General features: G+C 35.7%; 44 protein-coding genes. 14 read left to right on the forward strand and 30 right to left on the reverse strand.

The annotated features are described in order from the left end of the window. Positions 1–3: 3 nt before the first annotated feature. Complete coding sequence (locus ACRDEC_RS13995; RefSeq protein WP_431497060.1) at positions 4–90, forward strand: IS3 family transposase; 87 nt, start codon at positions 4–6, stop codon at positions 88–90. A gap of 84 nt (positions 91–174) precedes the next feature. On the opposite strand, the gene ACRDEC_RS14000 is transcribed toward ACRDEC_RS13995, so the two are convergent. Continuing rightward, a complete protein-coding gene (locus ACRDEC_RS14000; protein ID WP_431498980.1) occupies positions 175–948 on the reverse strand; it encodes a hypothetical protein in 774 nt (257 codons plus the stop codon). A gap of 147 nt (positions 949–1,095) precedes the next feature. Between ACRDEC_RS14000 and udk the strand changes: the two genes are divergently transcribed. The 7 genes from udk to ACRDEC_RS14035 all read left to right on the forward strand — a co-directional run bounded on the left by udk (position 1,096) and on the right by ACRDEC_RS14035 (position 9,316). Then, positions 1,096–1,704, forward strand: a complete 609-nt coding sequence (gene udk, locus ACRDEC_RS14005) for a uridine kinase (protein WP_431498981.1) — start codon at positions 1,096–1,098, stop codon at positions 1,702–1,704. A gap of 110 nt (positions 1,705–1,814) precedes the next feature. Continuing rightward, positions 1,815–2,150 (forward strand): FtsB family cell division protein, encoded by a 336-nt coding sequence (locus tag ACRDEC_RS14010; RefSeq protein WP_431498982.1) that lies wholly within the window; start codon positions 1,815–1,817, stop codon positions 2,148–2,150. 28 nt (positions 2,151–2,178) lie between these two features. Continuing rightward, on the forward strand, positions 2,179–3,546 hold the full coding sequence (locus ACRDEC_RS14015) for a methylmalonyl-CoA mutase subunit beta (RefSeq protein WP_431498983.1): 1,368 nt from the start codon (positions 2,179–2,181) through the stop codon (positions 3,544–3,546). 232 nt (positions 3,547–3,778) lie between these two features. After that, entirely contained in the window at positions 3,779–4,234 is a 456-nt protein-coding gene (locus tag ACRDEC_RS14020) for a hypothetical protein (protein ID WP_431498984.1), read from the forward strand. Next, positions 4,234–6,363 (forward strand): methylmalonyl-CoA mutase, encoded by a 2,130-nt coding sequence (gene scpA, locus ACRDEC_RS14025; RefSeq protein WP_431498985.1) that lies wholly within the window; start codon positions 4,234–4,236, stop codon positions 6,361–6,363. Before ACRDEC_RS14020 ends, scpA begins: the two co-directional genes overlap by 1 nt. Positions 6,364–6,587: 224 nt before the next feature. Further along, entirely contained in the window at positions 6,588–7,325 is a 738-nt protein-coding gene (locus ACRDEC_RS14030; RefSeq protein WP_431498986.1) for a hypothetical protein, read from the forward strand. 446 nt (positions 7,326–7,771) lie between these two features. Then, on the forward strand, positions 7,772–9,316 hold the full coding sequence (locus tag ACRDEC_RS14035) for a hypothetical protein (RefSeq protein WP_431498987.1): 1,545 nt from the start codon (positions 7,772–7,774) through the stop codon (positions 9,314–9,316). 199 nt (positions 9,317–9,515) lie between these two features. Here the strand turns inward: ACRDEC_RS14035 and ACRDEC_RS14040 are convergent, their stop codons facing one another. Together ACRDEC_RS14040 and ACRDEC_RS14045 are read right to left on the reverse strand one after the other, a co-directional pair. Continuing rightward, positions 9,516–11,324 (reverse strand): hypothetical protein, encoded by a 1,809-nt coding sequence (locus ACRDEC_RS14040; RefSeq protein ID WP_431498988.1) that lies wholly within the window; start codon positions 11,322–11,324, stop codon positions 9,516–9,518. Between the two features lie 12 nt (positions 11,325–11,336). Next, entirely contained in the window at positions 11,337–12,137 is an 801-nt protein-coding gene (locus tag ACRDEC_RS14045) for a T9SS type A sorting domain-containing protein (RefSeq protein ID WP_431498989.1), read from the reverse strand. Between the two features lie 297 nt (positions 12,138–12,434). Between ACRDEC_RS14045 and ACRDEC_RS14050 the strand changes: the two genes are divergently transcribed. Both ACRDEC_RS14050 and ACRDEC_RS14055 read left to right on the forward strand, forming a co-directional pair. After that, positions 12,435–13,565 carry a methionine aminotransferase gene (locus ACRDEC_RS14050; protein ID WP_431499021.1) on the forward strand — a complete coding sequence of 377 codons (1,131 nt, stop codon included), beginning with the start codon at positions 12,435–12,437 and terminating at the stop codon, positions 13,563–13,565. A gap of 51 nt (positions 13,566–13,616) precedes the next feature. After that, positions 13,617–14,528: a PLP-dependent cysteine synthase family protein gene (locus ACRDEC_RS14055; RefSeq protein WP_431498990.1), complete on the forward strand. Its 912-nt coding sequence runs from the start codon at positions 13,617–13,619 to the stop codon at positions 14,526–14,528. A gap of 21 nt (positions 14,529–14,549) precedes the next feature. Here the strand turns inward: ACRDEC_RS14055 and ACRDEC_RS14060 are convergent, their stop codons facing one another. From ACRDEC_RS14060 to ACRDEC_RS14110, 11 genes are all read right to left on the reverse strand, one after another. After that, positions 14,550–15,149: a GNAT family N-acetyltransferase gene (locus ACRDEC_RS14060; RefSeq protein ID WP_431498991.1), complete on the reverse strand. Its 600-nt coding sequence runs from the start codon at positions 15,147–15,149 to the stop codon at positions 14,550–14,552. A 9-nt stretch (positions 15,150–15,158) separates the two neighbouring features. Then, the gene (locus ACRDEC_RS14065; protein ID WP_431498992.1) at positions 15,159–15,515 is read right to left on the reverse strand and encodes a hypothetical protein; all 357 of its coding nucleotides are present in this window, start codon (positions 15,513–15,515) and stop codon (positions 15,159–15,161) included. An 84-nt stretch (positions 15,516–15,599) separates the two neighbouring features. Further along, entirely contained in the window at positions 15,600–16,778 is a 1,179-nt protein-coding gene (locus tag ACRDEC_RS14070; RefSeq protein WP_431498993.1) for an AIR synthase related protein, read from the reverse strand. 95 nt (positions 16,779–16,873) lie between these two features. After that, complete coding sequence (locus ACRDEC_RS14075) at positions 16,874–17,758, reverse strand: OmpA family protein (RefSeq protein ID WP_431498994.1); 885 nt, start codon at positions 17,756–17,758, stop codon at positions 16,874–16,876. Positions 17,759–17,814: 56 nt separating this feature from the next. Next, complete coding sequence (locus tag ACRDEC_RS14080) at positions 17,815–19,314, reverse strand: carboxypeptidase regulatory-like domain-containing protein (RefSeq protein ID WP_431498995.1); 1,500 nt, start codon at positions 19,312–19,314, stop codon at positions 17,815–17,817. A gap of 7 nt (positions 19,315–19,321) precedes the next feature. Further along, positions 19,322–20,737: a CsgG/HfaB family protein gene (locus tag ACRDEC_RS14085; protein WP_431498996.1), complete on the reverse strand. Its 1,416-nt coding sequence runs from the start codon at positions 20,735–20,737 to the stop codon at positions 19,322–19,324. Between the two features lie 95 nt (positions 20,738–20,832). Beyond that, positions 20,833–21,234, reverse strand: a complete 402-nt coding sequence (locus ACRDEC_RS14090) for a curli production assembly/transport component CsgF (RefSeq protein WP_431498997.1) — start codon at positions 21,232–21,234, stop codon at positions 20,833–20,835. A gap of 17 nt (positions 21,235–21,251) precedes the next feature. Next, positions 21,252–21,971, reverse strand: coding sequence for a curli-like amyloid fiber formation chaperone CsgH (gene csgH, locus ACRDEC_RS14095; RefSeq protein ID WP_431498998.1), 720 nt, complete (start codon positions 21,969–21,971; stop codon positions 21,252–21,254). A gap of 12 nt (positions 21,972–21,983) precedes the next feature. Next, positions 21,984–22,511 (reverse strand): hypothetical protein, encoded by a 528-nt coding sequence (locus ACRDEC_RS14100; protein WP_431498999.1) that lies wholly within the window; start codon positions 22,509–22,511, stop codon positions 21,984–21,986. A 68-nt stretch (positions 22,512–22,579) separates the two neighbouring features. Continuing rightward, the gene (locus ACRDEC_RS14105) at positions 22,580–23,662 is read right to left on the reverse strand and encodes a hypothetical protein (RefSeq protein WP_431499000.1); all 1,083 of its coding nucleotides are present in this window, start codon (positions 23,660–23,662) and stop codon (positions 22,580–22,582) included. 433 nt (positions 23,663–24,095) lie between these two features. After that, positions 24,096–26,285 (reverse strand): glutamine synthetase III, encoded by a 2,190-nt coding sequence (locus tag ACRDEC_RS14110; RefSeq protein WP_431499001.1) that lies wholly within the window; start codon positions 26,283–26,285, stop codon positions 24,096–24,098. 185 nt (positions 26,286–26,470) lie between these two features. On the opposite strand from ACRDEC_RS14110, the gene ACRDEC_RS14115 reads away from it, so the two are divergent. Continuing rightward, entirely contained in the window at positions 26,471–27,424 is a 954-nt protein-coding gene (locus tag ACRDEC_RS14115; protein ID WP_431499002.1) for a TerC family protein, read from the forward strand. A 13-nt stretch (positions 27,425–27,437) separates the two neighbouring features. Here the strand turns inward: ACRDEC_RS14115 and ACRDEC_RS14120 are convergent, their stop codons facing one another. The 7 genes from ACRDEC_RS14120 to ACRDEC_RS14150 form a co-directional block, all read right to left on the reverse strand. Beyond that, a complete protein-coding gene (locus ACRDEC_RS14120) occupies positions 27,438–28,379 on the reverse strand; it encodes a T3SS effector HopA1 family protein (protein WP_431499003.1) in 942 nt (313 codons plus the stop codon). Beyond that, complete coding sequence (locus ACRDEC_RS14125) at positions 28,369–29,388, reverse strand: phosphotransferase (RefSeq protein ID WP_431499004.1); 1,020 nt, start codon at positions 29,386–29,388, stop codon at positions 28,369–28,371. Before ACRDEC_RS14125 ends, ACRDEC_RS14120 begins: the two co-directional genes overlap by 11 nt. 7 nt (positions 29,389–29,395) lie before the next feature. Continuing rightward, positions 29,396–29,740 (reverse strand): hypothetical protein, encoded by a 345-nt coding sequence (locus ACRDEC_RS14130; protein ID WP_431499005.1) that lies wholly within the window; start codon positions 29,738–29,740, stop codon positions 29,396–29,398. Positions 29,741–29,849: 109 nt separating this feature from the next. After that, complete coding sequence (locus ACRDEC_RS14135; protein WP_431499006.1) at positions 29,850–30,461, reverse strand: response regulator; 612 nt, start codon at positions 30,459–30,461, stop codon at positions 29,850–29,852. Further along, entirely contained in the window at positions 30,458–32,230 is a 1,773-nt protein-coding gene (locus tag ACRDEC_RS14140; RefSeq protein WP_431499007.1) for a tetratricopeptide repeat-containing sensor histidine kinase, read from the reverse strand. Before ACRDEC_RS14140 ends, ACRDEC_RS14135 begins: the two co-directional genes overlap by 4 nt. 1 nt (position 32,231) lies before the next feature. Further along, positions 32,232–32,684, reverse strand: coding sequence for a hypothetical protein (locus ACRDEC_RS14145; RefSeq protein ID WP_431499008.1), 453 nt, complete (start codon positions 32,682–32,684; stop codon positions 32,232–32,234). A 96-nt stretch (positions 32,685–32,780) separates the two neighbouring features. Further along, a complete protein-coding gene (locus ACRDEC_RS14150) occupies positions 32,781–36,206 on the reverse strand; it encodes a methylmalonyl-CoA mutase family protein (protein ID WP_431499009.1) in 3,426 nt (1,141 codons plus the stop codon). Between the two features lie 176 nt (positions 36,207–36,382). On the opposite strand from ACRDEC_RS14150, the gene ACRDEC_RS14155 reads away from it, so the two are divergent. Together ACRDEC_RS14155 and ACRDEC_RS14160 are read left to right on the forward strand one after the other, a co-directional pair. Next, positions 36,383–37,105 carry a DUF4197 domain-containing protein gene (locus tag ACRDEC_RS14155; protein WP_431499010.1) on the forward strand — a complete coding sequence of 241 codons (723 nt, stop codon included), beginning with the start codon at positions 36,383–36,385 and terminating at the stop codon, positions 37,103–37,105. Between the two features lie 107 nt (positions 37,106–37,212). Beyond that, positions 37,213–37,869: a DUF4197 domain-containing protein gene (locus ACRDEC_RS14160; protein ID WP_431499022.1), complete on the forward strand. Its 657-nt coding sequence runs from the start codon at positions 37,213–37,215 to the stop codon at positions 37,867–37,869. Between the two features lie 149 nt (positions 37,870–38,018). Here the strand turns inward: ACRDEC_RS14160 and ACRDEC_RS14165 are convergent, their stop codons facing one another. The 8 genes from ACRDEC_RS14165 to prfA form a co-directional block, all read right to left on the reverse strand. After that, the gene (locus ACRDEC_RS14165; protein WP_431499011.1) at positions 38,019–38,798 is read right to left on the reverse strand and encodes an alpha/beta fold hydrolase; all 780 of its coding nucleotides are present in this window, start codon (positions 38,796–38,798) and stop codon (positions 38,019–38,021) included. An 11-nt stretch (positions 38,799–38,809) separates the two neighbouring features. Next, positions 38,810–40,165 carry a di-heme oxidoredictase family protein gene (locus tag ACRDEC_RS14170; protein WP_431499012.1) on the reverse strand — a complete coding sequence of 452 codons (1,356 nt, stop codon included), beginning with the start codon at positions 40,163–40,165 and terminating at the stop codon, positions 38,810–38,812. A gap of 103 nt (positions 40,166–40,268) precedes the next feature. Further along, positions 40,269–41,441: an imelysin family protein gene (locus ACRDEC_RS14175; protein WP_431499013.1), complete on the reverse strand. Its 1,173-nt coding sequence runs from the start codon at positions 41,439–41,441 to the stop codon at positions 40,269–40,271. A 76-nt stretch (positions 41,442–41,517) separates the two neighbouring features. Next, positions 41,518–42,342, reverse strand: a complete 825-nt coding sequence (locus ACRDEC_RS14180) for an ABC transporter substrate-binding protein (RefSeq protein WP_431499014.1) — start codon at positions 42,340–42,342, stop codon at positions 41,518–41,520. Between the two features lie 18 nt (positions 42,343–42,360). Further along, positions 42,361–42,750 (reverse strand): DoxX family membrane protein, encoded by a 390-nt coding sequence (locus ACRDEC_RS14185; RefSeq protein ID WP_431499015.1) that lies wholly within the window; start codon positions 42,748–42,750, stop codon positions 42,361–42,363. Continuing rightward, on the reverse strand, positions 42,751–43,569 hold the full coding sequence (gene pyrF / locus ACRDEC_RS14190; protein ID WP_431499016.1) for an orotidine-5'-phosphate decarboxylase: 819 nt from the start codon (positions 43,567–43,569) through the stop codon (positions 42,751–42,753). Positions 43,570–43,642: 73 nt separating this feature from the next. Continuing rightward, positions 43,643–45,637, reverse strand: coding sequence for a DUF5723 family protein (locus ACRDEC_RS14195; RefSeq protein ID WP_431499017.1), 1,995 nt, complete (start codon positions 45,635–45,637; stop codon positions 43,643–43,645). A 149-nt stretch (positions 45,638–45,786) separates the two neighbouring features. Beyond that, positions 45,787–46,860 carry a peptide chain release factor 1 gene (prfA, locus tag ACRDEC_RS14200; protein ID WP_431499018.1) on the reverse strand — a complete coding sequence of 358 codons (1,074 nt, stop codon included), beginning with the start codon at positions 46,858–46,860 and terminating at the stop codon, positions 45,787–45,789. Between the two features lie 136 nt (positions 46,861–46,996). Here prfA and ACRDEC_RS14205 point away from each other — a divergent pair, with 136 nt between their 5' ends. After that, the gene (locus ACRDEC_RS14205) at positions 46,997–47,503 is read left to right on the forward strand and encodes a DUF6265 family protein (RefSeq protein ID WP_431499019.1); all 507 of its coding nucleotides are present in this window, start codon (positions 46,997–46,999) and stop codon (positions 47,501–47,503) included. A gap of 76 nt (positions 47,504–47,579) precedes the next feature. Here ACRDEC_RS14205 and ACRDEC_RS14210 read toward each other — a convergent pair whose 3' ends face one another. After that, entirely contained in the window at positions 47,580–47,744 is a 165-nt protein-coding gene (locus ACRDEC_RS14210; RefSeq protein WP_431499020.1) for a hypothetical protein, read from the reverse strand. Positions 47,745–47,995 lie beyond the last annotated feature (251 nt).

Here is a 47,995-nt window from a genome sequence, read left to right on the forward strand (position 1 = left end):
TACATTAAGTATTATAATGATGAAAGAATCAAATCAAATTTAAACAAAATGAGCCCGATAAAATATCGAGCTCACTATTATCAAAATTAATTATAAATTTGTCTAACTTTTTGGGTTCAGTCTATTTATGAACCGGGTTTTTGTTTTAACAAGCCTATTGCTTCTAAAAACCGATTAGCCTTTCGACTCTACTGACATTCTTGTATATTCGAAAATCAAATAGCTTAAATAATCCCATTCGATAGAGTTTAAAGGATATTGCTTCATAAATTCCGCATTATCACCAAACAATTCATTATAGTAATCTTTAAAATCATCTTTGTGTAACCAAACGATTTTATCTCCTTTTTTTACATAATACGATTTGATGACACCGCCGCCCATAGCCATTCCGCCAAAACTAACACCGCCTGTTTCATTGGCATTCGGGTCTCCATAAACCTGAATAATACTATTAAACTCAGGATTAATCAATTGCATTAAATACTCTTTTTGCTCTTTTTTGTTTTTCAGGGAAACCATTTGATTTTTGTAGTAAACTGTTTCTTTACCAGTTCCTTTTTTTACATCTTTTGTTCCCATATTCCTGATATTCGTAAAATGCTTGAATGCCTTACCTGCTTTTTCCATACCGCTAGGAGCTAGGTACAATTCTGAAATCAAGGCTGCATCAAACGATTCAACCTTACCGGTTGCGCTGTCTTTAACTTCAATATCTGAAATTTGCCCTTTTTTTCTGTCAATATCCTTAAAATATCCTTTTACGGTTCTTCCGTCTTTCAAAACAACCGTTGATGTTTTTTTATTATTTACAGAAACAAAAACTTCTTCAAAAAGATACGTTTCCATTTCTTTGATTTTTGCTTTTTCATACTTAATTTTCTCTCCTTTTTGAGAAAAACCTACTGATGCAGTCAACATCAGGATTAAAACAGTAATTTTTTTCATTCTTAGTCTTTTTTGATTATTCCTACAAAGTAAACAAAAAAATAATTTGGAAATCAAACATTTTTTATTTTCAACTAATTATCATTTCCTATTTGTAAAATATCCAGCGAGAAATTGCTATTTTTGCCCGATACAAACAACAATTTTATGTTAATTATAGGCATTGCAGGCGGAACGGGATCAGGAAAAACAACAGTTGTTCATCAAATTATGAATGAATTACCGGAAACCGAAGTAGGTATTATTTCTCAGGATTCCTACTATAAAGAAACAAGCAATTTAAACTACGATGAGCGATCAAAAATAAATTTTGATCATCCAAGAGCTATCGATTTCGAACTATTGGTGCAACATCTTAAAGATTTAAAAGCCGGAAAAGCCATTGACCAGCCTGTTTACTCTTTTGTAACACACAACAGAACAGAAGACACCATTCATACGCATCCTAGAAAAGTAATGATTGTAGAAGGCATTCTTATCCTTACCAATCCTGAATTGCGCGATATGTTTGACGTAAAAATTTTCGTTCATGCCGATTCGGACGAACGCTTAATCCGACGTTTAAAACGTGATATTGCAGAACGCGGCCGTGACATGGAAGAGGTTTTAAACCGTTATCAAAATACCTTAAAACCAATGCATGAACAATTTATCGAGCCTACTAAAGCATTTGCCGATATCATTATTCCCAACGACAAATACAACACGGTAGCTATTGATGTAGTTCGTGCTGTAATTAACCAGCGTATTTCATAAATTTTTAGTATTTTTAGGAGCTGTTTCTTGCTATTCGCTCTATCTTTTTATTTTTAAAGAAAAAACAAAAAGGATGCCGCTGCTATCAAGGCTAAAACCGGAATTTAAACATGAAAAACCCATTTCAAAAAACAATAGAAAACCATCCTTGGCTCAAATTTTTGGGAAACAAGTATTTCCTGGTTTCTTTGTTTTTCTGTATCTGGATGCTCTTTCTTGATAATTATTCTTACCTTGATCATAGGGTTTTAAACAATGAAATAGACGAACTGGAAGATAATAAAACGTATTATCAGGACGAGATAAAAAAAGACATCAGTCATATCAAAAAACTGAAAAATCCAGCGCAAATAGAAAAATATGCCCGCGAGAAATATTATATGAAACGCGAAAACGAAGATATTTACATTATAGAATTTGAAGGTGACTCGCTTACTGACGAATAACCCGACCAACGAATAACTAAACAATACAATGTCACAAAATCTATTCAACGATTTCGATTCGGTTTCCTCAAAACAATGGAAACAACAAATACAATTTGAACTCAAAGGTGCCGATTATAATGAAACATTGGTTTGGGAAAGTCCGGAAGGAATCAAGGTAAAACCTTTTTATCATATTGATGAAGCTCAAAAGCCTTTGACGGTTGCAACAGAAGCTTCAAATTTCAAAATCGTCCAGAATATTTTTGTTTTTGATATTGAAAAATCAATACGCAAAGCAAAAGATGCCATAGCCCGTGGCGCCGAAAGCATCCGATTTACTATTGAAAACGAAGAAACTGACATTACAAGACTTCTTTCTGAAATCAATATTGGAGAAATCCCGGTGTATTTAAATCTGAAATTTCTTTCTTCAGATTTTATCAAAAAAGTAAATCAGGCAGCGTTATCAAACAACACCATAATTCATTGTTTGATAGATCCTATTCATCAGCTTGCTTCTGACGGGAATTGGTTTGACACCAAAGACAATTTTGAAGTTTTAAACACCATTGCTTCTGAAACAGAAAACGTCTCATTCATCAATATAAACACGACATTATATCAAAATTCCGGAGCAAATATGGTACAGCAATTGGCTTATGCCTTAGCGCAAACCAACGAATATTTCAACAGAATTCAAAACATCAGACAGCCTGTCACTTTTGAAGTTTCTGTAGGAACCAATTATTTCTTCGAAATTGCTAAACTCCGAGCATTGCGGTTACTTTTCAATACATTAGCCAAAGAATACCATCATTCCTTCGATTGCCATATCATTGCAACACCTACAAAACGTAACAAAACATTATACGATTACAATGTCAATATGTTGCGCACCACTACCGAATGCATGAGTGCTGTTTTAGGAGGTGCAAATGCGATAGCTAATTTGGCTTACGATGCTATTTACCATAAAGACAACGAGTTTGGAGACCGAATTTCCCGTAATCAATTACTGGTACTGAAGCATGAAAGTTATTTTGACACGGTAAACAACCCAGCAGATGGAGCGTATTATATAGAAAGCCTGACAGCGCAATTGGCTGAAAAAGCATTGGTGCTTTTCAAGGAAATTGAAGCAAACGGCGGATTATTAAAACAACTGAAAGAAGGAACCATCCAAAAGAAAATTCAGGAAAGTGCCCAAAAAGAACAGGAATTATTCGATTCTGGTAAAGAGATATTGTTGGGAACTAATAAATATCCAAATAAAAATGACCGGATGAGCCATGATTTGGAATTGTTCCCTTTTATAAAAATAAAACCAAGAAAAACGCTAATCACTCCCATCATCGAAAAGCGATTAGCCGAAAAACTGGAACAGGAACGATTAGAAACAGAAAAGGAAAATTAATTGGTATACTTATTCGTAATTGCACAGGTTATTTCATTGATTTCAATTGTTTTGGGAATCATTTATTTATTAATCGGTCTCACTTATAAGAATCTCAAAAAGAGTATACTCGGATTAATTCTGGTAGCCCTGAGCTTTATGGCTTATTACCTGCCCTATTATATAGCAATAGATTATAAATCATTATTTTAGTAAGATCGAAACATAAGAAACAACCATAAAAACCACAACAATGAAAGCAATATTATCCTTTTTACTATTATTCGTCTCCATAGGAGTTTTGGCACAAACCAAAAAACTGGAAGTAACTAATTCCGAAACTGGAAAATCAGTCTACTTTGAAGAAACACAAAGAGTAAAAGTAACAACCGAATCCAGACAAAAATTAACAGGAACATTGACTTTTCAAGATAGCGAAAACATTGCCATAGATGGAGTTCCTGTAAAATTAGACAACGTAAGCAGCATCAAATATTTTCCTAAAAAAGGAAGAACAGTCAAAAATATCGTTTTAGCAACCGGTTTAGGATTACTGGCAGGATCAGGAATCGCTGCAGCCGACAATAACGGTTCTGCATTCGCTCTATTTGCAGCAGGAACGGGAACTACTGTTATCGGCGGACTGATTGGAAACAAAAACAAAACTTATATTAAAAGAAAAAATATTTTCAAGATAATTGAACAATAATGCGTAAAAACATTCAACATATTACGTTAGAAAAACAGGACAACGAAAAGGACATCAGCCCATCGTCATCTGAAAATTTTCTGACTGCTGAAGGAATTGAAGTAAAACAAACTTATTCTGAATCTGATTTAGAAGGTCTGGAACATCTTAATTTTGGTGCTGGCTTTGCGCCAAATTTACGCGGCCCTTACGCTACCATGTATGTTCGCCGTCCTTGGACTGTACGTCAATACGCCGGTTTCTCCACTGCTACAGAAAGTAATGCTTTTTACCGCAGAAACTTAGCTGCCGGACAAAAAGGATTATCAGTAGCCTTCGACTTAGCCACACACAGAGGTTATGATTCGGACCACGAACGCGTAGTAGGTGATGTCGGAAAAGCAGGTGTAGCCATCGATTCAGTTGAAGATATGAAAATCCTTTTCGATCAGATTCCTCTGGACGAAATGTCGGTTTCCATGACTATGAACGGAGCTGTATTACCCATTATGGCCTTTTATATTGTTGCTGCCGAAGAACAGGGTGTTGATGCCAAATTACTTTCAGGAACTATTCAAAATGACATTTTAAAAGAGTTCATGGTGCGTAATACCTATATTTATCCACCTACTCCTTCAATGAAAATCATTGCCGACATTTTTGACTATACCAGTAAAAAAATGCCGAAATTTAACTCTATTTCTATCTCAGGTTATCATATGCAGGAAGCCGGAGCTACTGCTGACATTGAGTTAGCTTATACACTGGCTGATGGTTTAGAATATATCCGGACTGGTTTGGCTGCAGGAATGAAAATCGATGAATTTGCTCCTCGTCTTTCTTTTTTCTGGGCTATTGGAATGAACCATTTTATGGAAATTGCCAAAATGAGGGCAGGAAGAATGCTTTGGGCAAAACTTTTAAAACAATTCAAGCCTAAAGACGATAAATCATTGGCCTTGCGTACGCACTGCCAAACTTCAGGATGGAGTTTAACCGAACAAGATCCTTTTAATAATGTAGCTCGTACGGCCATCGAAGCAGCAGCGGCAGCTTTCGGAGGGACACAATCTTTGCATACGAATGCATTAGACGAAGCTATTGCTTTGCCAACTGATTTTTCGGCACGTATCGCCCGTAACACACAAATTTTTTTACAGGAAGAGACTAAAATTTGTAAAACTGTAGATCCTTGGGCCGGAAGTTATTATGTGGAAAGTCTGACCCATGAAATAGCACAAAAAGCATGGACTTTAATCGAAGAAGTAGAAGAATTAGGAGGTATGACTAAAGCTATCGAAGCCGGAATCCCTAAACTTCGTATTGAAGAAGCTGCAGCTCGTAAACAGGCACGTATCGACAGCGGACAGGATATTATTGTCGGAGTCAACAAATATCGCTTAGAAAAAGAAGATCCATTGCATATTTTAGAAGTAGACAATCAGACAGTCCGTAAAGAGCAAATTGAACGTTTAGAACATATAAAAGTGACCCGAAATAATCAAAAAGTAGAGGAATGTTTAGCAAAACTAACAGCCTGTGCCAAAGGAGGAAAAGGAAACTTATTAGATTTAGCCGTAGAAGCATCCCGCAACAGAGCCACATTAGGTGAAATCAGCGATGCTCTTGAAGCGGTTTTTGGAAGATACAAAGCACAAATCAGATCATTCAGCGGCGTGTATAGTAAAGAAATTAAAAACGATGAAAGTTTTGCAAAAGCAAAGCAGTTGGCAGACTCATTTGCCAAGAAAGAAGGGCGAAGACCACGTATTATGATTGCCAAAATGGGACAGGACGGCCACGATCGTGGAGCAAAAGTAGTCGCTACCGGTTACGCCGATGTAGGTTTTGACGTTGACATCGGGCCATTGTTCCAGACACCTGCCGAAGCAGCCAAACAAGCAGTAGAAAATGATGTTCATATTTTAGGTGTTTCTTCACTTGCAGCCGGACACAAAACATTGGTCCCTCAAGTAATTGAAGAACTAAAAAAATACGGTCGTGAAGATATTATGGTGATTGTAGGCGGTGTTATTCCGGCACAGGATTATCAATATTTATTTGATGCCGGTGCTGTAGCGGTTTTTGGTCCTGGAACCAAAATCAGCGAAGCAGCCATTACCATTTTAGAGGTTCTAATTGGTGAATAAACTAAGACAAGGAGTTGATGGTTTCAACTCCTTTATTCATATTTTTAAGAATTTTAAAAGATTTAAAAGTAACGTTATTAATAAATTAACAGCCTCTTATAATTTGTTTTTTTAAGAGCTCTTTGGAAAGTTAAAATCCTTATATTTACTTTCTAGTTGACAAAATTATGCTGTGTGAATAATCATTCCTGAAGCGTTAAACCAATTAATTTTAAGCAGTAAAGATGGAAAAACATACCGTAACAGTAGCATCGCTACCTCTGGGTGATAATCCAATACCGAATAATCAAATAAAGATAGCCGATTTATTACCCGATCCAGAATCTCGGTTAGATTCTATGGAAATGAAGGAAAAACCTATTGGGGATTCCAGCATTCCGTATAGAGATTTGACGGATTCTGCCAGTAAAAAAGAAAGTATTGCCCGACTCATTGACAAACTGGATGTTGCTGCCAATATTAGGTATCAAAGGACAGAAGAAGATACTTATTGTAATGTATACTCCTACGATTATTGCTATTTCTGTAAAGTCTATCTTCCAACGGTTTGGTGGACGGATGAAGCTCTGGAAAAAATATTGAAGGGGCAGGAAGTAGCAGCTGTTTTTGAACAAACTGTTGATCGCATTTACTCCAGCGCTATACACGATTGGTTTTTACAATGGGGAGCCAGTTTTGGCTGGGAAAGAATACTTACTGTTGATGAAATTCAAAATAAAGTGAATGCCAATGGCGGAATTGGAATAATTTGTGCCAAAAGAAAAGAAAAAGGACTCTCCGGACATATTGTTCCCGTTGTTCCCGAAACTTCTACGCATAAAGCTTATAGAGAGAATGGCATTGTGGTATATCCACTGCAATCTCAAGCGGGAAAGTTGAATTATAATTATTTTTCTGAAGTTAGAGAAGATTGGTGGAATGATGAGTTATATTCCTCTTATGTGTTTTATTACCACGACTAAATAAAAAACAATTAACCCAATTGTTTAGACATTCAAATTTTTATTGATTATCATTGTGTTAACTACTTGGAAATGACACAATAAAGAACTACTTTTGCAACTTAGAAAAAAACAAGAATAGCAAAAGGTGTAATTAGGCTGTTCATCTGCTTAAATTATTGATATAAAAGTAATTAATGACAATAGTAATTTTATAACCCCATTATAAAATTTTACTTTTTTATCAATCTTTCAGTCGATACAAGAGCAAAATTTCTAAGACTAAAATATAAACTCCTACAAGTTTAAAAGCGAAATAAAGCTTTTTTAATGGATGCTAACGGTTATGCTTAATCCATTAAAAGATTTTTTGTCTCTGATTTTTAACCGATTAGATTCGTATTACCATATAAAAAGACAATAACTATAAAAAAAATTAATTAACCATAAAAAGACAATTAGTATAAATGAAAGACAATCAGACAAAAAAATATTATTGGGGAATAGGACTAGAAAACGAAACCTACATGCAATTTGAAGAACCCCTAATAGTTTCTGGTGAATTTATACAAGAAAAAATTGGCTTTGAGAGATACAGTATTGATTATAGAAAATGCTATAAACCGGAAAGCTTAACTCCTTTGTTGGAAAAAGCTTTTAGCTTGAATGAAAACTATAAAGTAAGCAGAATGATCAATAGTCATTCGCTGGAAAAATTAGATATAAATTATCAGCATAAAACATTATCGGAAGTGAAACCATTGGTTGACACCACCGAAACTGCCGAAGCAAACCCAAAACCACTTCAAAATCCTGAATACCTTGGAAAATCCATCATGGAGCTTTTCCTTGAGGATCAGCCATACAATATTCAAAGCATGATTACCCAAAGAAATAAAACTATGGGTTCTGTACATTTTGATGGTGATTCTATCGAATTTGTAACCAAATATTTTGAAAATCGAACGATTGCTGATTCATGCAAAGAATTGAAAGCTACTAAAAAGTTATTTCTGGATAAAATCAATGAATCGTCAGTATTAAATGAGAAGTTAAATTTTCCGGATTACAACACTGGTCTTAATATGTTCATGACCAATCAGGAAAACCTTGTTTTGTTTAATAATGGAACGTACCACTTTCATATTACTTTACCAACATTAACTGAAGACAGCAGAATTGTTGATTACACTGATTTTGATAAGACTCACGCCAATGCCATTTATTTGCTGCAATGGTTCGAGCCTTTTTTTATAGCAACTCTTGGAAGCCCTGATATTATGGGAGTCATCAGTGACAAGTATAGTCTGGACAAAAAATTTACTTTGGGCTCTATGAGAAATGCTATGTCTCGTTACATAGGTGTAGGAACTTACAATAAATTGATGCCAAAAGGCAAAATTCTAACATATAAAGTAGATGATTTTAGAAAATTGCTGAAATTTGAAAAAGAAGAAAACATTTGGTGGCGAGATCAGATCGAAACAGACATGGAATATGAACTGCTTTCGGAAGTCGGTCTTGATTTTAATCAGGAAAAAATGTACCAAAGCGGTTTCGAATTCAGAAGCTTCGATGAGTTTCCTGCAGAGTACTTAAATGATGTTCTTTTTTCTATTATTTTAATTTGTGAGCATTCTTTAAATCTACCCGATGTTCAATGGGGACATGACAGTGTGGCTTGGAATAATTTGGTTTTTAAAACTTTAAAAATGGGTTATTTAACTGAAATCAATGAAGCTCAAAAGAAAGAAGTTCTAGACTTACTGCAATTATTAAATCCATCAGACAGTAATTATAACACACTAAAATCCGAATTTGAAGATATCGTAATGTTAGATGAATTTTTCTTTAAAATTTTGGCCGTTTTACATGATAAGTACAAAGACAACAATATTTGTTTGGATTCCATGTGCGGACAAAAAACAAATTTTCCTCCAAAATGGGATAACTTTAATAAATACCAAACACAGAGGCATTTGCAACAAATAGGGATTTTCTGTGAGAATTAAAGGTGCTATCGCATCTGCTAAATAAAACAAACTATTGGCAAAGCTTCATGTTTATGTTGTCAGTTTATAAAATCAATAATTAAAATGGCACTGAAATTAAAAAAACACATAATTTCAATGTGATTTAAAATACAAAAAGTACCGGTTTTTCGACCGGTACTTTCATTTGATTTAATAATTATCCTTACTTTCTAAACCATTATGGTAAAGGATTACAGTTATAAATATGGCTCAATATATTCGGGTCGTTATTTGTGCCAGCCGAAGAAGTATGACAGCTGAAACAGTTCATAGAGCCTTGTGTATATGTTTCCATAGTGGTATTAGACAACATATTGGTACCAACATGTGTAAAATTTGTAGCGGAAATATTCCAAGTAGAACCTACATGGAAATATTTTTTCCGGATATCGGCTCCAACCAATCGGGCATTAACATCAGCATTCGTTGAAATTACCTCAGCATTGCTTTGAGCAACTGTCAAGCCTAAAGCAGATGTACCAAAACCAAAAGGTCTTGTTCGCTGCGTATCACTTCCGTCTATAGCAAATGGGAAAATAGATGTAATATCTGTACCGCTCATTCCTCCCATGTTCATATGTGAAACATTAAAAGAAGATGCTGTTGCAGAAGAAAACAACCAAGGAGTTCCGGCTCCAAAATTAGTATCTGCCAAAACAGTAGCTGTCAAACCGCCTGTAGTAGTATAAGTGTAGGTAGGATTTGGCGTATTGTTTACATGCTCAACAGTTCCCCAGATCATCTCAGGATGTCCTGCGACACTTCCTACAATATGCATCCCAACCAACGCTAAGTTTACCGTTTTAGTTCCGCTTCTTGTCCATAAGTTTGCAGAAGTCAGTACATAATTAGGCACCGTTCCTTTCACGATAACATAATCGGCAGGATTAGGCAAATTAGTCGTTTCTATCCAAGCCGTTTTCAATTCCATTGCCATAGAATTTGGTTCTATAATCCCATAACTGTGTGCCGCAGCATACGTTTGGATAGCTGATAATTCTGCTGCTGTCGTTGGAAACTTGGTATTGCTTGGCAACACTCCTGTTTTTACCATAGTCAGAAAAACAGCATACACATCGTTTACCATAGAGTTGAAATAAACCAATGATCCGTTTTTAGACATCAAAACATCTCCTGTCGCCTGCCCTTGATCAGGAACAATAATCTTAATTACTCCAAAAATAGAAGCAACTGATACGGTAGCTCCTGAAAGCGTGGCAAATTGATGTACTGTTGTTTCCGGATTCAGGTTAGGTTTGGAATAAATTAATTTTGGATTGTTGATGATACGTTGGTTTATATCTATGAAGATAGGTCTGTCATTCGACACCCTAACATCCAGTACGTCTACTCTTCTTCCGTTTTCATCCAAAACTTGAGGGTGTCCTTCTTGTGAAATAGGTGCTTTATCCACGTCGAATATTGCACGGGTTTCTTTTTCAAAAAGGAATGGAAGTCCATTAGCCCCTGTCGCAGTTCCTTTTACATCAAATGACATTGCTTCTCCAACATCAACTGATTCAAATCTTCTTCCATTTTTCATGGTCGAAATAATCCTGCCGCTGCAAACATGTTTTTTTAAAGTTCTCAATCCGGTTACAGGATCGGTAGCCGTAACATCATAAAATTCAGGCGAATTGAAAACAAATCCGTTACAAGAACCATAACTTCCATTAGACGGCACTGGAGAAAGCAGCCATAAGAACATTTGTTCGGTCCATCTGTAAAAATGAATGTTCAGTGTATTGGGAGCAACACTCGTTGTAGCGCTAAAAGTCAAACCGTCTGCTGGTTTAACAAATACATTCAGAGCCGGCAAAACACCCGTAGGCAACCAGGTACTGAATAATGAAGCAGGAACCATAGCACCTGTTCCTCTTGCATTCAAAGGCAGCACGGTGGCGTAAAGAGATTTTTTATACTCAACAAAGCCATATATTCCAAAGGAAATACAAGCAAGTGCTACTAATAAATATATTTTTTTCATAACAGATACTGTTTAATTAATGGTTATTTTTTTTGTTTTCTCAAAATCCTGGCTGCTTACTTTTAGTAGGTAAATCCCTTTTGGGAAAGCACTGAAATCAATTCTCGCTTCATTAGTATCATAAGTAGCCGAATACACTTTTCTTCCATTAATATCGAAAGCATTCACTTCAAAATTATTGCTTAAAGAAGATATTGTAAAAATTCCTTTCGTTGGATTTGGATACACATTGATATCATTAATCACAACGTTAGCTTTTCCAAAGCCTGGTTTTTTAGCTGTATAAATCTTAATATCATCAATAACAATCGGGTAAGCTGCATCAACTTTTGGCTGTGTGGATACAAATCGGATAATTGAAGCTGTTCCCGGGCGGAATTTATCTAACGAAATAACCGGAGTTATCCCTTCTGCCGCTGTGGTTCCGTAGCTGGCTACTTTTACCCAAGTTACTCCATTATCATTGGATAATTCAACTGCTAAATTATTATGTACATCTGGGTTTTTTTCCCTTTGCAGGTACTTGAATTCCAAAACCAAGTCCGGAAGTGACAGGTTAAGAACCGGCGTTTCTAAAGAAGTTATAGTTTCCTTTGTGGCTAATCCGTTAAAAAAAACGGCACTGTTTTCTCCAGAAAGAGGCTTTTGGACATTAATAGCAGATATCCCAAAATCAATCCATGTAGTCTCTTGGGACAAAAACTTCTGAGTGAGCTTTCCTGGTACTCCTCTCTCAAAATTCTCTTCAAATTGCGCATTGGCTTTAGTAAAAGCTAAAATCGCAATACAAGACAATACTAAAATTTTTTTCATAATGTTTTTTTGTTTAGTTTGTAATTTATTTCGTACATAAATGTAATAAATAAATCATTTGTTTAAAAAAAATCTTACAAAAAATAATTATTTAACAAACTGACAATCTTTATTTTACCTTATTATTCTCGCTTATATCTGGAAAAAAACCGATAAAACCAAAGCTATCGCCCCAGTTCAAGAGTTTATTACATCTAAACAGATTTCTTTTTTAGACAAAAACAAATACTACTACATACTGAAACAGACATAAAAAAATAAAGTATTTTTACCTTTAGTAATCGAAATGCAATCCAAATCATGTCTAAATTACCCCATACAACCGCTAGCATTTTCTCTGTCATGTCACAATTGGCCAACGAGCATGAAGCAATTAATCTCTCGCAAGGCTTCCCTAATTTCCCGGTAGATGAACGATTATTGGAAATATCTGGACGTTTATTGAAGGAAAATATCCATCAGTACACACCTATGGCGGGCTTGCCTTCTTTATTGGATAAAATTGCACAGCTGACATTAGACAATTACCATAAAAAGATAAGCACCACTACTGAAATACTGGTTACTTCAGGAGCCACTCAAGGTATTTTTATGGCGATAAACGCATTAGTAGATAAAGGTGATGAAGTAATTATCCTGGATCCCAGTTACGACAGTTACGAACCTTCTGTTTTAGTGGCAGGAGGAATTCCCGTGCGTATTTCATTAAATGACGATTATACGCCCAACTTCAACCGTATTGAAACGGCGATTACATCTAAAACCAAAATGCTGATCATCAACAATCCGCATAATCCAACAGGTAAAATCTGGACAATCTCTGATTTTGAAGCATTGGAACTCATCCTTGAAAAACACCCGCAGATTATAATTTTGAGTGATGAAGTATACGAGTACATCTCCTTTCTGCATCCGCACATTTCATTTCATACCCGTCCGAAATTGAGCAACAGAACTATAATTGCTTCTTCTTTCGGAAAATCACTGCATATTACGGGTTGGAAAGTCGGTTATCTCATTACTCCAGAGAACCTCATGTCTGAAATAAAAAAAGTGCATCAATTTCTGGTGTTTAGTGTGAACAGTTTCTCACAGTACGTTATTTCTGAATACCTTGATGTTGCCGATTTCGGTGGAATAGCCAAAATGTATCGTCAGAAGCGTGATTTATTTCAAAACCTGATAAAAGACAGCCGTTTTGAGCTACTGCCTTGTGACGGAACGTATTTTCAGGTGGTCAGTTATAAAAATATTAGCACACAAAACGATCTTGAATTTGCTCGTGAACTAATTACCAAACATGAAGTGGCGGCAATTCCTATTTCGGTCTTTCATAACGATGCAGCTGATCGTCAGATGTTACGTTTTTGTTTCGCCAAAACAGATGAAACACTCATCGCTGCTGCAGAAAAACTAAACAAGGTCTAAACAGCATTATTTTTTTAAAATGAATACTTTTAATCTTAAAAGATGTGACATATGAGAGCAATAGGCAACACACCATTAATAAAATTAGAACGGCTATCGGAGCAGGGCTGCGCTGAAATATATGTGAAATACGAAGGTGGAAATCCCACCGGAAGCATGAAAGACCGAATGGCACTTTCCATGATTGAAGGAGCTGAGAAAAGAGGCGAATTAAAACCTGGAGGTACTGTTATCGAATATACCGGCGGCAGTACAGGCAGCTCTCTGGCCATGGTGTGTGCTTACAAAGGATATAATGCGCATTTTGTGTCTTCTGATGCTTTCGCCGAAGAAAAACTCCAAACGATGCGAGCTTTTGGTGCCAAATTAGATATCATTCCAAGCGAAAATGGATTGATAACAGCGCAACTGATTAATTCTTTGGTGCAAAGAGCCAAAGAACTGAGTAAGTCTCCCAATACTTTTTGGACAGACCAATTTAACAATATCTATAACAGGAATGCCTACCACAACATGGCAAGAGAGATCCTACAAGCGCTTGATAATCAGATTGACGAATTTATAGCCGGCGTGGGCACAGGAGCTTGTTTTTCAGGTAATGCTGAAATATTTAAAAAGGAAATACCTCAGATCCGTTGTATTCCTGTAGAGCCAGATGGCGTACGTGCGTTGTCAGGCGGACATAAATCAGGTTCTCATAAACTGGAAGGAATTGGAGCTGGGTTTGTACCATCAATATGCAGACTTGATTTAGCTGATGAAATCATAGCTGTAAAAGATGAGGATGCTTATGAAACGGCACGCAAATTAGCTCGTTTGGAAGGGATTTTTGGAGGGACAACTTCTGGAGCCAATGTCTGGGCAGCCATCCAAAGAGCAAGAATCATTGGACCCGGGAAGAAAATCGTTACTGTTGTTTGTGATTCAGGGTTAAAATACCTCAAAGGAGATCTATACCGATAATAATGAGAGGCAATTGAAGACTTACAATTTGTTTTTCAGATTCTCTTTTACCTCATCAAACCATTCGTTCTGTAAAATACTCAACACTATAGTATCGCGTCTTGTGCCGTCAAGCTTGAGCATATTGCTTCGCAACACACCGTCTACTTTACAACCTATGCTTTTCATAGCAGCTTTACTTCGTTCGTTAGTATTATCCGCACGGAACTCTACCCGTTCCATACCCATTTTTTCAAAGGCAAATTCGAGCAATAAATATTTACAGTGTTTGTTTAGTCCTGTGCCGTGAAATTGCTTCCCATACCAAGTGTAACCAATCTGCACTGTTTTATTGTACAACTGAATATCATAAAAACGGGTGCTTCCGGCATATTCGCCAGTACGTTTGTCATAAACAGCGAAGGCATATTCTATTAGTCTTTGCCTTTGATCTAAAGCAATTTGAATATAGTTCTTAAAATTTTCTTCACCCATAGCAGCAATAGACGAAAAGGTCCAGATTTCCGGCTGATGGAGAGAATAAGGAAGCAAATAAGGAATATGGGAAGACTGTAGCGGTTCAAGACGAACCATTGCCGTCTCTAAAACATAATCTTCTGAACAATGAAATTGAAAACTCATAATACGAATTTATTCGGCCATTTCATCATAACGCTGTGGAACTTGCGGATCGTATAAAGGGCATTTGAATTCTTCCATAATCTCAACAAGAGTATTCATGGTTTTACCTTCGGTACCGTAACAATCAATCTGAACGCTTTGCGGTGTTGTGATGATATGAAAAGCGCCTACTCCTTTGCTGTTTTTCCAACTGAATTCATCCACTTTTTCCCAGGTTGAAAAAGCATTGGAAATTCTGTTAAGAATAACCTGAACAGGCAATTCTTCCAGTCCTTCAACAGTTTCTTTGTCTACTAAAGACTCGTACACTAAATGGTGGTTTAAGTACACTTCGTCAAGATATTTCCAAAATAGTAATTCGTACATGGTTTTATTTTTTAGCCCTGATGGAAGCGGCATCCTCCTGAGGTTGGTAACCGAAGGAGATACAGCGGACAGCAGGAATGGCTTCTAATATTCAAAAATACCGTATTCCGACTGTATCGTCAGTTTTTTGGTTTCACTTGCTTCCACTCTGCCCACAATCTGCGCATCGACTCCAAAAGATTTCGAGATAGCTATAATATTAGCAGCAATGTTCTCGGGAACGTAAATTTCCATTCGATGACCGCAATTGAATACCTGATACATTTCTTTCCAATCCGTTTCTGATTGCTCCTGAATCAGTTTGAATAATGGCGGAACCGGAAACAGATTGTCTTTGATAACGTGTACATTATCAACAAAATGAAGTACTTTGGTTTGCGCTCCACCACTGCAATGCACCATTCCGTGAATGTTGGCAGGTGTATATTCTGAAAGTATTTTTTTGATAATCGGTGCGTATGTTCTGGTTGGAGAAAGGACTAACTTTCCGGCGTCTATAGGCGAATTTTCTACTTCATCCGTCAATTTTACCTTACCCGAATACACTAATTCTGAAGGAACCGAAGCATCAAAGCTTTCAGGGTATTTTTTAGCTAAATAGTTATCGAAAACATCGTGTCTTGCCGATGTCAATCCGTTGCTTCCCATGCCGCCGTTATACGATTTCTCATATTTGGCCTGACCAAAAGAAGCTAAACCTACAATGACATCTCCTGCTTGAATGGCAGCGTTGTCGACCACATCTTTACGTTTCATACGTGCCGTTACTGTAGAATCGACGATTAACGTGCGTACCAAATCCCCTACATCGGCAGTTTCTCCACCTGTAGAATGTATGGTCACGCCAAAAGATTTCAGTTCTTCAATTAATTCTTCTGTTCCGTTGATGATGGCTGATATAACTTCACCGGAAATCAGGTTTTTATTTCTCCCGATAGTGGAAGACAGCATAATATTATCTGTTGCGCCTACGCATAATAAATCATCAATATTCATGATCAGAGCATCTTGAGCAATGCCTTTCCAAACAGACATATCGGCAGTTTCTTTCCAATACATATAAGCTAAAGACGATTTGGTTCCCGCTCCGTCAGCATGCATAATCAGGCAATACTCTTCGTCATTGGTCAAGTAATCCGGTACGATTTTACAGAAAGCTTTTGGAAATAATCCTTTATCAATATTTTTGATGGCATTGTGCACATCTTCTTTAGCAGCTGAAACGCCGCGAAGTGCGTATCTTTTTGAAGTGTCAGAACTCATGAAATTGGTAGTTGTGCCTGTTTTTTTGACAGGTAGATTGTTGTGATGCAAAGATAATAAAAGATTGCAGATTACAGATTATGGATTACAGAGTTTTAGTTCGCCAAAACTTCAATTTCCACACGGCGGTTTGCAGCGCGTTCTTCTTCGGTTTTTTCAGGCAACGAAAATAAAGGCATGCTGCTTCCAAATCCTTTGAATGTCATTCTTGTTGATTCTATTCCGTTAAGTTCGAGGAATTGCTTTACTGCTTTGGCTCTTTGTGTAGACAAATTCCTTCTGTCGACAGCCAGACAGCACAAATGTCCCTGAATGCTAATTTTAAGGTTTGGATTTTTTTGCATTACCAGCAAAAGTTCGTACAATTTGCTTCTTGATTCTTTAGTTATGGCAAAAGTATTCAGTACAAAATTCAGATTCTCCAGTTTGAGTTTTTCGCCTGCTTTAGAAGCATAAAAGGTTTCCATAAATTTTACATCCAATGGAATTTCTGCCTTGGTTCCATCAAAATTTGTTACTACAATTTTATCCGGAAAAGAGACTGGTGTTTCGGCAACAGTGACTCCTTTTGGCTTCAGCCCCATAATTTCCGCTTCAAGATGCAGATCTTTTGACAATAAATAATGAATGATAACTCTCCTGTTCTGTGCCTTAATTTTAGAAAGTCGAAAATTCTCCCCGAAACTTACTTTTTTAAAGTCTTCTCTGATTTTGACTCTGTTTTTCACCCAATTAAAAATGGTTTCTACTCTTTTTGAGGACAACGAATCATTGTATTGTATCGATCCGTCTTCATCTGTAAAACCATGTATGGAAAGGATCTTGCTTTCTTTATTTTGAAGAATCCATTTTTGAAGGGATTTACTTTCTGAAGGAGACAGATTATATTCGTTACTTTCAAAAAACACTGAAAATTGCTCCTGAGAATAACTTAACACTGAAGTTATGAAAAATAAAACAAAAAAAACACTTTTATTCATGACTTACTTTTTTAACGAATTTCGTTAAAATAAACCATAAATAAAAGTATTTTAAATTATTTCCAATCCGGCATTGTGGCGTTAGTATACAAAGTGATCCTTGTTCCTGTGACTCCTATTGTGTATTTCTGTACATATCGAACTGAAACACCATCATTTGAAGTGTTCGTAAAAAGCAAATCAGCTTCGTTAGGAGAAAAACGAACATCTAAATCATTTGTTCCAGGTGGTTTAGAGACTGCAAGTTGAGTAGACAGGCCAGTGCCAAAATCATACATAAAAATATTAGTGTCAAGCTGTCTGTAGTCAGGAGCCTGGTAGCCTGATATATCTCTGGTATATAAAAGTTTTTGGTTGTTAACCGAAAAGTGTAATCCACCCACTGCTCCATTAACTCCTGTAAGAACTGTAGTTAACAGATTTCCTGCTGTATCGATCACTAATATTTCGGCACTATAACCATTTACATCATTTACTTTTATGGCTATCCTTGAACTGTCATGACTCCAGTCACATTCTGATATAAATTTCCCTCCGGCAGCCTGGTAAATCTGAACCAGTCCGCTTCCATCCGAATTTATCCTATAAAGTTTATCAAAATTAGGGTAAATAATCTGACTTCCGTTTCCGGACCAGGAGAAATTGACATATTCCAGATTAAATCCGGTAACCGGAACACTGTTTGTCACTTTAAAAAGATCCGAACCGTCAGGTTTCATAGTATAAATATGCCCTTGAGCTCCATCAGACAGAATAAATGCAATCTTATTTGCCTGTGTATTTTTTCGGGGTCTGTAACAATTAGACCCAGACGAGGTAATTTGGAGTTCATTACCCGAATCATTTGCAGTAAGGATGACATTATTTACTCCTGACTTTCTTACGAAAAGAAATCTGGCATTAGGGAATATTGCTGTTCTAAAACTTCTTACAGCACTTAAAACCGGTGGGTTTTTACCATCTGAAACTGCTACCTGCCAATAATACTTGGTTGCGTAATTGAGACTGATAAGTGTAAAGTTTGTAGTTGTAATATCAGAATACGTCTGAATGACATCGTTAGAATCATTTCTTAAAGTAACTTCATAGGTAAGGACATCAGTTTCAGGATCCGTACAAGTCCATGTTAAAGCCACATTTAATGGCAAATCTACAGCATTATCATCAGGTGCCGTAAGAACAGGGATTGTGGGAGGTTTGTTGTTTACTTCGACCACTTTGAGTTCAAAAACAACTTCAATGGTAGCATCCAGTAATACTGTACCAGGTTCAAATTTTGCCACATATCCGTCCTTTTGAGCTTGAAAGGAGTAATCTCCTACAGGAACATTATTCATTGTAAAATTCCCGTCGACATCTGTAAATACAGTACTTGAATTCGGACTGGATGAAACTTTGGCATTAGCAAGAGGTTCAAAAGTTATTTCTTTCAGAACCCTTCCTTTTACGGTCCCATATCCAGTTTCCTGAACAACATCTTCACTACATGAAAACAGTATCACAAGCAGTATCATGACAAGAAGAAAAAATCCGATATTGAGAATATTCTTTTTCATGATAATATTATTTAGAGTTTATTAATTCCTGGTAATTAATCTCGGTAGGCACTGCTTTTTGTTTTGGCTTGATCTTACCGAAATAATAAGTAAGTCCTAGTCCGAAACGCAGAAAAGAATCTTTTTTAAGTCCGTTTTCAAGATAATCCAGGTTATCACTATTGGTTAAATTATGTTCTGCATATCCTTTGAGACCAATATTGTCTGAAATCAGATATTCCACTCCACCTCCATATTGCATTTTAAAAAATTTGTTTTCGAATGCACTGTTTGTAGTATAACCTGCTCCAAGAAAAACGTAAGGGGTACATTTATCAAACGGCAGTATGATTGCCTCCAGATTTAAATCTGCTGAAGCATATCCTACTTCTAATTTTTTCTTATTTCCAAACCAAAAGGCATTGAGGGAGCCACTTACCGTAAATGTGGGAGAAATCAGGTATTTGAGAGCGCCTCGGGCCATAGGTCTAGGTTCAGCACTTTTATAATCATCACTTATCAAAGAAGCACCTCCGGATAATTCCAATCCAAATCTTCCTCTTTTTTGGTATAAATGGCGTCCGTACAATTGTGTTTCTTCAGCTATCGCTTTTTCTCTATCATAATCATTAATCAATTGGGTGATTTTGACAACTGGTGCATTAACTTGCCATATATTATCTCTGATTCCTTCAATAATAAGAGCTTCAACTGCTTTTTCGATTGCCTCCGTTACAGCCATGTGTATTGGTTCGTTTTTGGTGTAACCTGTTTCTACTTCCAATAACCTTTTAAAGTTGACATAGCGAAATAAGCTGGCGTCAATAGCCTGAGATAAAATCGTTTTGGAAACATAGACGGTTTTTAGAATTTTCCCGTTTGAAGTAGAAACCAATCGAAGATAAACTGAAATCCTGTCCTGACGGTAACGTGTAGAACCTCCAGCTCCGAAATATCTGGCACCAAAACCTCCTGTTAATATATTGGAATCGTAAGAAATGATTCCGCCTTCTACAAGAACTCCAGCATAAAGTAACGGAGTCAGCTGATTTTCAGCAGGCTCTGTTGTTTTTGCATATTCTTGCCGTGTAGATCTGATAATGTTTCGCTCATTCAGCAAATTTCCAAGGTTTTCTCTTTCGATAGGTGTAAACCATTTGGAATCTTCGAGGGCTTTAATCAGAATAGTTGTAGCTCCCTGAGTGACGGCAGTACTGAAATTACTCCCCACTTCTGAAGGTTTGTATTGTCCGGTTTGGTCCCTGAACTTATAAACACCAACTACAATAGGTTCTGCAGGTTTGGGCAGATTTTTTAGAGTTACTGTAGATGTTGAATTTTCTCCGAGTGTTGCTTTTTCGATTCCAAGAGGCTGATTAAAATAAGAGCCGCAACCCGATGTGATAGCTAATAATAGCAGGCAGATGATTTGAATATTTTTCATAAGAGAATTTTTTAAAATCATATGTTATATACCATTTGCCAACACAGCAGCTGAAAATAAAATTATGTTTTGCTTATAAAAATGGCTATATCATATTAATTGTTCGGAATAATTACTTGTGTTTGTTCACCAGTTGTCGTATCAAGAATGCTCACCACCAATCCTAAATTTGAAGGAAAGATTTCTACAGAAAGGCTTCCGAAATTGAAAACTCCTTCGGAAATCCCATCGGTTCCAAATTGTTCTTCAAATAATGATTGCGCTATTTGATTCAGTAACTGACTATTTAAATTTTCGGTAAATTGTTCTAATTGTGTTTTCTCTTTTCTGGGTTCGGTTTTTTCTTTATAGAGATTTTGGGACTCTGCCGAACTTAACATCCATTGATAATTAAAAGTATCTCCTCCAAAAGCTGGGTTTTTAGCTTTATATACTAAATCCTGGCCATAAAAATGCCCCGTGATAATTGTAAACAATATGGATAATAGAATTTTCATATATGCACAAATTGAAATTAATATTGAGTGATATATTTTTTTTGTCTTTCTAAATTTTTAAAATAATTGAATGTTTTTGCAGCAGAATCTTCAGCCATTGCTATCAGGAACTCCTGATCCGGTTTTGATATAAACTCGGTAATTATTTCGGTGTCAACCCTAACTCTAATCCGAGTAGTTCTGGTATTCGCCATTTCTTCTTCTACTACAATCATTTTTTGGGAATTTACCTTCAGCTTACTGAATTCAGTATAAAACGTATCGTAAAAGTCTTTTCCCATTTTCGTTTTTGTTTCATCTGAAACAATCCCGGTTATTTCCACTCCATCTCCAAGCCTCTGATTGTTCTGTCCTACTTTTTTTTCGCCTATTACAAGCCGATCCTTTCCTATTAAGTTTTGATTTTCATCATAAATCAGTAACAGAATGATTGTTTGTGCTTTAGAAACGTTTATTTGTGTTTTAGACAATAATTTAATCTGACTGGCTTCAAGCGTAAATCTTCCGCCTTGGGTATTATTTGATCTGTTACCGTCTTCGCCTGATTTTATAACAGACAGCTTATACTGTAAACTTTTATAAGCATCCGTTAAGTTTTCGGCAAAACCTGTTATCGAAATAAAATCTGCATTCTCTTCCACTTCAATTTTAGCTTTAACTTCCTGATTGGTGAATTGAGCTACCATTTCTGAAGAAAAAGCCAAACCGAATATTATTATGTAAGCTATTGTCTTCAATTTTATTCCTTCTTATTTATTTATTATGATGATACTTTTTTGATTTCCAGATTGAATAATAGTCATTGTGTCTGAAATGGAATTCGAACCATAATTATACAAACTCAGATTGTCTCCATATTGACTGAATTGTTGTGAAATATTCTGATTTGAATACAGCGCCGAATCCTTGATGTAATTGTCATTACCTGATTGTATAATGGTTTCTTTAATCTGATTAGCTGATTTATCAATATCAACAACATTATTTGACCCGTTTTGTATAATACTTAACTCTGTGTTACTTGAACTTACATTTACGTTTGAACTGTTAAGATTACCTATTTGTGAGATAATCACATAACTTCCTTCCTGAGTCTTATTTGCATCCTGAACCGTTTGTAAATCAGCTGGATTAATATTTCCAATCAAAAAATTATCAGTCACACCATAAATTTTCAACTCTCTGTTTTTTTGCATTAATGTTTTTTCATCTTGAGCAAATACCATTGCTGTTGTAGCGAAAAAAACCAGTAATCCGTATAATAGTTTAATTTTCATGATATGTATTTTTAAAAATTAAAGGGTAAATAAAAAGAGCATTTTATTTACCCTTTAACTTAATCAGACTAGTTATCTTGATTTACCATTGACCAGTTTCCTGCACCAACTTGAAGAACAGTACTCATATGTGAATCGTTTTCTTGGTTAGTCCAGGCACCGTTACCGACACCTAATTGTATAATTGTAGACATATTATCTTCTCCAGCTTGAGTTGTTAATGCGAAGTTGCCTAAACCAATTTGAACATGATCTGCTTCGTTGTCTTCTCCTAATTGGAATATAAATGACTCATTAAACGCTCCTAATTGAAGTGTATTAGCATCATTGTCTTCACCTAGTTGAACTACAGTAGCTTCGTTAGCAAAACCTGCTTGATCAATATCAGAATCATTGTCTTCTCCTAATTGGAAAACAGTAGCTTCGTTACCGATACCATCTTGGTCAATATCAGAATCGTTGTCTTCTCCAATTTGAGTAACTGAAGCTTCATTACCGATACCATCCTGATCGATATCAGAATCGTTATCTTCTCCTAATTGGAAAACAGTAGCTTCGTTACCAATTCCATCTTGATCAATATCAGAATCATTGTCTTCTCCAATTTGAAGAACACTAGCTTCGTTTCCGATACCATCCTGATCAATATCAGAGTCATTGTCTTCTCCGAATTGAGCAACAGTTGCTTCGTTTCCGATACCATCCTGATCAATGTCAGAATCATTGTCTTCTCCTACTTGAAGTACAGTAGCTTCATTTCCGATACCGTCCTGATCAACATCAGAATCATTGTCTTCTCCAAATTGAGCTACAGAAGAGCTGTTACCGATACCATCTTGATCAACATCAGAATCATTGTCTTCTCCCACTTGAAGAACATCAGAATCATTAAAAAGACCATCTTGATCCACATCAGAATCATTGTCTTCTCCAAATTGAGCTACAGAAGAACTGTTAAACCATCCATCCTGATCAACATCGGATTCATTATCATCTCCAACCTGAAGAACGGCGGAGCCATTTAATAGTCCGAATTGATCAACATCAGAATCATTGTCAGTTCCGAGCTGCACTACAACACTCATGTTTGCCTGAGAGAAGGCTCCCACAGACAACAGCATCACGGAGATGCATAAAATCACTTTTTTCATAATTTAAAATATTTAATTGGTTATAATTACATATTAATTATGAAGTGCTTTCCTTACGGGTAATTGATACTTTATAAGATAAAATGCGATATTCTATTACGATAAAGTAACATTGGAAAATAGAAGTGGTATTGCAATTCAAAGATAAATAAATATTATGAGCGCTCCCACTTATTCATTATTAACATAACATTAATAGTATTAGTTTTCTACGAAATAATCATTTTTATCGACGAAATACATCTTCTACTATTTATTATTCAATTCTAATAAGAAAAATTGGCGCATTCTCTAAATGAATTCCGGTTATTAGGCTCTAACTAATTTCAGTTAGAATCAAACTTAAAACACACATTTTCAATAAATTAAATAGCTATATAAAAAGAAAAACCTGCCAAAATTGACAGGTTTTTTTAAAACTAAAATATAAATTCTATTTGGTAAACAATAATTCTCTGTATTTTGTTAATGTCCAGATTTCGTCATCAACCAATAATTCCAGTTTATCGCAATGTTCGCGAATAATTTCAAAATAAGGTTTTACTTTATCACAATAAGCTTCAGCCATTTTTTCGGCAGACGGTAAATTGTTCCCTTTTTTACGTTCTTCAATCATCTCATCAACATTAGTATTGATTCCTTCGATATGGGAAGATATTTCCTTGATTAGAGAAATTTGCTCTTTGGCAATTTTTTCAAAATCTTTTCCGAAAATTTCCTTCAACCCTTTTACGTTTTCAATTAAAATATTTTGGTAACGGATTGCCGTAGGAATTACGTGGTTACGGGCAATATCGCCAAGAACCCTTCCTTCAATCTGAATTTTCTTTGTGTACTCTTCCAATTCGATTTCGTAACGTGACTCTACCTCAACATGATTCATGACATTCATTTCTCCAAACAAAGCGATAGCCTCTTTAGAAACTTTAGCTTTCAAAGCTTTAGGAGTTGTTTTATGATTGCTCAAACCACGTTTTTTAGCTTCTTTTTCCCAAGCTTCGCTATAACCGTCTCCTTCAAACAAAATAGTTTTGGTTTGTTTGATGTATTCTCTTAAGACATTAAAAATAGCTTCGTCTTTCTTCAAATCTTTCTTTTCGATTAAAGCATCAACTTCAATTTTGAAATCTTTTAACTGTTTAGCAACAATCGTATTTAAAGTTGTCATAGAAACGGCACAGTTTGCAGAAGAACCCACAGCTCTGAATTCGAATTTATTTCCTGTAAATGCAAATGGTGAAGTTCTGTTTCTATCAGTATTATCCAATAATACATCTGGAATTTTACCAACAACATTCAGTTTCAAGTCTGTTTTTTCTTCCGGAGATAATTTCCCGGTAGAAACACCTTCTAATTCAGCCAGAACTTTAGTTAACTGTTGTCCGATAAAAACCGAAATAATAGCCGGAGGCGCTTCGTTTGCACCTAAACGATGGTCATTACTTGCCGAAGCAATTCCTGCTCTTAATAATTCTTCATAATCATGAACCGCTTTGATGGTATTGATAAAGAACGTTAAGAATTGTAAGTTGCTCATTGGTGTTTTTCCTGGGCTTAACAGGTTAATTCCAGTATCTGTAGCCAATGACCAGTTATTATGTTTTCCTGAACCATTTACTCCTTTGAAAGGTTTTTCATGGAAAAGCACTTTAAAATCGTGACGTTCCGCTACTTTTTGCATCACATCCATTAATAAAGAGTTGTGATCTACAGCTAAATTGATTTCTTCAAAAATAGGCGCCAACTCAAATTGGTTTGGTGCTACTTCGTTATGACGTGTTTTTACCGGAATTCCTAATAACATACACTCATATTCCAATTCTCTCATATATTGTAAAACACGAGTAGGAATTGAACCAAAATAATGATCGTCTAATTGTTGTCCTTTAGAAGAAGTATGCCCCAACAAAGTTCTTCCTGTAGCTAAAATATCAGGACGGGAAGAAGCTAAAGCACTATCTACCAAAAAGTATTCTTGTTCCCAACCTAAAGTTGGTGTTATTTTTTTTACGTTTTTATCAAAATATTTAGCAACATCAGTAGCAGCAGTATCAATAGCATGCAAAGCTCTCAATAAAGGTGTTTTATTATCCAAGGCTTCTCCTGTGTAAGAAATAAAAACAGTTGGAATACATAACGTTGATCCAAATATAAAAGCTGGAGATGTTGGATCCCAAGCTGTATAACCACGAGCTTCAAATGTATTTCTGATTCCGCCGTTAGGGAAAGAAGAAGCATCTGGTTCTTGCTGCACTAATTGGCTTCCGCCGAATTTTTCTACCGGATCACTTCCATCCATTGATGTTTCGAAAAAAGCATCATGTTTTTCGGCAGTAGTTCCCGTTAATGGTTGAAACCAGTGTGTATAATGTGTTACTCCTTTAGACAAGGCCCATTCTTTCATACCCATTGCGATATAATCCGCCAATTTTCTGTCAATTTTAGTTCCGTGCTGTAAGGCGCCTTTAACTGCTTTGTATGCTTCCTCAGTTAAAAACTGTCGCATAGCTTTATCATTAAATACGTTTGAACCGAAAATTGCAGATTTTTTATCTGATTCTTCAAATGAAACAGGTTTTCTTCCTGTTGCTTTTTGCAATGCTTGAAATCTTAAAGTTGCCATAAAGTTGTGTTTTAAAATTTATACCCCCTAATTTTTAATGCAAATATATGATATTTTATAAATTTTAAGCACATACCCCTAAAAAATTAATGTTAAATTAAAATTAAATCACTTTAAGGAATTCTATTTAGTGTTTCTTTATTCCGATTTCAAAGATTATATTTGTAACAATTAAAATATACATTATGATTGTTTGGATTTCGTTTCTACTGGCTGTTGTTTTATTTCTTGCGCTTGATTTAGGTGTTTTCAATAAAAACCCTCATATCATAAGTACAAAAGAAGCCAGTATGTGGACTGGAATCTGGGTTACATTATCTTTCGCGTTTTCGGGTGTTATTTATTGGTTGTACCAAAATAATTATGTAGCTAATCCGGACGCACTGAAACCCGCAGCCGCCACTATGAAATATATTACCGGTTATCTGATTGAATTATCATTAAGTATCGACAATATTTTTGTGATTGCAGTCATTTTTGCTTCTTTCAAAATTCCTCAGAAATACCAACACCGTGTTTTGTTTTGGGGAATTCTGGGCGCTATTATTTTCAGAGGACTGATGATTTTCTTCGGTGTAATGATAATTAATAAATTCACTTGGACTACCTATCTATTCGGTGCCTTTTTAATTTTCACCGCTATAAAAATGCTGCTTAGCAGTGATGAAGAAGATTTTGAACCAAAAGAATCTTTTGTATATAAAACCCTTGGCAAAATAATGCCAATTACTTCTGTAACCGATAAAGAAAAATTTTTCATTAAAACCAAAAAAGGAAAAACTGCAACTCCGCTTTTTGTAGCGTTGATAGTAATAGAAGTTATGGATGTTTTGTTTGCAGTTGATAGCGTTCCTGCAATTCTAGCTATTACCAAAGATCCTTTTCTGGTATTCAGTTCCAACATTTTTGCCATTTTAGGATTACGTTCTATGTATTTCTTCCTAGCAAATATGTTAGAAAAATTCAGTTATTTAGAATACAGCCTGATAGCTATTCTTACATTTGTAGGATTAAAAATGCTGTTACACCATTATATAGAAATCCCAGAATGGGCTTCGCTTGGATTTATAGCTTTATCACTTGTGGTTGGTGTTTTGGTTTCATTAAAAATGAGCAAAGAATCTGACTTAACGGAATAATCTGTTAGCAACTTTAAGGAGTTACCATATCAAAAATGCTTTCTATGTAAACACTCTCGGGATGAATTCCGTTGACTATAAATTTAGCACTGATAGTTGCTATGCTTATTTCTTTGGATTTGGCAACAATCAATTGATCGTATAGCGATTCAGCAATAATTCCAGACCGATGTGTTCCAAAGCTTTCTTTTCCATTATCATTATTGGATGGTTCTTCGGCGTATCCTATTCCGGGATACAAAACCAGATGAAAGTCCGAATTGATTTTTTTAAAAAAACGCTCATCATAAAGCATTTCCAGCTGAGTAAAAACCAAATCTTTATCTTTCTTACTGAAATACAAAACCGAATTATCGACCCGTCCTGAATCCGACAATGTCTGTAAAATTTTAAACTGAAAAACAATCTCCAGCTCATTTAGGATGTATAATAACTTTTTAGTAAAAGAAATAGCCGATACCCTTTTGAGATTAAAATATACCCTGGAAAGCCCTTCACCAAAATCCAATTCACCGCTTTTTCCTTTGTACAAATAAAAACCTGGGGAAACGTTAGGAAAATGACATGAAAAGCGCACTCCTATTAGTTGATTGACTTCAGGCATTTCTTCGAGCAAAGTGTCTTTTCGAATGTCCAGACAAAGGTAAATCCCATGTTTACTCACTTTAATTTTTTGTTCGCCGAGAAGTTCCACCACTTTCCAATTGCGTTCTGTATATTTATCATCCGGAAAAATCTTTGTCAATGATTCAATAAAAAAAGGATCTGTGTGCATTGTGTCATGCTTCTTTTTTTCAAGGCAATAATACTGTCCGTAAACCGCATTCTTAAGAGCCTCAATGATAGATTCTTTAGCCGAGTCTGATTTGACTATTCTCCCAAGATTATCATTATGAATATAGCCTTTACTGACGTAAAAGTCTTTGGCGATTTTATGTAATGTTTTAGTTATCATAAAAATGGATTGAAGTTTGTTTGTCACTAAATACCAGATAATTTCTTGCTATCTGCAGCAGCATTAGTTCATTTTTACTCAAATACCTGCTGTGAATAGAACAATTGAAAAATATTTTCAGCAGATAAAGCCCCGCATACCTGATGATGCGATTGTAATCCAGATTGACATCAGTTCTTTTTTCATAACTTTTAATCAAAGCTTTAAACGATTTTTTTAATTCGCCAAAATAATCCTCTGCAAAATCCATCGTGTCGTTTTTTAATTTCATTTCGTAAACCCATTTCATTAAAAAACTACCCAAAACATAGCCCAGATCATAATGTCTGTCGCCAACTGAAGTAAATTCATAATCGATAATTTTAAAATAGTACTTTCCGTTTTTCTGATAAACCAGCACATTATCAGCTTTAAAATCCCCATGAATAATACAATCATCTTCATACTTCGAATACAATACTCCGATACTGGAAAGTAAGTCCGGGAATTTTTGCAAGAACTTAATGTAAGCAATTACCGAAGAACCTCCTGAAGTGATCGTTTCCGGTGTAAAACTATCGAACTCAGGCAAAAGATTTTCCCTGTTAATTTTTGGAAGACCTTCTTTAAATTCACAGTTGTCTATGGAGTGAAGAGTTCCTAATTGTTTTCCAATCGATTTAAAAAGAACTTCCTCGGGTTTTGAGTGCATGAGTGATTTATACCCTTTGTAATATTTAGAAATCAGAATATCTTCAGAATAATTAAAATGAAAAGCTTTAGGTAAAAAAAGCATTTCTTTTATTTCCGGATTTTTAGCACTATTGTCCAGGAAAGCGAGTTCATTACCCAATGACGTAGCATTAAAAACGGTATTTGCAGAACCTTTTTTCTTTAAGATGAGCCATTTTGAATTATTAGTAAATGTGACAATTAAATTCCTGCCCCTTTTAACCTCCAGATTTTCTACATTTTTAAGACCTACCGAATGCAGGTAGGCCTTAATTTCTGATGTTGCATAAAATGCCATGAGAATACTATGGTTTACTCTTATTACATCCAATAGACGGATGACTGGCAATGGTTGAAACTGTAGTAATTGTAGCAAGACATGGTCTTGACGATGTAAGAATAGTCCTTGTAACCGTAATTGTCGTTACAAAGCCCGCATCTTCACCTTCTTTTTCTGCTGCTGCATTGATTTCCGAAAGAAAACCTCCATCTTCTCCAAAAATGGCTGGTGCATTTTTTTCAGAGATGGCAAGATTGTACACACCTAAAACCGCATCTAACAACTTTTTTTCTTCATTATTCAAAGAATCATTTGAGAATGCTACTAATTTGTCCGCCAAGCTTGAGGCGTCTTTTACTGAATTTTTCATAATTGTTGATTTTTAGATTATTAATAAAATTTCTTACTCAAAATTCCCTATATAAAACCAAAAAAAAATCCCCAACAATGGGGATTTTTATATCATAATACGATAAAAATTAAAAGTCGTACTTCCTTTCAACGGCAAAACGGATTAAATCGGTTTTACCATAAATATTCATTTTTTTAATGATGTTTTTACGGTGTGTATCTACCGTACTTTTACCAATAAAAAGCATATCGGCTATTTCCTGAGATGTTTTGCCTTCTCCAATAAGTTTTAAAATTTCCTTTTCGCGGGAACTTAGGATAATTTCTTCTTTTGTCAATGCATCTTTTGCTACAATACTGTCGTCAAAAAAAAGAAGGTTTTTTGAAACCACTTTGATGGCTTCTATCAGCTTTTTTAGCGACGAATTTTTCATAATATAACCAGAAGCTCCTGCGTTTTTCATTTGAAGTATCGCTTCGTCCTGTTCAAACATACTAAAAGCGATAACATTAATATTCGGGAATTCTTTTTTTATGAGTCGGGTTGCGGTTATTCCGTCACATTTAGGCATCCTGATATCGGTAATGACAATATCAGGCTGTTTTTTTCGGACCAAATCCAAAAGCGCTTCCCCATCAGTAGCTTCCCCGATAACTGAAAACCCTTCTTCATATTCCAAAGCTAATTTGATCCCATCTATTAATGCCTGGTGATCTTCGGCAATGACAATTCGTATCATAACGGCAGTTCTATTATTATGGTTGTTCCTTTTGAAATCCCTGAATCGACAGTAAAAGTCCCGTTGAGCTGTTCTACTTTTGCCTCAATATTTTTTAGTCCCATTCCTTGGTTGCCACCTGTTTTATTGGAATTGAATCCTATTCCGTTATCCTCAACAATGATATTTATTTCGTGAGCACCATGTTGATTCAGATAAATATTAACTTCTGATGCATTCGCATATTTTATACAATTTGTGCAAAGTTCCTGAATGAATCTAAAGATAACCCTCTCTATATTTCCTTCGAGTCTTTCGTTAAGACCAAATGGGATAACATTAAACATTGTTTTGTTCCTGACAGACATTTTTTCTGCCATCTTTTTTACAGAAACCAGCAAACCTTCTTTACCAATGATGCCAAAATTCTTGAGATGTGCAATATTCCTGACTTCATTGTATGCTTCATCAATTATGGAGTCTGTTTTCAGAAACAGCAATTCTTCGTTTGTCCCTTTATTTTTAATCGCCTGAAAGTTAAATTTTAATGTTGCTAAAAGACTGCCCAGATTATCGTGAAGTTCGTTGGCTATTTTTTGCCTTTCTTTTTCCTGTCCTTCAAGCATTCTGTCAATTTCATTTATTTCGTTTTCTTTTAGTTTTTTCTCCAATTTCTGAATTTCCAGTAATTTCTCCTGGCTGGCAATTTTCTTCTTTTTTGAAATATTCTTAAACGCCAGCAATCCTATAATAATAGAAAAAAACAAAGCGATAATAATTGCCGTAAGCGCTATTTTATTTTGCAGTAATTTTTGCTTCAGGGATTGATTTTCTTTTTCCCTTTCTTTGGTTTTATACTTAACACTTATTTCTTCTATTGCTTTTTTCTGATCTTTTTCATTTAAAATTTCCTGATAAACCTTTTGCTTTTCAACAAATTCCAATGCTTTTTTATACTCTGCGACTTCCTTATAGGTATTCGCCATAAAACCATATAAAGCCTCTTTATTTTTGTTTTTAAATTCTTTTACAGGAATAGAATCTGCCTTCATAAAATTTTGAATTGCTTTATCAAATTGCTTTTTCTTGGTAAAAACAACCCCTTTATTAATATAGATATACGAAACATATTCCGGCAGATTGTTCTTTTTGTAAACCTTTAATGCCTTTTCATAAAGGTATAATGCTGAATCTAATTTCATTACCTTATCAGAAGCGAAAGTTGCCCCCATATTTTGCCATATCCTTGCTCCATAAACCTCATCTTTTGTTTTTTGGTTTTCTGCAGCTGCTTTTTGAAAATAATAAATAGCTAAAACTGGGTTAGTGTTATAAAAAGATTTCCCCAATTGCATAAATCCCTGAGAGAGAAATTCGGGTTTATTTGTTTTCTTGGCATAGTCCAGAAATTCGTTGATGTACAAATTGTAATCGGTAGAAGGATTATCTATAGCGAGTAAAAGCGAAACAATCTCGACATTAATTTGCGCTACTTTGTCAATACTATCAAGTTCTGAGTAGAGTTCTTTTGATGCTAAGTAACTTTTATAGGATTGGTCATCTTTGTTTTCCAAACGCAATAAATTAGCCTCCCAATAATGCAGACTGGCTTTTTGTGACTTAAAAAGTTTCTGTTTTTTTATTTTTGAAAGAAGGAGTTTGGAAGATTCTATTTCTTTATTCTCAATATGCTTTTTTAAAATTTCCAATGGGGGATTCTGAGCAAAAGAAAAGACAACGGTATAAAACACAGCTGCTAAGAAAACCCATTTTCTTTTACACAGAATCATTTTAGCAACCTTCGAAAGTTAATATTCCTCCATTACCTACTTTTGGCTCTCTGTCGTCAGGAAATTTAGGCAATGCATTCTGGAATTTTTTCAATAAGACATCAGTAGCTTTAAAATCATCATCATGCAGGCACATAAAATGGATTTGGTCATGCTCTGATAATTCGGAAAAATCCTTACCGCCATTTATGGGATGCAAATCAGTTAATGTAATTTGATGTTCATCAACCTGAAGCATCAGATTGGCTGAATTGTATTTTCTTAAATCAATATTTGGCTCACCGTCGATAATCAAAACCCCCAGAATGGCAAAATAATCCCTATTCGATATATTGTAATATTCAATATATTTATATTTCCCGTTATGCAACAATTCCGGAAGCATTGTTTTTACGACTGCGCTTTTTGACTCTTTTTCAACGGTGATTTTTCCACAAGACTGATAGGTTTTCATTTGTATCTTTTATAAATTTTAAACAAAATTACTAACCGAATATAATAAAAAAATCCCTAATAATAGGGATTTTCGTACGACTTGTATTTTGTTTTTTTACATATTTCTTCTGTATTGCCCTCCTACTTCGAATAAGGCCGAAGTAATTTGGCCCAAAGAACACACTTTTGTGGCATCCATTAAATGTGCAAATATGTTTTTATTGTTAATTGCGGCTTCCTGAATGATATTCAATTGCTCTTCCACTTTATTTTTATTCGCTTCGTGCAAATGATCTAACATGACAATCTGGTACTGTTTTTCTTCTTCAGTAGCACGGATAACTTCTGCAGGCACTACAGTTGGTGAACCTTTCGAACTTAAGAATGTATTCACACCAATAATTGGAAACTCACCGGTATGCTTCAAAGTTTCATAATACAAACTTTCTTCTTGAATTTTTGAACGTTGGTACATTGTTTCCATTGCACCCAAAACACCGCCACGCTCTGTAATCCTGTCGAACTCTTGTAGTACAGCTGCTTCAACCAAATCTGTTAATTCTTCAATAATAAACGAACCTTGAATTGGGTTTTCATTTTTCGCCAAACCTAATTCTTTATTGATAATCAACTGAATTGCCATAGCACGACGTACTGATTCTTCCGTTGGTGTTGTAATAGCTTCGTCATAAGCATTCGTATGCAATGAGTTACAGTTATCATAAATAGCATACAACGCCTGTAATGTTGTACGAATATCGTTAAAATCGATTTCTTGCGCATGGAGTGAACGTCCTGATGTTTGAATATGGTATTTCAACATTTGAGCTCTTTCGTTGGCTCCATATTTATTTTTCAGTGCTTTAGCCCAAATTTTACGCGCTACACGGCCAATTACAGCATATTCCGGATCAATACCGTTCGAGAAAAAGAAAGATAAGTTTGGTCCGAAATCATTAATATTCATTCCACGGCTCAAATAATATTCCACGTAAGTGAAACCGTTTGCCAATGTAAATGCCAACTGTGTGATTGGGTTGGCTCCCGCTTCAGCAATATGATATCCTGAAATGGAAACAGAATAGAAATTACGAACGTTTTCTTTAATAAAATATTCCTGAACGTCTCCCATCAATCGAAGAGCGAATTCAGTAGAGAAAATACACGTGTTTTGTGCCTGATCTTCTTTTAGGATATCAGCCTGAACTGTTCCTCTGACTTGCGCTAACGTTTTTATTTTAATGTCATTATAAACTTCTAAAGGCAGAACCTCATCTCCGGTAACCCCTAAAAGCATCAATCCTAAACCGTCATTTCCTTGTGGTAATTCACCTTGATAATGAGGGCGCTCTACTCCTTTTTTCTTGTAGATGTCTTTAATTTTAGCATCGACTTCTTTTTCTAAACCGTTCTCTTTGATGTATTTTTCACAGTTTTGATCAATGGCTGCATTCATAAAAAAACCAAGCAACATAGGAGCCGGACCATTGATTGTCATTGAAACCGAAGTCATCGGATGACTTAAATCGAAACCGGAATACAGTTTTTTAGCATCGTCCAAACAACAGATAGAAACTCCGGCATTTCCGATTTTTCCATAAATATCAGGGCGGATATGTGGGTCATTACCATATAAAGTCACACTATCAAAAGCAGTTGACAAACGTTTTGCAGGCAAACCCGCGCTCACGTAATGAAAACGCTTGTTGGTTCTTTCAGGCCCACCTTCACCGGCAAACATACGTGACGGATCTTCGCCTTCGCGTTTAAACGGATACAGTCCTGAAGTAAACGGAAATTCTCCAGGTACATTTTCCTGTAGATTCCATTTTAAGATATCGCCCCAAGCCTGGTATTTTGGCAACGAAACTTTCGGAATCTGCGAATGTGACAAACTCTCTGTATGCGTTGCTATTTTAATTTCTTTGTCCCTTACTTTAAACGAATAAAACGGGCCTTTGTATTTTTCTACTTTTTCACTCCAAGTCAAAATGATTTCCCAGTTGTACGGGTCTAAATTCATTTTCACACGATCGAATTCTTTAGTTAATAAAGAAAGAAATTCTTTTTTATCCGTTGTATTATGCAGCGAATCTTCTACAATTCCGGCTTTGTCAATTTGAGGTAATTTACCTGAAACAGTTTCTATTGTTTTGAAAATTCCGTATAATTTTTGAGCCACTTCTACTTGAGAAAGTGCCGTTTCATCATACTTACGGTTGTTTTCAGCAATTTCAGACAAATAACGGGTTCTATGAGGCGGAATTACAAAGATTTTCTCACTCATTTCTCTTGTAATTTCAAAAGTAGAATGCAAATCGATTCCTGTTTTCTCTACAATTTTATCCATGATAGATTTGTAAAGTGTATTCATTCCGGGATCGTTAAACTGAGAAGCAATTGTTCCGAAAACCGGCATTTTATCCGGATCAACGTCCCAAAGGTTGTGATTGCGCTGGTATTGCTTCTTCACATCACGAATCGCATCCAAAGCTCCTCTTTTGTCAAATTTATTCAGCGCTACTAAATCAGCAAAATCAAGCATGTCGATTTTTTCCAATTGTGTTGCCGCTCCAAATTCAGGAGTCATAACGTAAAGTGAAACATCGGAATGATCCATAATTTCAGTATCCGACTGACCAATTCCTGAAGTTTCCAAAACGATTAAATCATACTTGGCTGCTTTTAAAACTTCAATTGCCTCCTGAACATATTTAGACAATGCCAGATTGGATTGTCGTGTTGCTAACGAACGCATATAAACTCTAGGGTTGTTAATTGCATTCATACGGATTCTATCACCAAGAAGCGCTCCTCCCGTTTTACGTTTTGACGGATCGACAGATACCAGTCCAATCGTTTTTTCAGGAAAATCAATTAAGAATCGGCGAACCAATTCATCAACCAATGACGATTTTCCAGCACCACCTGTTCCGGTAATTCCTAAAACCGGAGTTTTGCTGTTTTCGTTTTTTTTATAAATAATATCCAATGCTGATTTTGCCACTTCAGGGAAATTTTCAGCTGAAGAAATCACGCGGGCAATAGCCGTTGGATTCTTATCTTCCAAATGATTTACTTCTCCGTTTAAAACATCTCCCACAGGATAATCAGAGCGTCGAACCAAATCATTAATCATTCCCTGCAAACCTAGCTCACGTCCATCGTCCGGAGCATAGATTCTTTCAATTCCATATTGATGTAATTCTGAAATTTCCGAAGGAAGAATTACACCACCACCACCACCAAAAATCTTGATATGTCCCGCCCCTTTTTCTTTCAGCAAGTCATACATGTATTTAAAATACTCGTTGTGACCTCCTTGATAAGAAGTCATTGCAATAGCATTAGCATCTTCTTGAATAGCTGTATTCACAACCTCTTCCACACTTCTGTCGTGACCAAGATGAATAACCTCCACACCAGTCGCCTGAATGATTCTTCGCATGATGTTGATGGCTGCATCGTGACCATCAAAAAGTGACGCAGCTGTCACAATTCTCACTTTATTTTTAGGAATATATGGTGTTTGTGGTTCCATTTTTATTTTAATGATATTTTTAGAGTCGCAATTTACGAAATTCTAAAAAAAGGGACGGTTTAAAAATCTTAATTTATCAAAAAATAGTCATTACTCCAATTGTCATCCGGCCATTTTCGGTTGCAGCCATTTTTAAATTGGTACGATGTTTGTTATATTTGATAAAAATATGATTTATGAAAAAAATAATGTTATTGTTATTGTTTATTCCGATAGTTAGCAATGCGCAGCTCAAGGATTTAATAAAAAAAGCCGGTAATAAAGTAACTGAAGCCACCAAAACCAATTCCAGTTTAGATATTGGCGCAGGGTTAAAAGAAGCGCTAAACAAAGGAGTTACTGAACAGGTTTCAAAATTAACCGCTATGGACGGGTTTTATAAAAACGAAGCGGTCAAAATCTTGATGCCTGAAGAATTACAAAAAGTTGAAAAGACGTTGAGAAAAATGGGCATGTCAAACTTAGCTGACGAAGGTATAAAATCGCTTAACCGCGCTGCAGAAGATGCTGTAAAAGAAGCCACGCCTATTTTTGTTTCTGCCATTAAAAACATTACGATAACAGACGCTAAAAGCATTTTGTTCGGAAATGAAAATGCCGCTACAGTTTATTTACAGTCATCAACAACTACCGCGTTGTACTCAAAATTCAGTCCTGTCGTACAACAATCCGTAAGTAAAGTCGGTGCCGATGTAATTTGGGCATCTATCATAAAAAAATACAACAGTCTTCCTTTGGTTTCAAAAGTAAATCCTGACATTACGGATTATGTGACCAACAAAGCACTTGAAGGTGTATTTAAAATGATTACCGTTGAAGAGAAAAACATCAGAACCAATTTAAGTTCGAGAACTTCAGATGTATTGAAAAAAGTATTTGCGCTACAAGACAAAAAATAATAATTATGAAATCAAGGATTCACGAACACTCGAAAAACAATTTAAAAGCTGCAAGTAAAATACTATCCGGTTTTGCTTCCTTATTTTTACTTTTTGGCTGTGCCGAAATGCAACAGGTAATCAATCAGCTTCCGCAAACCCAAGGTGTTTTGAGTCAAACTGAAATAGCTTCCGGGCTAAAAGAAGCATTAAACAAAGGAATTGAAAAACAGGTGGTCAAATTGACTAATGTTGATGGTTTTTATAAAAATGAATTAGTCAAAATCCTCCTTCCTGAAGAATTAAAGAAAGTAGACAAAGGGCTGCGTGATATTGGTATGTCAAAATTAGCTGATGAAGGATTAAAAGTACTCAATCGTGCTGCTGAAGATGCTGTAAAAACTTCAACCCCGATTTTTGTGGATGCCATCAAAGGAATGTCTTTTACCGATGCAAAAAATATCCTGTTGGGCAATGATACATCTGCAACCGCTTATCTGCAAAATTCAACTTCGACGGCTTTGTATGGAAAATTTAATCCTGTTATTAAAAATTCATTTGCAAAAGTAGGCGCTGACAAAGTCTGGACAAACATTATCACGAAATACAACAGTATTCCATTAGTTAAAAAAGTAAACCCTGATTTGACTGATTACACGACTAATAAAGCAATGGAAGGAGTGTTTAAAATGATTGCTGTGGAAGAAAAAGACATTAGAAATAATTTGGCCTCCAGAACTTCAGATTTGCTGAAGAGAGTGTTTGCAATTCAAGACGCTAAATAATAGTTAAAATTATCATAATCAATAAGATAATAACATTACCTTAACGTTGAAATATAAAAAAAATTCCGTACTTTGTAGTCAGAATTCATAGAATTTTGTTTGGTTTGGTTAGTTTACAAAAGAGAGTCAGCATTTAGGTGCTGACTTTTTTATTTTGTCGCTTCTATAAATGAAATCACTGTTTTATTGAAGATCAGCGGCTGCTCAACATTTACAACATGTCCGCATTTTTCAATGACAAATAATTTAGACGATCTATAGTGTTTTTCAACTGTTTTTTTAACCGAAGGCAAAAACATATAATCTTCTTCGCCCATAACATAAAAAGTAGGAATATTCAATTCCACCTGACGAAACCAACGAAGTACCGGGTTAATTTCTGCTGTAAGCTTAAACCATTTGATAAATTCTTTTTGGTATAATTTTTTAGCTTCGTTGATAAAAAGCGACCGCGATTGTTTGTGATTTGCTTTAGGCATGATTACAAAAGCAAAGAATTTATATAAAATCAGATAAGGTAAGACATATTTAAACGTATTACCCAAACGCATTAAGATTTGGGAACGGAAATTCATTTTAAGAATGGCGCCTCCAAGAATCATGCTTTTTACTCTTTCCGGATGCATTTCAGCCAATTGCCGAATCACAATGGTACCTAGTGATATGCCTACAAAATGAGAGGCTTCAATTTTAAGATGATCAATTACCTCCAGAACATCGTCTGCAATAGCCTTAAAAGTATACTTTTGATGAAACACTTTTTGGATTTTAGAATCTCCATGTCCGCGCAAATCCAGCAATAAAACGTTATAATGCTTCTGGAAATCACGGATTTGTTTAAACCAAATGGATGAACTTCCACCGGCCCCATGCACAAAGGTTACCCATTGAGCGCTATTTTCGTTTTTATAAATAGTGTAATTTATCAAAAAGAGTATTTTTAAAGAGAATTAATGAATGCTAACAGCTGATTCCTCTCTGTTGCTCCCAATTGCTTGAATTTATTTTTTGAAGACAGAGCTTCACCTCCATGCCATAAAATAGCTTCCGTAACATTTCGGGCCCTACCGTCATGAAGCAGTCTTGTATGGCCGTTAACCGTATTGATAAGCCCAATTCCCCATAACGGCTGTGTTCTCCACTCGCTTCCGGTTGCGAGGAAATCCTGAGCTCCGTCAGCTAAGCCATCACCCATATCATGCAAAAGCAAATCTGTATATGGTCGGATAGTTTGGTTCCTTAATCCTAAAATAGGATAATCAGAACCTGTCTGCATTTTTGAAATATGGCACGAAGTACAATTTATTTCTTCAAATATTTTTTTTCCTTTTAATACATCCTGGCTTGTATAATTCCTTCTTACCGGAACAGCCAATGAACTTGAATATAAGACGACTCTGTTAAAATTTGCTTCTGAAATTTCCGGAGAACCACCATTTGGAATTGAACTGCAATCGACTCCGGAAGGGCAATTTTCATTTGGAAAAACACTCGATGTGATACCCATATCTCCTGAAAAAGCACCTGCAACCTGCTGTCGAACACTCGGTTGATTGGCTTTCCATCCAAATCTGCCCAACTTCTGAGAATTTGACTGCACATCATAAACATAATTTGCTTTTCCTGAAACACCATTACTATTGTTCGCAGCAAAGGCCAAAATAGTGCTTTCAGGAACCGCTTCCAGCAATCCCATACCGATAATCTGATTAGCAACCCTAGGAGAAACTAAAACTCCTCCCGCTAATGCTCCGTAACCCAGATTGATTATTTGGTACACTGGCTTTTGCAATTCAATAACAATACCATCAGCCAGTGTTTCATTGACAGTTTGATACGTAATGGTATATTTCCCTTTTATTGTTTGGCCAAGAATAGCATTGTCCTGCAATTGGGAACCATACGTTGGTTCCGGAAAAGAACTTCCATCAGGATTGATTCCCGGCAAGCTTAAGCGCAATAACAATCCTCGTCCCAATTCTCCTTCAAATGTAGGTGGACGGCCTCTGCCATCCTTAAAATGGCAGCTGGCACAAGCATTAGCATTAAAAAATGGGCCTAATCCGTCACGGGCCGTCGTAGAAGAAGGTGCTGTAACCCAGCTTTGCCTGAAAAAAGAATTTCCAACGGAAAAATCTGATGATTCATCAAGAGTCAGATCTTTTGAAGCAAAGCCAAACGCTTCAGCTGATTCGTTAAAAACAGTTGAGGAACCTCCGGAAAGTTCTTCTCCTTCTTCGGGAGTAAGCGGTTTATATTCTTCCTCTTCTGAAGAATTACATGCTATAAAACACATACAAACCATGACTGCTAAAAGCCTATACCTATATTTCATACCCAAAAATAGAAAAAGTGTTCTTAATTAAAAGAACACTTTGTTAATTTATTTTCTGAAACTATTAGTTTACTACAATTCCAATTTTTGTTGCTCCGGCTAATAAATTAGCTCCAAAGTTTATCAATTGCAAACGGGCTGCGCTAACTTTCATCCCTTCTACTGAAGTTGGACCACCTGAAATAGCCCAGTCAAAAGGAATCATGATTGCTGCCACTTTTGTCGATGATGCATTTAAAGAAGTTTCTGTATCATTATATACAGTAGTATCGGCTTGTCTTATCAAATCTTGCAGAGAAGGTCCATCAACAGTACTGTAATGTCCTTGATAAATATTAATTACTCCTTGCAGATTCAATGCAATATCTCTGTGGGTGTTATCGCTAAAACAAGAATGCTCATCTTCCTGGTTAGCATTTTGCAAAGCGGTGTTCATACGCTCTTCCGGCAATTCCGCTGTAATTAACGTTACGATTCCCAAATAGATATTTTTTAATGCTACATTGTCTGACAAAGCGAAAAATGTGTTTCTGTAGGTACCGCCTACTTTCCATTCATTAACCAAATAGTCTAAATTGTCCGTCAACAAATCTGCGCAAGCTTTTAAATAAGCTGCTCTTCTTGCTTGATTAGAAGCCGTTCCTCCAGTAGTAAGATAGTCAGTATATGGTCTTAATCCCGGCTGGCTCGCAGAAGGATCAGTTAAATCTTGTCCCCAAAGCAAAAATTCGATAGCATGGTATCCAACGCTGATGTTTTTTTCTCCGCCTTGCTCGTTTAACCCTTCTAAAACCGATTTATTAATAGTAGGGAATGCTCCCAGGTCATTAATAATACCTGCATTTGGTGCACCGCCGCTAACATAATCAACGTAAACTTCATCCAAAGGCCATGCATTCATAAGCCCTTCCGGTCCGTCTGCATTGTCAATTGGTCCGTCTGCAAAACGGAAAGCTTCCGTTGTTCCATAACTTTCACGGGCAAGTTTCCATTTTGCTTTAGCATTATCAAAATTAGCCTGAGTTGGTGTAGTTGTAAATGTTGTTATTGCTGCCTCTAAAACCACAGCATCATCATAGGCTTTTTTATAGTTAGCAAAAGCAATATCTGCATACGTTTCAATTACCTGTCTTTTTGTTACTGATTCTTCCTGTTGGGAGGAATTATTTTCTGAACAGGAAAAAATAGCTACAGAAACCACAAAGACAGCTGCTACTCCAAAAAAAGTATTTTTCATATTATTTTATTTAGAATGATTAGTTCCGACAAAGCTACTGTATTATTTATATTTATTCCAAATAAAAACAATTTTTTTAAATAATCGGCAGTCTTGCATGTAATAATTTAAAATAATCAAAAGCCTTTACAAGTCGGCTCCCATACCAGGAAAACATTTCTCCATCTACAAAAACAGTGGTTGCATGATGCGTATGTCTGCCTAGTTCAAAAGCATGCTCATCTTTAAAAGGAAAAGGCTCTGAGGATAGCAAAACAAGATCGGGATCTCCCTGAATTCTCATTTTTTGAATAATAATTTCAGGATATCTTCCTTCATATCTTGGATTATTATCGTAGATGTTTTCGAATTTATTCAGCTTCAATAATTCGTTTATAAAATTATCTCCGCCAGCAACCATATAAGGATTTGCCCAAATAAAATAAGCTACTTTTTTTACCTGTTTGTCTTCCATGAATTTTTGAAAATCCTGGTATCCGAAATTAATTTTGTCAAGCCATTTTTGAGCTTCCGTTCGTTTATTAAACAGCAGTCCGAAGTCCTGAATCATTTTTTGATTGTCTTCAATGGTAATAATATTCGTAACCCAAACCGGGCAGATTTCCTTTAAAGACTCTACTATTTCAAGCGTATTTTCTTCTTTATTAGCGATGATAATATCCGGCTGAAGTGCTTTTATCTTATCAATTTTAACCTGTTTTGTTCCGCCAACAATCGTTTTGGTTGATTTCAGGTGAAAAGGATGTACGCAAAATTTCGTTATTCCGACGATACTTTCTTCCAAACCCATATCAAAAAGTAATTCTGTTTGGGAAGGAACAAGTGAAACAATCCTTTTAGGGGCATTTTCGAAAGAATGCGAAGTTCCGAGCTGATCAGTAAATTGTTTCAAATATGACATTTAAATAAAAAGTTTTTATCAGGGATTGGTTTGTGCTTTCTGGAAGCCATTAGGAAATAAAATTGCTAACAGCACAAAAATGAGGAGAAAATTAAATTCCATACCATTTCTTCCGCCACCAACTACGAACCATCCTTCTTTAAAATGAATCATAATGATTCCCATAATCAAGATGAATATAGTGATGATTGAAGCGAGTTTAACATAACGATTCAACAAGAGCAAAACGGCCGCAACCAAATGGGATATTTTAATCGACCATGCTAAGAACATCCCGAAAGGCGCGAATCCTACCATATCTAAATAAAGCCTGCCAAAATCATTAATTCCACCATTAAACATTCCAGCAACACTATGGATAATCAATATCACGGCCACGGCAAAACGAAGAAGAAAAGTGCTTTTCATTTATAGTTTATTAAGTATTTCTTCCATTTCCTGCTGTAATTTCAATGCTTCAATTCTGGCTTTTTCAGTAAAATCCAATCCTTTTGATGCGTAGATAATGCCACGTGACGAATTTATCAGCAAACCAACATTTTCACTCATACCATATTTACAAACTTCCGCCAGACTTCCGCCTTGTGCTCCAACTCCTGGAACCAAAAGAAAGCTGTTTGGGATAATTTTTCGGATTTCGGCAAAATATTCTGCTTTAGTAGCGCCAACCACATACATTAGGTTTTCAGCGTTTTTCCATGTTTTTGAGGTTTCGATAACGGTTTTGTACAATTCTTTACCGTCAATACTTTTAGTTTGAAAATCGAACGCGCCTTCATTCGAAGTTAAAGCCAGCATAATGGCATGCTTATTTTCAAAAGCAAGAAAAGGCTCTACCGAATCTTTTCCCATATAAGGAGCTACAGTTACTGAATCGAAATTTAAATCCTCTAAAAATGCTTTGGCATACATCGTTGATGTGTTTCCGATGTCACCTCGTTTAGCATCCGCTATAGTAAAGATTTCCGGATACTTTTCATTGATATAACGGATTGTTTTTTGCAAAGATTGCCAGCCTTTAATTCCGTAAGCTTCGTAAAAAGCAGTATTGGGTTTATAAGAAACACACAAATCATGTGTGGCATCAATAATAGCTTTGTTGAATTCGAAAATTGGATCTTCTAATACTAATAAATGTTGTGGTATTTTGTCTAGATCGACATCTAAACCGATGCACAGAAATGATTTTTTGTTCTGAATTTGGCTAGTTAGTTGTTGTGTTGTCATTATGTCTTTTGCTATGGCGCAAATTTACAAAAAAAATCCCCCGAAGCATCGGAGGATTTATATTGAAACTCTTTTATTTTACAAGTTTGACTTCTACTCTTCTGTTTAGCGCTTTACCTGCTTTGGTTTTATTTGTAGCAATTGGTTTAGATTCGCCATAGCCAACAGAAACCAATCTATTTGAATTGATTCCTTTTTCAACTAAGTAAGCTTTAACCGCACCTGCTCTGTTTTCAGATAATAGTTGGTTTGCAGCCGTGGCTCCATCACTGTCTGTATGACCTTCGATTGAAAAATTAGACGCCGGATATTCTTTCAAGATAGCGACAATTGACTGCAATATTGGATAGGTTTGCTGCTGGAACGTAGATTTAGCCGAATTAAACAAAATGGTTTTAGCATAATCATTTAGTTTTTTTATGACTTCTTCGCTTATTTCCGGACAGCCATCGTTAGCTTTGGTTCCTTTCACCTCAGGACATTTGTCGTCTTTGTCCAAAACCCCATCACCATCTGTATCCGGCCAAGGACAACCGTTATTTTTCTCTGGTCCGTAAACTGCAGGGCATTTATCATCTTTGTCCAGCACACCATCTTTATCAGAGTCTTCCCAAGGACAGCCATTGTTTTCTTTTGGTCCGGCAATTGTAGGACATTTGTCATTTTTATCTAAAATTCCGTCTCTGTCAGAATCGGCTTCGATAACTTTAGCAGGAACTATCGGTTCAGGCTCTTTAGTTTTGGTTTTAAAAAGCGGAATTTTTAATCCGGCATGAATATCAAACCCTTTGGATTCATCCGAAATCAAATTCGTAATCACTGATCCTGAACCTACAAACAACGGACCGGCTCTAAATCCTAAACCCGCTTGAAAACCTCTGTAATCCATATAATTAAGCGGTAAATAAGCACTAAACCACTTTGTTTCATATCGAGGTGTCACCGAAATCGTATTAGCAATCGCAGAGGTATTGAGTGATGTTTTGTCATTTACATTAACATCTCCATTGAGATTCAGATAGAATTTTCTGTAAACATTCCAGTCAACATTAGCATGAACCGCTGTTGGCAGCACATATTTTGCCACTGAAACAGTTTCAGTAGCGGTATAATTGGCTTCTAAAAACTCTCCAATCGAATTGGCATCCTGGTATTGGGCTTGGGTTACCGTCTGATTTAAATCGTACTCTTTTTGGGAAGCTTCTTTAAATTTAATAGAACCTATATCTGTTACCGATAATCCCAATCGCACTTTGTATTTATTTTCTGTGATGTTATTGAACTGAGGTCTGTATTCGTATACAAAACCTACATCTGCACCAATACCGTTTGAGTCTGAATTGAATTTTAAGTTATCAAAATTTTCATGAAAATCCTGATTACCTCCATACGTTAATTCTCCGGCAGTTGTGACTGTATTCAATAAAGGGTTTGGCCCTACATTATTATAATTAACGGTTACATTATTCCCTCTCATATAATTGTTAGCAATTCCCTGAAGGTATTTTAAGGTCAAACCTCCTTTTAAGAAATGATTGTTTTTGTCTAATAAAATTGTTCCATAAGACAATCCCAACTCAGCCCAGGAAGAAGCTGTAATATTAAAATTCCCAGCCGCCAGATTAAAACTTGTATTCGAATCAAAATCGCTTGATAATTCTTTAAATACTTCCCCGTTAATATTATGAATATTGGCAATTGCTCTTCCTCTTGTAAATAATGCCAATGAATGCTTTGGCGCAATATTAAACATCACTGACGGCCCCATAACATCCGTATTTACAATAAAATTATTGGATCCAGAACTAAATAATTTTGCTTGGGTTTCTAAATCATAGGAACTTTTGAGCAGATCGGTAGCTTTAATTCCATAATAATCGTTAGTTCCTGTAATACTAGCCGAAAACAAATTAATATCGGCTTTGAAGTTCGAATCTACTATTGAAGCAGGATTGAATAAAACACTCTGAACACCTGCATAGTTATCGTAAAAATAACCTAAATAGGACTGCGCTCTTAAAGGTAAAACGCCAATCATGACTGAAACAAAAATTATTAGCTTTTTCATCTTTCGTTCTTTTAAGTTTTTAAAATGATTGTTTTTAATAATTTTATTCTTGCAAGATATAACGTGATTATTAGCTTCTTAGTATGAATAGACACAAAAAAAGCCCCAAAAATGAGGCTTATAGTATTCAAAAAAGTTTTGTTTCTAAATTAGAAAACTTCGCTTTCTTTTAATTTTTCCATGTTGTTTACGAGTTGTAGTTCGTCAACAAATTTTTGAATTTTTCCATTCATAACTCCGTCCATATCAAAAACATCCAATCCAACTCTATGGTCCGTAACTCTACCTTGTGAATAGTTATACGTTCTGATTTTTGCCGAACGGTCACCTGAACTTACTTGAGAAGTACGTTTTACAGCATCTTCCGCTTGTTTTTTAGCTAATTCCTGTTCGTACAAACGAGAACGCAAAACGGTTAATGCTTTGTCTTTGTTTTTATGTTGTGATTTCTGATCCTGACATTGCGCCACTAATCCTGTAGGAATGTGGGTTAAACGAACCGCAGATTTTGTCGTATTTACTGATTGTCCACCAGGTCCTGACGAACAGAAGAAATCAACACGAACATCGTTCATATCGATCTGTACATCAAACTCTTCTGCTTCAGGCAACACCATAACGGTTGCAGCAGATGTATGAACACGTCCTTGGGTTTCGGTCTGAGGAACACGTTGTACACGGTGTACACCAGCTTCAAATTTTAATGTTCCGTAAACATCTTCTCCGGTTACTTCAAAAATAACCTCTTTAAAACCTCCTGAAGTTCCTTCATTCATATCTACAACTGAAGTTCTCCAGCCACGGGTTTCGCAATATTTGGTATACATACGGAATAAATCTCCTGCAAAAATAGAAGCTTCATCTCCTCCCGTTCCGGCACGGATTTCCACCATAACATTTTTAGCATCTTCAGCATCCTTAGGAATAAGCATGAATTTGATTTCGTCTTCTAGTTCAGGGATACGGTTTTTGGCTTCTTCTAATTGCATTTTGGCCATTTCCACCATTTCAGCATCAGAACCATCAGCGATAATTTCCTGAGCTTCTTTGATATTTCCGTCAAGATTCACATATTCATCGCGTTTTTCAACCAATGCTTTTAAATCTTTATATTCTTTATTCAACTGAACATAGCGCTTTTGATCAGCGATTACGTCAGGCTGAATAATCAAATCAGATATTTCGTCAAATTTTTGTTTGATAATTTGTAATCTGTCTAACATTTTCTTTTCCTTTATTTGGAGTGCAAAAGTACAAAAAAAGTTTGCAGATTTTAGATTTCAACCAGCAGATTTTTGTATCTGGCTCAGCAGATTAACATAAATTAACTATTTTTATAGCATCACAAAACTGATGACTATGAAAAAATCAATTTTATTTATCGCTGCAATTACATTTAGCACTACGTTTATTTCTTGCCAAAAAAAGGAAAAAGCAGAGTCAGCTGAGAAGGCCTATGCTCAAATTGAAAAAGCAAATTGGCTTATCGGGAAATGGGGAAATACAACAAAAGAAGGGATTCTGACAGAGGCCTGGACAAAACAAAACGACAGTGTACTAAAAGGGCAAGGCCATTTCATAGTAGGTAAAGACACTGTTTTTTCTGAAAGTATTCTGTTAGAACAAAAAGGAGACAGTCTGTTTTATGTCCCAACAATAAAAGACCAAAATGGAGGTAAACCAGTTTCGTTTAAAATGACTGTTTCTACAGAAAGTCAATTGGTTTTTGAAAATCAAGAGCATGATTTCCCACAAAAGATTACCTATACAAAAGTGTCCGCTGACAGTTTAGTTGCAGAAATTTCCGGAATAAAAGACGGAAAAGAAAGTAAGGAAACATATCCGATGAAAAAAGGATCTTATTAAAAAAACCTCATTTATTATCAAATGAGGTTTTTAAAATTTTAAATAGAAAGATAGCTATTTCAATAACAATATCACATTATGGACATTGTTGATTACCGCTTACCCAAAGCCTGCATACTAAAACTCCATTAGCATTATAATCATACTCGCAGCATCTTCTGATGACAGCTCCTACAATACTTTTTTGCTCATTTTTACTTAATTCATGAGCTCCAGATAAATTTGAAATTTTTTTAATCATGATTCAATGTTTTAAAAATTAGTACATATTGCAAGTCGTGAAATTAGCCAAACTACGAGTAAAAGCTTTACGGATTTTCCTCAAAAAAATATAAATTCGTACTACTTTTCTTTATTTTTTAAAACAGTGAGTCGTCCTAAAATAGGTTGACAAGTTTTACAATAAATTAATTAAAACCAGTGAAGTTAACTTCACTGGTTTTTTCATATACAAAGTTAGGTGTTTTCATATTTAAACTCAAATGTGGTCTT

The sequence above is a fragment of the Flavobacterium sp. genome, from assembly GCF_050696275.1.
Classification (GTDB): domain Bacteria; phylum Bacteroidota; class Bacteroidia; order Flavobacteriales; family Flavobacteriaceae; genus Flavobacterium.

Coding starts and splice junctions, on each gene's coding strand:
- ACRDEC_RS14000 (WP_431498980.1), bottom strand. CDS start 948: ATGAAAAAAATTACTGTTTTAATCCTGATGTTGACTGCATCAGTAGGT.
- udk (WP_431498981.1), top strand. CDS start 1,096: ATGTTAATTATAGGCATTGCAGGCGGAACGGGATCAGGAAAAACAACA.
- ACRDEC_RS14010 (WP_431498982.1), top strand. CDS start 1,815: ATGAAAAACCCATTTCAAAAAACAATAGAAAACCATCCTTGGCTCAAA.
- ACRDEC_RS14015 (WP_431498983.1), top strand. CDS start 2,179: ATGTCACAAAATCTATTCAACGATTTCGATTCGGTTTCCTCAAAACAA.
- ACRDEC_RS14020 (WP_431498984.1), top strand. CDS start 3,779: ATGAAAGCAATATTATCCTTTTTACTATTATTCGTCTCCATAGGAGTT.
- scpA (WP_431498985.1), top strand. CDS start 4,234: ATGCGTAAAAACATTCAACATATTACGTTAGAAAAACAGGACAACGAA.
- ACRDEC_RS14030 (WP_431498986.1), top strand. CDS start 6,588: ATGGAAAAACATACCGTAACAGTAGCATCGCTACCTCTGGGTGATAAT.
- ACRDEC_RS14035 (WP_431498987.1), top strand. CDS start 7,772: ATGAAAGACAATCAGACAAAAAAATATTATTGGGGAATAGGACTAGAA.
- ACRDEC_RS14040 (WP_431498988.1), bottom strand. CDS start 11,324: ATGAAAAAAATATATTTATTAGTAGCACTTGCTTGTATTTCCTTTGGA.
- ACRDEC_RS14045 (WP_431498989.1), bottom strand. CDS start 12,137: ATGAAAAAAATTTTAGTATTGTCTTGTATTGCGATTTTAGCTTTTACT.
- ACRDEC_RS14055 (WP_431498990.1), top strand. CDS start 13,617: ATGAGAGCAATAGGCAACACACCATTAATAAAATTAGAACGGCTATCG.
- ACRDEC_RS14060 (WP_431498991.1), bottom strand. CDS start 15,149: ATGAGTTTTCAATTTCATTGTTCAGAAGATTATGTTTTAGAGACGGCA.
- ACRDEC_RS14065 (WP_431498992.1), bottom strand. CDS start 15,515: ATGTACGAATTACTATTTTGGAAATATCTTGACGAAGTGTACTTAAAC.
- ACRDEC_RS14070 (WP_431498993.1), bottom strand. CDS start 16,778: ATGAGTTCTGACACTTCAAAAAGATACGCACTTCGCGGCGTTTCAGCT.
- ACRDEC_RS14075 (WP_431498994.1), bottom strand. CDS start 17,758: ATGAATAAAAGTGTTTTTTTTGTTTTATTTTTCATAACTTCAGTGTTA.
- ACRDEC_RS14080 (WP_431498995.1), bottom strand. CDS start 19,314: ATGAAAAAGAATATTCTCAATATCGGATTTTTTCTTCTTGTCATGATA.
- ACRDEC_RS14085 (WP_431498996.1), bottom strand. CDS start 20,737: ATGAAAAATATTCAAATCATCTGCCTGCTATTATTAGCTATCACATCG.
- ACRDEC_RS14090 (WP_431498997.1), bottom strand. CDS start 21,234: ATGAAAATTCTATTATCCATATTGTTTACAATTATCACGGGGCATTTT.
- ACRDEC_RS14100 (WP_431498999.1), bottom strand. CDS start 22,511: ATGAAAATTAAACTATTATACGGATTACTGGTTTTTTTCGCTACAACA.
- ACRDEC_RS14105 (WP_431499000.1), bottom strand. CDS start 23,662: ATGAAAAAAGTGATTTTATGCATCTCCGTGATGCTGTTGTCTGTGGGA.
- ACRDEC_RS14110 (WP_431499001.1), bottom strand. CDS start 26,285: ATGGCAACTTTAAGATTTCAAGCATTGCAAAAAGCAACAGGAAGAAAA.
- ACRDEC_RS14115 (WP_431499002.1), top strand. CDS start 26,471: ATGATTGTTTGGATTTCGTTTCTACTGGCTGTTGTTTTATTTCTTGCG.
- ACRDEC_RS14120 (WP_431499003.1), bottom strand. CDS start 28,379: ATGATAACTAAAACATTACATAAAATCGCCAAAGACTTTTACGTCAGT.
- ACRDEC_RS14125 (WP_431499004.1), bottom strand. CDS start 29,388: ATGGCATTTTATGCAACATCAGAAATTAAGGCCTACCTGCATTCGGTA.
- ACRDEC_RS14130 (WP_431499005.1), bottom strand. CDS start 29,740: ATGAAAAATTCAGTAAAAGACGCCTCAAGCTTGGCGGACAAATTAGTA.
- ACRDEC_RS14135 (WP_431499006.1), bottom strand. CDS start 30,461: ATGATACGAATTGTCATTGCCGAAGATCACCAGGCATTAATAGATGGG.
- ACRDEC_RS14140 (WP_431499007.1), bottom strand. CDS start 32,230: ATGATTCTGTGTAAAAGAAAATGGGTTTTCTTAGCAGCTGTGTTTTAT.
- ACRDEC_RS14145 (WP_431499008.1), bottom strand. CDS start 32,684: ATGAAAACCTATCAGTCTTGTGGAAAAATCACCGTTGAAAAAGAGTCA.
- ACRDEC_RS14150 (WP_431499009.1), bottom strand. CDS start 36,206: ATGGAACCACAAACACCATATATTCCTAAAAATAAAGTGAGAATTGTG.
- ACRDEC_RS14155 (WP_431499010.1), top strand. CDS start 36,383: ATGAAAAAAATAATGTTATTGTTATTGTTTATTCCGATAGTTAGCAAT.
- ACRDEC_RS14160 (WP_431499022.1), top strand. CDS start 37,213: ATGCAACAGGTAATCAATCAGCTTCCGCAAACCCAAGGTGTTTTGAGT.
- ACRDEC_RS14170 (WP_431499012.1), bottom strand. CDS start 40,165: ATGTGTTTTATAGCATGTAATTCTTCAGAAGAGGAAGAATATAAACCG.
- ACRDEC_RS14175 (WP_431499013.1), bottom strand. CDS start 41,441: ATGAAAAATACTTTTTTTGGAGTAGCAGCTGTCTTTGTGGTTTCTGTA.
- ACRDEC_RS14180 (WP_431499014.1), bottom strand. CDS start 42,342: ATGTCATATTTGAAACAATTTACTGATCAGCTCGGAACTTCGCATTCT.
- ACRDEC_RS14185 (WP_431499015.1), bottom strand. CDS start 42,750: ATGAAAAGCACTTTTCTTCTTCGTTTTGCCGTGGCCGTGATATTGATT.
- pyrF (WP_431499016.1), bottom strand. CDS start 43,569: ATGACAACACAACAACTAACTAGCCAAATTCAGAACAAAAAATCATTT.
- ACRDEC_RS14195 (WP_431499017.1), bottom strand. CDS start 45,637: ATGAAAAAGCTAATAATTTTTGTTTCAGTCATGATTGGCGTTTTACCT.
- prfA (WP_431499018.1), bottom strand. CDS start 46,860: ATGTTAGACAGATTACAAATTATCAAACAAAAATTTGACGAAATATCT.
- ACRDEC_RS14205 (WP_431499019.1), top strand. CDS start 46,997: ATGAAAAAATCAATTTTATTTATCGCTGCAATTACATTTAGCACTACG.
- ACRDEC_RS14210 (WP_431499020.1), bottom strand. CDS start 47,744: ATGATTAAAAAAATTTCAAATTTATCTGGAGCTCATGAATTAAGTAAA.